Below are 42,881 nucleotides of genomic sequence, written 5' to 3'. Positions count from 1 at the left end.
CTGATCACCCGCGGCGCGCTGACCACCTTCTCGATCGCCAACGACGTGGCCAAGTACTTCGCGATCATCCCCGCGATGTTCGCCGGGGTCTACCCGGGCCTGAGCCACCTCAACATCATGGGCCTGCACAGCCCCCAGTCCGCGATCACCTCGGCCATCGTCTTCAACGCCCTGGTCATCATCGGCCTGATCCCGCTCGCCCTGCGCGGCGTGCGCTACCGCCCGTCCGACGCCAGCTCGCTGCTGCGCCGCAACATCGGGGTCTACGGCTTCGGCGGCCTCGTGGTGCCGTTCGTCGGCATCAAACTGATCGACCTGATCGTCCAGTTCATCCCCGGCCTCAACTGACGCGGGGAAGGAGAGAAAACCATGTCCAAGCCCCTGCCGACGACCCTCCGCACCCACTTCACCGCGCTGCGCGCGCTGCTGGTGCTGACCGTGATCCTCGGGATCGCCTACCCGCTGCTGATCACCGGGATCTCCCAGGTCGCCTTCACCGACAAGGCGAACGGCTCGCCGGTGAAGACCGACGGCAAGGAGATCGGCTCCAGCCTGATCGGCCAGAGCTTCAACCTCCCGAAGAAGAACCCCGACGACCCGAACGAGGAGGCCCAGCCGGACCCGAAGTGGTTCCAGCCCCGCCCCTCCGCGGCCGGGACCGGCTACGACGCCTCCTCCTCCGGCGCCGGCAACCTCGGCCCGAACAGCGAGGACCTGCTGAAGGCCGTCAACGACCGCCGCGCCGCCGTCGCCTCCTTCGACGGCGTCGACCCGGCGAGCGTCCCGGCCGACGCGCTGACCGCCTCCGGCTCCGGCCTCGACCCGCACATCTCCGCCGCGTACGCCGAGGAGCAGGTCGACCGGGTCGCGAAGAACCGCGGCCTGCCGGTGGAGACGGTGGCCAAGCTGGTCGACGAGTACACCGAGAGCCGTTCGCTCGGCTTCCTCGGCAACGAGGGCGTCAACGTCGTGCTGCTCAACAAGGCGCTCAGCGAGCAGAAGTGACACCACCTCACACATACGGGTGACCGGGCCGGCCCGGGCACGGGAGCACGCCTCCCGGGCCCGGGCCGGCCGACCCGCGTCCGCAGACGTGCACCACCTCCCGATGGAAAGAGCAGTGCCCATGGCCCGCGACCTCACCCCCGGCACCGGCATCCGCGGCGGCCGACTGAGGGTGTACCTCGGCTCCGCGCCGGGGGTAGGCAAGACCTACCGCATGCTGGACGAGGCCCGGCGCAGACAGCAGCGCGGGGCCGACGTCGTGGTCGGGTACGTCGAGTGCCACGGCAGACGGCACACCGAGGCCATGCTGGCCGACCTGGAGGTCCTGCCGCGTGCCCGACGCTCCTACCGGGACGCCGAGTTCGAGGAGATGGACCTCGACGGCGTGCTCGCCCGCCGCCCGTCCGTCGTGCTCGTGGACGAGCTGGCGCACACCAACGTCCCCGGCGGCCGGCACGCCAAGCGCTGGCAGGACGTCGAGGAACTGCTCGCCGCCGGGATCGACGTCGTCACCACCGTCAACATCCAGCACCTGGAGTCGCTGAACGACGTCGTCCGGAAGATCACCGGCATCCCGCAGCGCGAGACCGTCCCGGACGAGGTGGTCCGCCGGGCCGACCAGATCGAACTCGTCGACATGGCCCCCCAGGCGCTGCGTCGCCGGATGGCCCACGGCAACGTCTACAGGGCGGAGAAGGTGGACGCCGCGCTCTCCAACTACTTCCGGGTCGGCAACCTCACCGCCCTGCGCGAACTCGCCCTGCTCTGGGTGGCCGGGCGGGTGGACGAGGGCCTGCGCGACTACCGGGCCAGCCACAACATCGACCGGGTCTGGGAGGCCCGCGAGCGGGTCGTGGTCGCCCTCACCGGCGGCCCCGAGGGCGAGACCCTGATCCGCCGCGCCGCCCGGATCGCCGACCGCACGGCCGGCGGCGACCTGCTGGCCGTCCACGTCTCCCGCAGCGACGGCCTGGCCGGCGCCTCCTCCGGCGCGCTCGCCCAGCAGCGGCAGCTGGTGGAGACCCTCGGCGGCAGCTACCACGTGGTGGTCGGCGACGACGTCCCCACCGCGCTGCTCGCCTTCGCCCGCGCCCACGACGCCACCCAGCTGGTGCTCGGCACCAGCCGCCGCGGCCGGATCAACCGCTTCCTCACCGGCCCCGGCACCGGGCAGACCACCGTGGACGACTCCGAGGACATCGACGTCCACATGGTCACCCACGCGTTCACCGGCCGCGGCCGGCTGCCCTCGCTCGGCCGCCGCCACTCCCGTCGCCGCACCGTCGCCGGCTACCTGGCCGGCCTGGCGGTGCCCTGGCTGCTCACCGCCCTGCTCTCGCAGGCGCACCACAGCATCAACCTGACCACCGACGCGCTGATCTTCCAGCTCGGCGTGGTCATCGTCGCCCTGCTCGGCGGCGCGGTGTCGGCCCTGCTGGCCTCGTTCGTCGCCTCGGTGCTGCTCAACTACTACTTCATCCCGCCGATCCACAGCCTGACGATCGGCGAGACCAACAACATCGTCGCCCTGGTGGTCTTCGCCGCCATCGCGCTCACCGTCTCCACCGTGGTCGACCACGCCGGCCGGCTCACCAGCCGGGCCGCCCGCGCCACCGCCGAGGCCGAGACCCTCTCCACCCTGGCCGGCAGCGTGCTGCGCGGCGCCGACGCGCTGCCCGCCCTGCTGGAGAAGTCCCGGACGGCCTTCGGGATGCGGACCGTCGTGCTGCTCTCCCGGGCCGACGGCGAGGTGCTCGCGCACAGCGAGGGGGACCACCCGGGCGACGGCGACGGGCCGCACGAGACCACCGAGGTCCCGGTCGGCCGGGACGCCCTCCTGGTGCTCACCGGCCGCCGGCTGCCGGCCGCCGACCAGCGGGTGCTGACCGCCTTCGCCGCCCACGTCGGCGCCGCGCTGGAACGCGACCGGCTGGCGGTGGCCGCCGCCGAGGTCGAGCCGATCAAGGCCGCCGACCGGATGCGCACCGCCCTGCTCGCCGCCGTCAGCCACGACCTGCGCACCCCGCTGGCCGCCGCCCGGGCCTCGGTCGGCTCGCTGCGCAGCCCCGACGTCGAGTTCTCGCCCGAGGACCAGGCCGAACTCCTCGCCACCGCCGACGAGTCGCTGGTCAAGCTCACCCGGCTGGTCGACAACCTGCTCGACATGAGCCGCCTGCAGGCCGGCGCGCTCACCCTGCACCTCACCGAGACCCACCTGGACGAGATCCTGCCCCGGGCGCTCGACAGCCTCCCCGACCCGTACGCGCCGATCCAGCCGCTGGACCTGGACACGACCCCGCCGGTGCTCGCCGACCCGCCGCTGCTGGAGCGGGTGCTCGCCAACGTGATCACCAACGCGCTGCGGTACAACGCCCCCGGCGCGCCCGTCCTGGTCACCGGCAGCCACCACGCCGCCCAGGTCGAGATCCGGGTGATCGACCGCGGCCCCGGCATCGCCCCCGAGGACCGTGACCGGGTCTTCCTGCCCTTCCAGCGCCTCGGCGACACCGACAACACCACCGGCGTCGGCCTCGGACTCGCCCTCTCCCGCGGCCTCGCCGAGGCGATGGGCGGCAGCCTGGAGGTCGAGGACACCCCGGGCGGCGGCACCACCATGCTGCTCACCCTGCCCGCCGCCGACCCCACCATCGAGCGAAGCGAGGCGGACACGTGAGCGAGATCCTGGTCGTCGACGACGAGCCGGCCCTCCTGCGTACCCTGCGGATCAACCTCAGCGCCCGGCAGTACGCCGTCCGCACCGCGGCCACCGGCGGCGAGGCGCTCGACCGTGCCGCGCACAGCGCCCCGGACGCCGTCCTGCTCGACCTCGGCCTGCCCGACCTCGACGGGATGGACGTGCTGCGCGGCCTGCGCACCCACAGCGCGGTGCCGATCATCGTGCTCTCCGGCCGCACCGACGCGGCCGACAAGGTGGGCGCCCTGGACGCGGGCGCCGACGACTACCTCACCAAGCCGTTCCTGATGGACGAGCTGCTGGCCCGGCTGCGCGCCGTGCTGCGCCGGCCGCTGGGCGGCGTGCCGCTGAGCCGACCGGTGATCGGCGACCACACCGTGGACCTCGCGGCCACCGCGGTGAACGGCCCGAACGGCCCGGTCCGGCTCACCCCGACCGAGTGGCGCATCCTGGCCCTGCTGCTCGCCAACCCCGGCCGGCTGGTGCCCGGCCGGCAGATCCTGCGCGAGGTGTGGGGCCCGGCCCAGGAGGGGCGCGGCAACTACCTGCGGGTCTACTTCGCCGGGCTGCGCCGCAAGTTGGAGCGCGACCCGGCCCGGCCGCGGCACCTGGTCACCGAGCCGGGGATCGGGTACCGCTACGTGCCGTGACGGGCCGACGCCGCGGCCTGCGTCAACGGCCCGTCAAGAGCGCCCCGGTGGACGACAGGACGGCGTCAAGGCCGCTCGGGGATGGTGCTCCGTGGGCGTAGTGTCGGTGTCGAACGAGCGGCCCTGCTCCGTGTGGGGGAGGCCTGGGGCCGCTTCGACAGCCGTCCCATGGACGGCCGGCAGGTGGGGGAGGGGCGCGCGACACCCGTCGCGCGCCCCCATCTGCCGTCGGGGCCGGTCCGCCCCGCTCAGCCCTCCCCGCCCCCGCACTGGCGGGGCAGCGCCAGCGCCACCGTGTCCGCGAACTCCCGGACCGCGCTGGTCCGGCTGACCACCCGGCCGCTGTGCACCACCAGCCGGCTGTGTCCGCCCGCGAGCGCCCCGGCCAGGCTGTCCCCGCGCACCGCCAGCAGCTCCGCCGGGAACCCGGCGTCCACCCGGACCGGCGCCAGTCCGAGCGCCGCCCGGGCCTGGTTCGCCACCGCGTCGTACGCCGCCTCCGGGTCCAACTCCCCACCGGCCGCCAGTAGATAGGCCGACTCCAGCGGATCCGCCCGGCCGACCGGGTTGGACGGGTCGCGCAGCGCCCCGCTGCCCGCCGCCAACGGCACCCGAGCCGCCGCCAACTCCCTTACCAGGCCCGGTCGCAGTCCCGCCGGCCGACCCTCCAGCCCGGTGCAGCAGCCGTTCTGCGGCAGGCAGACCACCCGCACCCCGCTGGTCGCCAGCACCGTCGACGCGCCGCGAGCCAGCGCCCCGCACGGGCCGAGCGTCACCCGTGGCCGCAGCGGGGCCAACGCCCCTGCCATCCGGGCGAGTTGGGCGGCGTCGGCGGCGCTGGCGTGCAGGTCCACCGAGCAGTCGGCCTCGCGGGCCGCCTCCAGTAGCAGCTGCACGTAGCCGGAGGGGTCCGGGTCCAGCTCCGGGCAGCCGCCGGCCGCCGTGGCGCCCAGCTTGAGCGCCTCGCGCAGCTGCGCCCGGCCGTCCGCGCCGGCCCGTCCGGTGAGCAGCCGGGGCATCGCCACCGCCTGGAGCTCGGCCAGCCCGCTCAGCGCCTGCCGGGCGGTGAGCACGGCCTCCAGCCGGCGCAGTCCGTGCACGTCGCCGATCCGGACGTGGGTGCGCTGGGCGGTGGCGCCGTAGCCGAGGGAGGTCAGCGCGGCCTCGGTGATCCGCCGGGTGAGGTCGGTCGGGGTGTCCGGCGGCGGGGTGGGCAGGGCGGCGGAGAAGGCGGCGTCGTAGTGGGCGTGCGCCTCGGCGGGGGCCGGGAGCAGCAGGTAGCCGCGCAGGTCGATCCGGGCGCCGGTGGTGACGGTGGGGGCGCCGGGCAGGGCGGGCAGCGGGCCGAGGCTGCCGACGGTGCCGACCGCCTGGATGCGGTCGCCGCTGATCCGGACGTCCACCACCCGCCCGTCGGCGAGTCGGGCGCCGGTGAGCAGCAGGACCGGGCCGTGCCCGAGCGGGTTGGCCGCCGGGCCGGGCCAGGGCTGCGGCCCGTCGGCGGCTGCGCTGTCCATCGCCGGCTCCTTCTCGGGCCGGCCCGTGCGGTCGGCCCCGTACGGCTGGCCCGTACCGCCGGCCAGTCCTCCCGATCAATGAGCGACGAGCCTATGGGCCCGGGAGGCGGGTCGCCGGGAGGCGGGCAATAGTCGTATCGGGTCGGGCCGTGGGGCTCGCGGGCCGATCGAACGCCCGCCCTTGGATCGTCCGTCCGTACCCGTCGCCCACCTGCGGTCTTCGCCGCGGGATACGGATTTCACCTCCGGCCGCGAAACGTGTAATCTCTTCCTCGTTCGCCCCTATAGCTCAGTCGGTAGAGCGTCTCCATGGTAAGGAGAAGGTCTGCGGTTCGATTCCGCATGGGGGCTCGGGTGAGAAGCAGTCAGCTCCGGCTGTGCTGTGGATCACTGTGGCGGTGTAGCTCAGTTGGTAGAGCAAGCGGCTCATAATCGCTGTGTCACCGGTTCAAGTCCGGTCACCGCTACCCCGCGTAGTCGGTCGGGAGATCGCACTCCCGGTCGGCTACTCTTGTTGTGTTCTTATTCGTTGTCCAAGGAAGGCACTCCCGTGGCTGCCACCGACGTCCGCCCGAAGATCACGCTGGCCTGCGTGGAGTGCAAGGAGCGGAACTACATCACCAAGAAGAACCGGCGTAACGACCCGGACCGTCTTGAGATGAAGAAGCACTGCCCCCGCTGCAACTCGCACACCGCGCACCGCGAGACCCGCTGACCCTCCCGTAGGGCGCCGGGCCTGTGTGAATTCAGGTCTTCTACTCCGGGCCGCATCCCTCACTGGGGGTGCGGCCCGGAGTTTTTTCGTATCCATCCGCGTTCCGAGGAGCTGCCATGGCGCTCGACCCCTCCTTCATCGGGCGTAGTTACCCGCCCACCGAGCCGTACGAGGTCGGCCGGGAGAAGATCCGTGAGTTCGCGACCGCGATCGGGGACGCCAACCCGGCGTACGCCGACCCGGAGGCGGCGAAGGCGCTGGGTCACTCCGACGTCATCGCCCCGCCGACCTTTCCCTTCGTGGTCACCTACCGGGCGGCCGCCCAGGTGATCGAGGACCCGGAGCTGGGTCTGGACTTCAGCCGGGTGGTGCACGGCGACCAGAAGTTCGTCTACACCCGCCCGGTGCGGGCCGGTGACCGGCTGTCGGTCGCGGTGACCATCGACAACATCAAGTCGCTGGCGGGCAACGACGTGCTCACCGTGCGCGGCGAGGTGACGGACGCGACCGGCGAGCACGTTGTGACGTCGGTCATGACCCTGGTGGCCCGGGCCGCCGACGAGGCGGGGGAGTGAGCGCGATGGCGATCAGCTACGACGAGGTCGAGGTCGGCACCGAGCTGCCGGCGCAGTCCTTCCCGGTGACCCGCGACACACTGGTGCGCTACGCGGGCGCCTCGGGCGACTTCAACCCGATCCACTGGAACGAGAAGTTCGCCCTGGAGGTCGGCCTGCCGGACGTCATCGCGCACGGCATGTTCACCATGGCCGAGGCGATCCGGGTGGTCACCGACTGGGTCGGCGACCCGGCCGCGGTGGTCGAGTACGGCGTGCGCTTCACCCGGCCGGTGCCGGTGCCGAACGACGGGGTCGGCGCGGTGGTCGAGGTCTCGGCCAAGGTCGCCAAGAAGCTGGACGACCGCAGGGTGCAGGTCGACCTGCTGGCCACCGCGGGCGGCCAGAAGGTGCTCGGTATGTCCCGGGCCGTCGTCCGGCTCGGCTGAGCCGCTTCCGCGCGCCGGCGGCCCGCGGCCGGAGTGCCCGCACCGGGAGCTCCGGCCGCGGCCGCGGGTCTTGCCTGGCTAGTGATCGGCCACTAACTTGTGTTCCATGGCGAAGTCGAGCGTCCGGATGAGTGCGGAGGAGCGGCGCGAGAGCGTCGTCCGCGCCGCCCTGATCGAGTTCGCCCGGGGCGGTTACCACGGCACCTCCACCGAGGCGATCGCCCGCCGGGTGGGCGTCTCGCAGCCGTACCTGTTCCGGCTGTTCCCGGGCAAGCAGGCGATCTTCGCCGCGGCCGCCGAACGCTGCGTCGAGGAGACCTGGCGGGTGTTCGACGAGGCCTCGGCCGGGCTGACCGGCGCGGAGGCCGCCGACGCGATGTCCGGCGCGTTCATGGGCCTGGTCGAGGACAGCGACCAGCTCATGATGCAGATGCAGATCTACGTCTCGGTCTTCGCGGCCCGCTCGGCCGGCGAGGAGGAGATCGGGGAGACCGCCCGGCGGCTCTGGGAGAGCCTGTTCGAGCGGGTCAGGATGCGGATCGGCGGGGACATGAAGGACGCCACGCGGTTCTTCGCGCACGGGATGCTGATCAACACCCTGGTGGCGCTGGGCTATCCGCAGGACCACCGGATCTGGACCGGCTTCGACGAGTGCAAGGACCCGGAGTAGCGTCCGGGCGGCCGCGCGGTGCGTCCGGGCGGCCTTTTTTCGGCCCATGAAAGTTATTGAGCAATAACTACCTAGAGGAACCCGGGGGATGTCATGACGGAGAAACCGGCCATGGGCAGAGCCGCGATCTGGACCCTGGTGATCGTCAGTGCGGCCGGCTTCATGGCCGCCCTGGACAACCTGGTGGTCACCACCGCCCTGCCGTCGATCCGCGAGGAGCTCGGCGGCGGGCTGTCCGAGCTCGAATGGACGGTCAGCGCCTACACCCTGAGCTTCGCCGTGCTGCTGATGTTCGGCGCCGCCCTCGGCGACCGCTTCGGCCGCCGCCGGATCTTCCTGGTCGGCCTGGCGGTCTTCACCGCCGGCTCCGCCGCGGCCGCGCTGTCCCCCGGCATCGGCGAGCTGATCGCCGCCCGCGCCGTCCAGGGGGCCGGGGCCGCGGTGATGATGCCGCTCACCCTCACCCTGCTCACCACCGCGGTGCCCCCGGCCAGGCGGGGGCTGGCCTTCGGCGTCTGGTCGGGCGTCAGCGGCCTCGCCGTCGCGGCCGGGCCGCTGATCGGCGGCGCGCTGACCGAGCACTTCTCCTGGCAGTGGATCTTCTGGGTGAACGTCCCGGTGGGCCTCGTCCTGCTGCCGCTGGCCTTCCTGCGGCTCGGCGAGAGCCGGGGCGCGGGCCGGGCCCTGGACGTGCCAGGAACCCTGCTGGTCAGCCTGGGGATGTTCGGGGTCGTCCTCGGCCTGATCCGCGGCAACCCGGACGGCTGGACCAGCCCGCCGGTCCTCGGCGCCCTGATCGGCGGCGCCCTGCTGCTGACCGCCTTCGTCTGGTACGAGCTGCGGGTGGCCGCCCACCCGATGCTGCCGATGCGGCTGTTCCGCAGCCGGACCTTCTCCGCCGTCAACGCGGCGAGCCTGCTGATGTACCTGGGGATGTTCGGCTCGATCTTCCTGATCAGCCAGTACCTCCAGGGGGTCGGCGGCTTCAGCCCCCAGGAGGCGGGCATCCGGATGCTGCCGTGGACGGCGATGCCGCTGCTGGTCTCGCCGGTCGCGGGCATCGTCTCCGACCGGATCGGCGGCCGCCCGATCGTGGTCGCCGGGCTGGCGCTGCAGGCGGTGGGCCTGGTGCTGTTCGGGCTGGTCGCGGACGGGAGCACCGGCCTCGACTACCTCGCCCTGATCCCGGCCATCGTGATCTGCGGGGTCGGCATGTCGCTGTACTTCGGCCCGACCGCCCAGCTGGTGATGGTCGGCGTCCGGCCGCAGGAGCAGGGGATCGCCTCCGGCGCCAACAACGCGCTGCGCGAGGTCGGCGGGGCGCTCGGGGTCGCCGTGCTCGCCGCGGTGTTCTCGGCACAGGGCGGCTACCAGTCGGCCCGGGCCTTCACGGACGGGCTGGTGCCCGCGCTGTACGTCGGCGGGGCCGCCGTCGGGCTCGGCGCGCTCGCCGCGGTGCTCATCCCCCGGCGGGGCATGGCGCCGGCCGCGGCCGCGGTGGAACAGCCGGCGCCCGAGATGGTCAAGGCCTGACAGCGGCGCCGGGAGGCCGCTTCCCGGGAAGGGCCTTCCCCGGGAAGCGGCCTCCCGGCGCCCCCGTACGCTGGTGGGCGTGCTGGTAGAAAACGACGCCCCCCTCGCCCCGCTGACCACGCTCCGGCTCGGCGGCCCGGCCCGCCGCCTGGTGACCGCCCACACCGACGACGAGGTGATCGCGGCCGTCCGCGAGGCCGACGCGGCCGGCGAGCCGCTGCTGGTCCTCGGCGGCGGCTCCAACCTGGTGATCGGCGACGCCGGCTTCTCCGGCACCGCGCTGCGGATCGCCACCGAGGGCTTCGCCCTGGACGGCACCGCGCTGGAGGTCGCGGCCGGCGAGACCTGGTCCGAGGTGGTCCGCCGGACCGTGCTGGACCACCACCTGGCGGGCATCGAGTTCCTGGCCGGCATCCCCGGCTCGGCCGGCGCCACCCCGGTGCAGAACGTGGGCGCGTACGGCCAGGAGGTCGCGCAGGCGATCACCGAGGTGGTCGCGTACGACCGCACCGCCGACGAGGTGGTCGTGCTCCCGAACGCCGAGTGCGCGTTCTCCTACCGGCACAGCCGCTTCAAGGCCGAGCCGGACCGCTACGTGGTGCTGCGGGTGCGGTTCCGCCTGGAGGACGCCGACGGGCTCTCCACCCCCGTCCGCTACGCCGAGACCGCCAGGCACCTGGGCGTCGAGCAGGGCGACCGGGTGGCGGTCGACACGGCCTGGAAGGCGGTGCTGCTGCTGCGCGCCGGCAAGGGCATGGTGCTGGACCCGGCGGACCACGACACCTGGTCGGCCGGCTCCTTCTTCACCAACCCGGTGCTCACGGCCGCCCAGTACGAGTCCTTCCGCACCCGCCCGGGCGCCGAGGACGCCCCCGCCTACCCGGCCCCGGAGGGCTGCACCAAGACCTCGGCGGCCTGGCTGATCGACCGGGCGGGCTTCGGCAAGGGCTACGGCAGCGGCCCGGCGACGCTCTCCACCAAGCACACCCTGGCGCTCACCAACCGCGGCTCGGCCACCGCCGAGGACCTGCTGGCACTGGCCCGGGAGATCCGGGACGGCGTCCGCGAAGCCTTCGGGGTGGAGCTGGTGAACGAGCCGGTGATGGTGGGCGTCACGCTCTGAGCGGGCGCCGGGGGTGCGCCGAACGGGCGCTAGGCGGGCACGGCGGCCGGCTCGGCGGGGGCACGGTCGCCCACCAGCCAGGCGTCGATGTCCGCCAGCAGCTCCCTGCGGACGGCCTCCGGCGCGACCGAGCCGCGCACCGACTGCCGCGCCAGCTCGGCGAGCTCGGCGTCGGAGAAGCCCAGCACGTCCCGGACCAGCTCGTACTGGGCGGCCAGCCGGCTGCCGAACAGCAGCGGGTCGTCGGCGCCCAGGGCGAGCGGGACCCCGGCGTCGAAGAGCCGGCGCAGCGGGACCTCCTCGGGGCGCTCGTAGACGCCGAGCGAGACGTTGGAGGACGGGCAGACCTCGCAGGTGACCTGCCGGTCCGCCAGCCGCTCCATCAGCCGGGGGTCCTCGGCGGCCCGCACGCCGTGGCCGATCCGGCCGGCGCCCAGGTCGTCCAGGCAGTCCCGGACGGACTCCGGGCCGGACAGCTCGCCGCCGTGCGGGGCCGCCAGCAGTCCGCCGTTGCGGGCGATCGCGAAGGCCCGGTCGAAGTCCCTGGCCATGCCCCGGCGCTCGTCGTTGGAGAGGCCGAAGCCGACCACCCCGTGGTCGGCGTAGCGGACGGCCAGCCGGGCCAGCGTCCGGGCGTCCATCGGGGACTTCATCCGGTTGGCCGCGACCAGGACCCGGATGCCCACGCCGGTCGCCGCGGCGGCGTGCTCCACCGCGTCCAGGATCAGTTCCAGGGCGGGGATCAGTCCGCCCAGCCGGGGCGCGTACGAGGTCGGGTCGACCTGGATCTCCAGCCAGCGGGAGCCGTCCCGCCGCTCGTCCTCGGCGGTTTCCAGGACCAGCCGGCGGATGTCCTGCTCGTCCCGCAGCACCGAGCGGGCGGTGTCGTACAGCCGCTGGAAGCGGAACCAGCCCCGTTCGTCGGTGGCCCGCAGTCGGGGCGGTTCGCCGGAGCTGAGCGCCTCCGGCAGCCGGACGCCGTGCTTCTCGGCCAGCTCCAGGAGGGTGGCGGGCCGCATCGATCCGGTGAAGTGCAGGTGCAGGTGGGCCTTCGGCAGGCCCCTGACGTCTCGCGGGTTCAACAGGCGTTCCATTCGCCGATACTGCCGTATGCGACCCCCGGACGGGAACCGCCTCCTTCCAATCCCCCGGAGGGGTGAAAGGAGGCGGTGTGCCGGGTGAATCCCGTATGTCGGATTGACGTCAGTACCGGAGCGACGTCAGTCGCGGGCCTCGCCGAGCAGCTTCTGGATCCGGCTGATGCCCTCGACCAGGTCCTCGTCGCCGAGCGCGTACGAGAACCGCAGGTAGCCGGGGGTGCCGAAGGCCTCGCCCGGGACGGCGGCGACCTCGACCTCGTCCAGGATCAGGCTCGCCAGCTCGGCGGAGCTCTGCGGACGCCGGCCGCGGATCTCCTTGCCCAGCAGACCCTTGACCGACGGGTAGGCGTAGAAGGCGCCCTCGGGCTCGGGGCACAGGACGCCCTCGATCTCGTTGAGCATCCGCACGATCGTCCTGCGGCGGCGGTCGAAGGCGGTGCGCATCTCGTGCACCGCGGACAGGTCGCCGGCGACGGCGGCGATCGCGGCGCGCTGGGCGACGTTGGAGACGTTCGAGGTGGCGTGCGACTGCAGGTTGGTCGCGGCCTTGATGACGTCCTTGGGGCCGATCACCCAGCCCACCCGCCAGCCGGTCATCGCGTAGGTCTTGGCCACGCCGTTGACCACGATGCACTTGTCGGCCAGCTCGGGCAGCAGGGCGGGCAGCGAGGTGAACTTCGCGTCGCCGTAGACCAGGTGCTCGTAGATCTCGTCGGTGAGCACCCACAGGCCGTGCTCCAGCGCCCAGCGGCCGATCGCCTCGGCCTCGGCCTCGGTGTACACCGCGCCGGTCGGGTTGGACGGCGAGACGAACAGCACCACCTTGGTGTTCTCGGTGCGGGCGGCCTCCAGCTGCTCGACCGAGACCTTGTAGCCGGTGGTCTCGTCGGCCACCACCTCCACCGGGACGCCGCCGGCCAGCTGGATCGACTCCGGGTAGGTGGTCCAGTACGGGGCCGGGACGATGACCTCGTCGCCCGGGTCGAGGATCGCGGCGAAGGCCTCGTAGATGGCCTGCTTGCCGCCGTTGGTGACCAGCACCTGCGAGGCGTCCACCTGGTAGCCGGAGTCGCGCAGCGTCTTGGCGGCGATCGCGGCCTTCAGCTCGGGCAGGCCACCCGCCGGGGTGTAGCGGTGGTTCTTCGGGTCGCGGCAGGCCTCGACGGCCGCCTCGACGATGTAGTCCGGGGTGGGGAAGTCGGGCTCGCCGGCGCCGAAGCCGATGACCGGACGGCCGGCGGCCTTGAGGGCCTTGGCCTTCGCGTCCACGGCGAGGGTCGCGGACTCGGCGATCGCACCGATCCGGGCGGAGACCCGGCGGTCGGCGGGGCGGATGGACTGGTCGGGCTGCGGGGTGGAAGCGCTCATGCCTGCATCGTCGCAGAACCGGGACCTACCGGGCATCGGGGTATCGCGATCCGTACGCTCCCGTCCGGATGGCGGCCCCGGAGGTCCGTCGAAAGGGGTCCCCCGGACCGGACGTCCGACGCCGGACGGGCGGCTCCGGAAGAAGACGTTCGACCAAACGCCCCTCGACCACGTACACTCGCTGCTCGACGGCCCGCCGAAAAGAACCGGAGCTTTCACCGCCTGTGCAGACAGCGGGGGGAGATGCGGTAGGTTGGTCGCCACCGGAGCCGCGAGGCACCGTAGGGCAATAGCTCAATTGGTAGAGCACCGGTCTCCAAAACCGGCGGTTGGGGGTTCGAGTCCCTCTTGCCCTGCTGCTAGATCCGTTTTCAGCCCGTTCGCTCCACAGGAGTGAGCGGGCTTGATGCGGAGATGGCACCGATCAGCACCGCTAGCCGACTGGTCGTGCCCAAACCGGGTGCGCGGCGAAGTTCGGCAGGACCCGGATTCAGGTGAGGACGAGTGACGGAGACCACGGGCTCCACCGCAACGCCTGAGAGCGGCAACCCCGAGGGTGCCGACGGCGCCGCCGAGACGGCATCGGCCGAGGGCGACAAGAAGTCGGGCAAGCAGAAGAAGTCCGGCAAGCGGGCCAAGAAGGGCCTGTTCGCCAGGATGGGCCTGTTCTACCGCCAGATCATCGCCGAACTGCGCAAGGTCGTCTGGCCGACCCGCAACGAGCTCACCAACTACACCGCCGTCGTGGTCACCTTCGTGGTGGTCGTGATGGCCTTCGTGGCCGGCCTGGACTACGGCTTCTCCAAGCTCAGCCTCCTGGTCTTCGGCTGACCGGCCGCACCACCTCTCGAACAGCTTCCCGACCCGGGCCGAATCCTCGGCCCGGGTCGAGCTGTCGGCGCCGGACGTACGCGCGGTTACCGTGGACTCGGTACTGTTGAAGTCTCCGAGACCTCACCTGGCGCCCGCGCGAGCGGTCGTACGCCGGTCCGGTCGAGGAGCGCGCCACCTTCACCATCTCCAGGAAAGAAGCCGCCACCGTGTCTGAGTCCCCCCTGTACGACGCCGACGAGACCGTCCGCGAGGCGGATGTCGCCGCCGAGCTGGACGCGGCCGAGCTGGCTGACGACGCCGAGCCCGCCGAGCAGATCGTGGACGCCGCGGACAGCGACGAGGACGAGGTCGAGGCGTACGACGAGGCCGAGGCGGGCGAGCCCGCCGAGGAGGCCGCGTCGCACGTGGAGGGCGACAGCGAGTCCGCCGCCGCCGAGGAGTCCGTCGAGGAGGAGCCGGCCGACGAGGTCGAGGTCGACCCCGTCGCCAAGTTCCGCGAGGACCTGCGCTTCATGCCGGGCGAGTGGTACGTGATCCACACCTACGCCGGCTACGAGAACCGGGTGAAGCAGAACCTGGAGCAGCGCGCCGTCTCGCTGAACGTCGAGGAGTACATCTTCCAGGCCGAGGTGCCGCAGGAGGAGGTCGTCCAGATCAAGAACGGCGACCGCAAGACCATCCGCCAGAACAAGCTCCCCGGCTACGTCCTGGTGCGCATGGACCTCACCCCCGAGTCCTGGGGCGTCGTGCGCAACACCCCGGGTGTCACCGGCTTCGTCGGCAACGCCTACGACCCGTACCCGCTGACGCTGGACGAGGTCGTCAAGATGCTCGCCCCCGACGTCGAGCGCCAGGCCGCCAAGGAGGCCGGCAAGCCGTCGCCGGTCAAGCCGAGCGAGATCCAGGTCCTGGACTTCGAGGTCGGCGACTCGGTCACCGTCACCGACGGCCCGTTCGCGACCCTCCAGGCGACCATCAACGAGATCAACCCGGACTCGAAGAAGGTCAAGGGCCTGGTCGAGATCTTCGGCCGGGAGACCCCGGTCGAGCTCTCCTTCGACCAGATCCAGAAGAACTAGTCATACGGACTTCGGATTCGGGGCGGGGCCGCGGGCCCTGCCCCGAATCCGTTTTGGTCCAGCGGCGCGGACGCGTTAGCCTGGTCCGATGTGTGTGCTGGCGGCCGGGTGTCGCCCCGGTTCCGCACGCACCAGCAATCACCTCTCGGAAGGACCCGGAGAGACATGCCTCCCAAGAAGAAGAAGATCACGGGGCTTATCAAGCTCCAGATCAACGCCGGCGCGGCCAACCCGGCGCCGCCGGTCGGCCCCGCGCTGGGCCAGCACGGCGTGAACATCATGGAGTTCTGCAAGGCCTACAACGCTGCGACCGAGTCGCAGCGCGGCATGATCGTGCCGGTGGAGATCACGGTCTACGAGGACCGTTCCTTCACCTTCATCACGAAGACGCCGCCGGCCGCGCGCCTCATCCTGAAGGCCGCCGGTGTCGACAAGGGCTCCAGCGAGCCGCACAAGACCAAGGTCGCCAAGCTCACCAGCGCCCAGGTCCGTGAGATCGCCACCACGAAGATGCCCGACCTGAACGCGAACGACCTGGACGCCGCGGAGAAGATCATCGCCGGCACCGCCCGGTCGATGGGCATCACCGTCGAGGGCTGAGCGCCCCCGTCCCGCCAGGGACAAAACGGCTCAGCCGTCCCCCGTGGTAGGGCCTGCGCAGGCCCGTCGAACACCACAACTCCAATCACCATTCAGGAGCAGCCATGAAGCGCAGCAAGGCCCTGAAGGCCGCGGACGCCAAGGTCGACCGCGAGCGCCTTTACGCCCCCCTCGAGGCCGTCCGCCTCGCCAAGGCGACCAGCACCACCAAGTTCGACGGCACCGTTGAGGTCGCCATGCGTCTGGGCGTCGACCCGCGCAAGGCCGACCAGATGGTCCGCAGCACCGTGATCCTCCCGCACGGCACCGGTAAGACCGCTCGGGTCCTGGTCTTCGCGACCGGCGAGCGTGCCGAGGCCGCGCGTGCTGCGGGCGCCGACATCGTCGGTGCCGACGAGCTGATCGACGAGGTCGCGAAGGGCAAGCTGGACTTCGACGCCGTCGTCGCCACGCCGGACCTCATGGGCAAGGTCGGCCGCCTCGGCCGCGTGCTCGGCCCCCGTGGTCTGATGCCGAACCCGAAGACCGGCACCGTGACCCCGGACGTCGCCAAGGCTGTCAACGACATCAAGGGCGGCAAGATCGAGTTCCGCGTCGACAAGCACTCGAACCTGCACTTCATCATCGGTAAGGCCTCCTTCACCGACGAGCAGCTGGTCGAGAACTACGCCGCCGCGCTGGACGAGGTGCTCCGCGCCAAGCCGTCCGCCGCCAAGGGCCGGTACATCAAGAAGACCGCCTTCTCCACCACCATGGGCCCCGGCATCCAGGTGGACCCGAACCGCACCCGCAACCTCCTCGTCGAGGAGGACCCGGCCGCGGTCTGAGCCCCAGTGCTCTAGAGCAGTCCGTACGGCGGGCCCGCATCCCTCTCACCGGGGGTGCGGGCCCGCCGTCGTTCCCGGGCGCGGCCGGGACGGGGCCGGGGCGGGGCCGAACGGAGCCGGGGCGGGGCCGGTGGGCCGCAACGGTTGCCTGATCGGGACACCGGCGGATGGGAACGGCGGGCCGAACCGTCGTACGCTCTGCCGGTCAGCACGTGGAGAACCTGTGACCGCCGGAGTGTGCCGTGCCACCCGCCCCCCGCCCCGCCGTTCTCGTGGCAGCCCTGCTGCTCGCCACCACCACCGGGTGCAGTCTGCTGGCCGCCCCGACCACCGGCACCCCCGGGAGGCCGGCGCCCGTGCCGCCCAAGCAGGTGGTGCTCACGGCCGCACAGGCGCTGGACGACTCGGGCAGCGCTCGGATCGACGTGGTCCAGGAGGGCCCGGGGGGCCGGCGCACCGCGAGCGGCTCCCTGGTCTGGGGCGCGGCGGACGAGGCCCGGCTGGCCGTCACCGACGAGCTGGGCAGCGGACTGCTGACCGTCAAGGACGGCACGCTCGACCTCGTCTACCAGGGCGGCGCGGCCAAGCATGCGGAGCGGCGGAGCGCCGAGGCGGTCGACCCCGCGGCGGGCCCCGATCCGGAGGGCTTCGCGGGCGGCTGGACGACGGCGCTGATCACCAACCCGGGCAGCCGGGCGTACGAGGTCGCCCAGGGCGTCACACTCCGCTCGCTCGGCGGCGAGCAGCTGGCCGGGGTGACCGTGGCGCACTACCAGGGTTCCGCGCCGTTGGCCGAACTCTTCGGCAAGGACGACGAGTTGAGTCCGAAGCAGCGCGCCGCCACACTGGACTGGTACCGGCAGCACGGGGTGGCGACGATCGGCTACGACGTCTGGATCGGGCCCGGCATGCAGCTGCTGCGGCTGCGTGAGACGGTCCGGGGGAGCGCGGGAACCACGGTGACCACCACCGATGTCTCGGCTCCGGGGGCGGCGGACACGGCACCGACGACCCCGGCCGGGTGACGGGGAGGCCGACGGGGGGCGAGGGAGGGATATCCGGTGTGTGGGTAATCCGGTGATCCGTTAGAGTCCGCGTGAAAAGTACACGAGAAGAGCTGACAATCAGTTCTTCCATGGCTTATCAGGAAACTCTCGGGGGTAGCTCCATGCGCGCTCTGCGCCTCGCCTCGGCCGTCGCGACGGCGGCCGTCCTGCTCGGTGCGGCCACCGCCTGCGGCAGTGACGCCAAGGGCGGCGACACCAAGGCCGGCGACGCCAAGACCGGCGAGGCCAAGCCCGCTGACACGAAGTCCGCCGACACCAAGCCCGCCGACCCGCTCGCCGCGGCCCTCAACGCGGACCCGAAGGCCGCGCTGGCCGCCGCGGCCGTGGTGATGCAGAAGGCCGGCAACGGCAAGATCACCATGACCCCGACCGACCCCACCGACCCGGGCGGCACCGGCGACGCGGACTGGAAGGACCCGGCCAAGGCGGCCGTGGACATGGCCAGCGACATCGAGGGCAAGAAGGTCCGGATCCGGGTGCTCGGCACGGACGCCTACCTCGGCGGCGGCGACGACATCGCCCCGGCCCTGGGTGGCAAGCACTGGGTCAAGATGCCCGCTGACCAGACGGGCGACAGCTTCCGGATGGTCGGCCAGATGACCAACCCGGTCATCCTGCTCACCGTCGGGGCCCAGAGCGGCAAGCTCTCCAAGGTCGGCCAGGAGGCCGTGGACGGAGTCCAGACCACCCACCTGCGGGCGGAGCAGGACACCGCCGCGCTGGTGGCCGGGATGACGTCGCTCTCGGCGGACCAGCGCAAGTCCGCCCAGAAGACGCTGGAGGAGGACGGCAAGACCCTCACCATCGACTTCTGGCTGAACGCCAAGCAGGAGCTCGTCCAGTACAAGGAGTACGGCGACGCCAACGGCGAGAAGAAGGCCGTCACCATCAAGTACTCCGACCTCGGCAAGGCCGCCGCGATCGCGGCACCCGCCGCGAGCGACCTCGGCAAGGAATCCGACCTGCTCAAGCTGCTCGGCTGATCCGGCCGGACCGGACGCCGAGCCCACCCGCACCGACCGGCTGCACCCCCGGGCGCATCACGCGCCCGGGATCCTCAAGGGGGGAATCATGGCTGGAACCCGCAACACCGCCGCCGTCGCCGTCGTCATCGCCGCCCTGGCGCTGACCGCGACCGCGTGCGACAACAACGACGACAAGAAGGCCGCCCCGGCCGCGCCGACCACGGCCGCCGCCGCCCCGGCCACCCCGTCGGCCGCCGCCCCGACGACCGACGCGAAGCCGGCGAAGGTCAGCCCGGCGGTCTTCCTGGAGCAGGTCACCCAGAAGACCAGCGCGGCCAAGTCGGCCAGGATCGACGAGCTGATCGAGTTCGGCGAGGTCACCATGAAGGGCCAGGGCGCCGCGTCCTGGGCCGACGGCCTGGAGGCCGACCTCACGATGGACCTGTCGGGCTCCCCGATGGCCAAGGTCCTGGAGCCGCTCACCGGCGGGCCGAAGGTGCGCTACCTGTACACCAAGGACGCGATGTTCATGCACCTGGGCGGCAAGGTGGTGGAGAGCGGAGGCCCGAGCTGGGTGCGCTACAGCAAGGCCGACATGGCCAAGGCGTCCGGCGGCGCGACCGACCAGCTCCAGAGCGCGGACCCGGTGCAGGCCGTCCGGACGCTGATCGCCGGCGGCAAGGTCACCGAGGTCGGACCGGAGACGGTGAACGGCAAGGCCACCACCCACTACACCGGCGTGCTCAGCGCGGCCGACGTGGCCAACGCCACCAGCCAGGGCATGACCCAGGCGCAGGTCGACAAGATCAAGCAGAGCCTGGACACGGCCGGCGTCACCACCGACAAGATCGACATCTGGGTCGACGCCGACAAGCTCGTCGTCAAGCGGACCGAGCAGGCCGAGACCAAGGTCGGCACGATGAACGTCTCCGTCAGCTACTCGGACTACGGCACCCCGGTGAACACCACCGCCCCGGCGGACTCCATGGACCTCGCCGAGCTCCAGAAGGCCGCCGCCGGCAGCTGATCCCCGCGGCCGGTGTCCCGGTACCGGGACACCGGCTCCGCCGACCCGGCGGAATCCAACGGGCCCCGGGGGGCCGCCGCCGGGCGGGCCGGGGACGGGTGACAAGGTGGCCCGAACGAGGCCGCCGTCGGACGGGGCCGGGCGAGAGGGGAACGGGCGATGGCGGGACGGCAGCGGTTGGCGGCAGTGGCCGTCGTCGTCCTGCTGGCGAGCGGCCTGAGCGGGTGCGGCGGGGGCGGCGGCGCGACCGCCACGCCGTCCGGCAGCCCGAGCCCGACCAGCGCCTCGCCCTCCACCGCCTCCCCGAGCGCCCAGGCCAAGCCGACCGACCGCTCGCCGCACGGGGTGCTGCTCTCCGCCCAGCTGGCCATGCAGACCGCCCGCCGGGCCAAGGTCAGCTACCGGCTCGGCGCGGACGCCGGGTCCGGCCCGCTGTTCTGGCAGCCCAAGACCGCGCTCCAGATCAAGCGCTCCACCCCGGCCGAGGCCGAGCAGCTGATCGTCGTGGACACCGTCGCCTACCAGGGCGGGGACGCCGCCACCGCCGCCCGGCAGGGCGGGAAGCACTGGGAGCGCTTCACCGTCCCGCCGGACGCGGAGGGCCACAAGGAGATCCCGTACGCCGGGCTGATCGACCTGCTGAACCCGGTCGAGGCGCTGACCGCGGCCACCGCCGAGGGGACGGACCCGGTCTTCGTCGGCGAGGAGAAGTTCGAGGACTCGACCGTCGAGCACTACCGGGTCGCCACCACGGCCGAGAGGTACGCGGCCGCCCAGACCCAGCTGACCCGGTCCCGCCGGGACGGCCTGCGGACCGCGCTCGCGCCCGGCGGCTCGCTCTCGCTCACCCTGGACCTCTGGCTCAACGACAAGGACCAGCTGGTCCGGCTCCAGCGCACGGGCAGCGGGGACAGCGGCCGGGCGGACGACTCGGTGCTCTACACCGACCACGCCGGGGCGCTGCTCTCGGCACAGGCGCCGGCCGAGTCGGACACCGTGGACACCGGCGTCCGGACGGTCTCCCCGCTGGCCCGCTGAGTCGCGTCGGGGGTGCTCCGTCCGAGGGCGATTTGCACCTTGCGAACGCCTCCGGCTAGTCTGGCCGAAGCCAAAGACCGCTGGTTGTCACCACGCGCCCGTCAGGGAGCAGGTGACCGAAGGATCTGCGCTTCGTCGCAGGCAGCCCGCGCAGGTGTGTCTGGAGCTTCGACCTCCGGGTTCCGCGTTCACGCGGTCGCCCGTCGAGGTCGTTCCGAGCCCCGTGCCCCTGCGCACCGGGGCTCGTTGCGTTTACGCAGGAGCTTTCCTTCCGTCCGGTCGGTCCGCGGCGACCTAGGTCGACTTTCGCGGTCGGCCCGACTTCGACATCACGGAAGGAGGCGTAAGCCTATGGCCAGGCCCGACAAGGCTGCCGCCGTCGCCGAGATCACGGACAAGTTCCGTGGCTCCTCCGCGGCGCTGCTCACCGAGTACCGCGGTCTCTCGGTGAAGCAGGTCAAGACCCTGCGTCGCTCGCTCGGCGACAACGCCGAGTACGCCGTGGTGAAGAACACGCTGACCAAGATTGCGGCCAATGAGGTCGGGATCACGGAGCTCGACGACCTGTTCACTGGTCCGACGGCTGTCGCCTTCGTCACCGGTGACCCGGTGGAGTCGGCGAAGGCTCTGCGTGACTTCGCCAAGGAGAACCCCGCTCTCATCATCAAGGGCGGTGTCCTTGACGGCAAGGCGCTGTCCGCCGATGAGATCAAGAAGCTCGCGGACCTCGAGTCCCGCGAGGTGCTGCTCGCCAAGCTGGCGGGTGCCCTGAAGGCCAAGCAGTCCCAGGCTGCCGCGCTCTTCCAGGCCCTGCCGTCGAAGCTCGTCCGCACCGTGGACGCGCTGCGCGACAAGGTCGAGCAGGGCGGTGCCGGTACGCCGGCTCCCGCCGCCGAGGACGCTGCCGCCGAGTAATTCGGCAGGCTCACGCCTCGCTGCGGGCCCGTACGCCCGCCCCACCCGTACATCCGGCACCAACCTGCCGATTTAGTGGAAGGACGCCATCATGGCGAAGCTGTCCCAGGACGAGCTGCTCGCGCAGTTCGAGGAGCTCACCCTCATCGAGCTGGCCGCCTTCGTGAAGGCCTTCGAGGAGAAGTTCGACGTCACCGCCGCCGCCCCGGTCGCCGTTGCCGCCGCCGGCGTTGCCGGCCCGGCCGCCGAGGCCGCTGACGAGCAGGACGAGTTCGACGTCATCCTCGAGGCCGCCGGCGACAAGAAGATCCAGGTCATCAAGGAGGTGCGCACCCTGACCTCCCTCGGCCTGAAGGAGGCCAAGGACCTCGTTGACACCGCTGGTGCCAAGGTCCTGGAGAAGGTTGCCAAGGACGTTGCCGAGAAGGCCAAGGCCGCCCTCGAGGGTGCCGGCGCCAAGGTCACCGTCAAGTGACTTCTCGCCCCCTCTGAAGGGGCCTGAAGCCGGGCCGATCACCCTTGTGGGTGGTCGGCCCGGCTTTTTCGCGTTTCCGGGCCGGGGCCGGGCCCCGTCGGGCCGTCCACGGCCCGGTTCCCCCGACCGGCGGGTCCGGGCCGCCGGTGTGGCCGACAGCCCACTCGGCAGCGTCGGTGCCGGGGGGTATGGTGATCACCGTCGTCGAGGGCGGCCCCACCACGGTTTCTGTAACGCGGAGGGGGTCCGGGCCGATAGACCGATCGAGGCCCGCACCGCCGGTGGGCCCTTGACGAACCCGGCGCGGCGCGCGATTCTCAAGGCGCGAGTCCGCCCGGTTGGTCCGCTGCTGGATGCATAACCAGTGGCTCCGGCGGGAAATGACTCCACGTGAGTTAGAGCAGTACCCGGTGGGCGCCCGCGCTCGCCGGCTACCGGGAGGAGTCTCCGATTCGGTCTCCGAATCAGAGCTGGACAGCAGTGTCGCCTTTGGCTACACTGTCCCTTTGCGCTGCCTGTTAGCTTCTCCGTGACTCGTCGCCCGGAGTTTGCGTTGCCCTGAAGGGGTCTGGCACCGCCTCCGCAAAGCGGCTCTGACCTGGGTTTCGACTCCGGCAGAGGCCAGTGGCGAGGGAGGCGGCACCAAGCCCAAGCAGGCCCGGCTGGTACGCGCGTAGTGAGCTCCGAGCCCTCGGAAGGACCCCCCTCTTGGCCGCGCCGCGCAACGCCTCGAACAATTCCGCCGCATCCACCGCCCCGCTCCGCGTCTCCTTCGCGAAGATCAAGGAGCCCCTCGAGGTCCCGAACCTCCTGGCCCTGCAGACCGAGAGCTTTGACTGGCTGCTCGGCAACGCGGCCTGGAAGGCCCGGGTCGAGGCGGCGCTGGAGAGTGGTCAGGACGTCCCCACCAAGTCCGGTCTGGAGGAGATCTTCGAGGAGATCTCCCCGATCGAGGACTTCAGTGGGTCGATGTCGCTGACCTTCCGCGACCACCGTTTCGAGCCGCCGAAGAACTCCATTGACGAGTGCAAGGACCGCGACTTCACGTTCGCGGCCCCGCTCTTCGTCACGGCCGAGTTCACCAACAACGAGACCGGTGAGATCAAGTCTCAGACGGTCTTCATGGGCGATTTCCCGCTCATGACCCACAAGGGCACGTTCGTGATCAACGGCACCGAGCGTGTCGTCGTGTCGCAGCTGGTCCGCTCCCCGGGTGTGTACTTCGACTCCACCCTGGACAAGGTGTCCGACAAGGACATCTACTCCTGCAAGGTCATCCCCTCGCGTGGTGCCTGGCTGGAGATGGAGATCGACAAGCGCGACATGGTCGGCGTCCGCATCGACCGCAAGCGCAAGCAGTCCGTCACCGTGCTGCTCAAGGCGCTCGGCTGGACCAACGAGATGATTCTCGAGGAGTTCGGCGAGTACGAGTCGATGCGCGCCACCCTGGAGAAGGACCACACCCAGGGCCAGGACGACGCGCTGCTGGACATCTACCGCAAGCTGCGCCCGGGCGAGCCGCCCACGCGCGAGGCCGCGCAGACGCTTCTGGAGAACCTCTACTTCAACCCGAAGCGCTACGACCTCGCCAAGGTCGGCCGTTACAAGGTCAACCGCAAGCTGGGCAACGCCGAGTCGCTGGACTCCGGCGTGCTCACCGAGCCCGACATCATCGGTGCGATCAAGTACCTGGTGAAGCTGCACGCGGGCGAGACCGAGTGGCGTGACGACGAGGGCCGCGACATCGTGGTCGAGGTCGACGACATCGACCACTTCGGCAACCGCCGCCTGCGCAACGTCGGCGAGCTCATCCAGAACCAGGTCCGTACGGGTCTCGCCCGTATGGAGCGCGTCGTGCGCGAGCGCATGACCACCCAGGACGTCGAGGCGATCACGCCGCAGACCCTGATCAACATCCGGCCGGTCGTCGCCTCCATCAAGGAGTTCTTCGGCACCAGCCAGCTGTCGCAGTTCATGGACCAGACGAACCCGCTGTCGGGCCTGACCCACAAGCGCCGTCTGTCCGCGCTGGGCCCCGGTGGTCTGTCCCGTGAGCGGGCCGGCTTCGAGGTCCGTGACGTGCACCCCTCGCACTACGGCCGCATGTGTCCGATCGAGACCCCCGAAGGCCCGAACATCGGTCTGATCGGCTCGCTGGCCTCGTACGGCCGGGTCAACGCGTTCGGCTTCATCGAGACGCCGTACCGCAAGGTCGTCGACGGTGTGGTCACCGAGAAGGTCGACTACCTGACCGCCGACGAGGAGGACCGCTACGTCATCGCCCAGGCGAACGCGCCGCTGACCGCGGACCTGCACTTCGCCGAGCCGCGCGTCCTGGTCCGCCGCCGTGGCGGCGAGATCGACTACATCCCGGGCACCGAGATCGACTACATGGACGTCTCGCCGCGCCAGATGGTGTCGGTCGCGACCGCCATGATCCCCTTCCTCGAGCACGACGACGCCAACCGCGCGCTCATGGGCTCGAACATGATGCGCCAGGCGGTGCCGCTGCTGAAGAGCGAGGCTCCGCTGGTCGGTACCGGCATGGAGTACCGCTGCGCCGTCGACGCCGCGGACGTCATCACCGCCGAGAAGGCCGGTGTCGTCCAGGAGGTCTCGGCCGACTACGTCACCGTGGCCAACGACGACGGCACGTACACCACGTACCGCGCCGCCAAGTTCACCCGCTCCAACCAGGGCACCTCCTTCAACCAGAAGGTGCTCGTGGACGAGGGCGCCCGGGTCGAGTCCGGCCAGGTGCTGGCCGACGGCCCGTGCACCGACGAGGGCGAGATGGCCCTCGGCAAGAACCTGCTCGTGGCGTTCATGTCGTGGGAGGGCCACAACTACGAGGACGCGATCATCCTGTCGCAGCGCCTCGTGCAGGACGACGTCCTCTCCTCGATCCACATCGAGGAGCACGAGGTCGACGCCCGTGACACCAAGCTCGGCCCCGAGGAGATCACCCGGGACATCCCGAACGTCTCCGAGGAGGTCCTGGCGGACCTCGACGAGCGCGGCATCATCCGCATCGGCGCCGACGTCGTCACCGGCGACATCCTGGTCGGCAAGGTCACCCCGAAGGGTGAGACCGAGCTGACCCCGGAGGAGCGCCTGCTCCGCGCGATCTTCGGTGAGAAGGCCCGTGAGGTCCGCGACACCTCGCTGAAGGTCCCGCACGGTGAGTCCGGCAAGGTCATCGGCGTGCGCGTGTTCGACCGCGAGGAGGGCGACGAGCTTCCCCCGGGTGTCAACCAGCTGGTCCGCGTCTACGTGGCCCAGAAGCGCAAGATCACCAACGGTGACAAGCTCGCCGGCCGTCACGGCAACAAGGGTGTCATCTCCAAGATCCTCCCGGTCGAGGACATGCCGTTCCTCGAGGACGGCACCCCGGTCGACATCATCCTCAACCCGCTGGGTGTCCCGTCCCGAATGAACCCGGGACAGGTCCTGGAGATCCACCTCGGCTGGCTCGCCCAGCAGGGTTGGGACGTCTCCGGCCTCGCCGACGAGTGGGCCCAGCGCCTGCAGGCGATCGGCGCGGACAAGGTCGAGGGCGGCACCAACCTCGCCACCCCGGTCTTCGACGGCGCCCGCGAGGACGAGATCACCGGTCTGCTGGACAACACCACCCTCACCCGTGACGGTGAGCGCCTGGTGAACTCCACCGGCAAGGCCCGCCTGTTCGACGGCCGCTCCGGCGAGCCGTTCCCGATGCCGATCTCGGTCGGCTACATGTACATCCTCAAGCTGCACCACCTGGTCGACGACAAGCTGCACGCCCGTTCGACCGGTCCGTACTCGATGATCACCCAGCAGCCGCTCGGTGGTAAGGCGCAGTTCGGTGGTCAGCGCTTCGGTGAGATGGAGGTGTGGGCCCTCGAGGCGTACGGCGCGGCCTACGCGCTCCAGGAGCTGCTCACCATCAAGTCCGACGACGTCCTCGGCCGAGTCAAGGTCTACGAGGCCATCGTCAAGGGCGAGAACATCCCCGAGCCCGGCATTCCCGAGTCCTTCAAGGTCCTCATCAAGGAAATGCAGTCGCTCTGCCTCAACGTGGAGGTGCTGTCCTCGGACGGCCAGTCCATCGAGATGCGGGACTCCGACGAGGACGTGTTCCGCGCCGCCGAGGAGCTCGGCATCGACCTGTCCCGGCGCGAGCCGAGCAGCGTCGAAGAGGTCTGACGGAGGCTGGGCCGGCCGCAGCAGCGGCCGGCCCGCCCCCAGGCCCCCCTCAGACCACATGAACGACTCTCGACTTACGAAAGAGGGCTTGACGACCAGTGCTTGACGTCAACTTCTTCGACGAGCTCCGCATCGGCCTGGCCACCGCCGACGACATCCGCCAGTGGTCGCACGGCGAGGTCAAGAAGCCGGAGACCATCAACTACCGCACCCTGAAGCCCGAAAAGGACGGCCTCTTCTGCGAGAAGATCTTCGGCCCCACCCGGGACTGGGAGTGCTACTGCGGTAAGTACAAGCGCGTCCGCTTCAAGGGCATCATCTGTGAGCGCTGTGGCGTCGAGGTGACCCGCGCCAAGGTGCGCCGCGAGCGGATGGGCCACATCGAGCTGGCCGCCCCGGTCACCCACATCTGGTACTTCAAGGGCGTGCCGTCCCGTCTGGGCTACCTGCTCGACCTGGCGCCGAAGGACCTCGAGAAGGTCATCTACTTCGCCGCCTACATGATCACCTGGGTCGACGACGAGCGCCGCCAGCGCGACCTGCCGTCCCTGGAGGCGCACGTCTCGGTCGAGCGCCAGCAGATCGAGAACCGTCGCGACTCCGACCTCGAGGCCCGCGCCAAGAAGGCCGAGACCGACCTGGCCGAGCTGGAGGCCGAGGGCGCCAAGGCCGATGTGCGCCGCAAGGTGCGCGAGGGCGCCGAGCGCGAGATGAAGCAGCTGCGCGACCGCGCGCAGCGCGAGCTCGACCGCCTCGACGAGGTGTGGGCCCGCTTCAAGAACCTCAAGGTCCAGGACCTCGAGGGCGACGAGCTGCTCTACCGCGAGCTGCGCGACCGCTTCGGCACCTACTTCTCCGGCTCGATGGGCGCGGCGGCCCTCAAGGACCGCCTCGAGACCTTCGACCTGGCGGAGGAGTCCGAGCGCCTGCGCGAGATCATCCGCACCGGCAAGGGCCAGAAGAAGACCCGTGCGCTCAAGCGCCTCAAGGTCGTCTCCGCGTTCCTGCAGACCACCAACAAGCCCAACGGCATGGTGCTGGACTGCGTCCCGGTCATCCCGCCGGACCTGCGTCCGATGGTGCAGCTGGACGGTGGCCGCTTCGCGACCTCCGACCTGAACGACCTGTACCGCCGCGTCATCAACCGCAACAACCGCCTGAAGCGCCTGCTCGACCTCGGTGCCCCCGAGATCATCGTGAACAACGAGAAGCGCATGCTCCAGGAGGCCGTCGACGCGCTGTTCGACAACGGCCGCCGCGGCCGTCCGGTCACCGGCCCGGGCAACCGCCCGCTGAAGTCCCTCAGCGACATGCTGAAGGGCAAGCAGGGTCGTTTCCGTCAGAACCTGCTCGGCAAGCGAGTCGACTACTCGGCCCGTTCGGTCATCGTCGTCGGCCCGCAGCTCAAGCTGCACCAGTGCGGTCTGCCGAAGGCCATGGCGCTGGAGCTCTTCAAGCCGTTCGTGATGAAGCGCCTGGTCGACCTGAACCACGCGCAGAACATCAAGTCGGCCAAGCGCATGGTCGAGCGTGCCCGTCCGGTCGTGTGGGACGTGCTCGAAGAGGTCATCGCCGAGCACCCGGTCCTGCTGAACCGTGCGCCCACCCTGCACCGCCTCGGCATCCAGGCCTTCGAGCCGCAGCTGGTCGAGGGCAAGGCCATCCAGATCCACCCGCTCGTCTGCACCGCGTTCAACGCGGACTTCGACGGTGACCAGATGGCCGTCCACCTGCCGCTCTCCGCGGAGGCGCAGGCCGAGGCCCGCATCCTGATGCTGTCCTCGAACAACATCCTGAAGCCGGCCGACGGTCGCCCCGTCACCATGCCGACCCAGGACATGGTGCTCGGTCTGTTCTTCCTGACCTCGGACCGCGAGAACGTGAAGGGCGCCGGTCGCACCTTCTCGTCGACCGCCGAGGCGATCATGGCCTTCGACGCCCGGGACCTGGACGTCCAGGCCCCGATCGAGCTGCGCCTGCCGGCCGGCACCGTCCCGCCGCGCGGCTGGACCGCCCCGGTGGACGAGGACGGCCAGTCGACCTGGTTCGACGGCGAGCCCTTCCGCCTGACCACCACCCTGGGCCGCGCGCTCTTCAACGAGCTGCTGCCCGAGGACTACCCGTTCGTCGACTACGAGGTGGGCAAGAAGCAGCTCTCCGCGATCGTCAACGACCTGGCGGAGCGCTACCCCAAGGTCGTCGTCGCGGCGACCCTGGACAACCTGAAGGCGGCCGGCTTCCACTGGTCGACCCGTTCGGGTGTCACCGTCTCGATCTCGGACGTCATCGTCCCGCCGAGCAAGCCCCAGATCCTGGAGGGCTTCGAGGCGAAGGCGGAGAAGGTCCAGAAGCAGTACGAGCGCGGTCTGATCACCAACGACGAGCGCAAGCAGGAGCTCGTCGGCATCTGGACCCAGGCGACCAACGAGGTCGCGGACGCCATGGCCGCGAACTTCCCGAAGACGAACCCCATCTTCATGATGGTCGACTCGGGTGCTCGTGGAAACATGATGCAGATGCGCCAGATCGCCGGTATGCGTGGTCTGGTGTCGAACGCCAAGAACGAGACCATCCCGCGACCCATCAAGGCGTCGTTCCGTGAGGGTCTGTCCGTGCTGGAGTACTTCATCTCCACCCACGGTGCCCGTAAGGGTCTGGCCGACACCGCCCTCCGTACCGCCGACTCCGGTTACCTCACCCGTCGTCTGGTCGACGTCTCCCAGGACGTCATCATTCGCGAGGAGGACTGCGGCACCGAGCGCGGCCTGAAGCTGGCGATCGGCTCCGTGGGTGCGGACGGCGTGCTGCGCAAGGCCGACGACGTCGAGACCAGCGTCTACGCCCGCATGCTCGCCGAGGACATCACGGTGGACGGCAAGCTCCTCGCCACCGCCAACACCGACCTCGGTGACGTCCTGATCGACGAGCTGATCCGCCACGGCATCGGCGAGGTCAAGACCCGCTCGATCCTGACCTGTGAGTCGGCCGTCGGCACCTGCGCCATGTGCTACGGGCGCTCGCTGGCCACCGGCAAGCTGGTCGACATCGGTGAGGCGGTCGGCATCATCGCCGCCCAGTCCATCGGTGAGCCCGGTACCCAGCTGACCATGCGTACCTTCCACACCGGTGGTGTGGCCGGTGACGACATCACCCAGGGTCTGCCCCGTGTCGTCGAGCTCTTCGAGGCCCGTACCCCGAAGGGCGTGGCTCCGATCTCGGAGGCCGCCGGCCGGGTCCGGATCGAGGACACCGAGAAGACCCGCAAGCTGGTCATCACGCCGGACGACGGCAGCGACGAGATCGCCTACCCGGTCTCGAAGCGCGTGAAGCTGCTCGTCAGCGAGGGCGAGGCGGTCGAGGTCGGCCAGAAGCTGACCATGGGTGCCACCAACCCGCACGACGTCCTGCGCATCATGGGCCAGCGTGCCGTCCAGGTCCACCTGGTCGCCGAGGTCCAGAAGGTCTACAACTCGCAGGGTGTGTCGATCCACGACAAGCACATCGAGATCATCATCCGGCAGATGCTCCGCCGCGTGACGATCATCGAGTCGGGCGACGCCGAGCTGCTGCCCGGCGAGCTGGTCGAGCGCGGTCGCTTCGAGCAGGAGAACCGCCGCGTCGTCGCCGAGGGCGGTCACCCCGCCTCCGGCCGTCCGCAGCTGATGGGTATCACCAAGGCCTCGCTGGCCACCGAGTCCTGGCTGTCGGCCGCCTCCTTCCAGGAGACGACCCGGGTCCTCACCGACGCGGCGATCCACGCCAAGTCGGACCCGCTGCTGGGCCTCAAGGAGAACGTCATCCTCGGTAAGCTCATCCCGGCCGGTACGGGTCTGCCCCGCTACCGCAACATCCGGGTCGAGCCGACCGAGGAGGCCAAGGCCGCGATGTACTCGGCCGTCGGCTACGACGACTACGACCTGTCGCCCTTCGGCGCCGGCTCCGGCCAGGCGGTCCCGCTGGACGACTACGACTACGGCCCGTACACCGGCTGAGTCGCGTAGCACCGACCGCAGGGCGGTCACCCCGATCGGGGTGACCGCCCTGCGGCGTTCCCGGGCCCTTTCGGGGCCGCGTGGGCGGCGGACGGAATCCGATTAGGTCATTCGGCCGAAGTCACGTAAGCTCGTGTTCACCGACGCGGGGTGGAGCAGCTCGGTAGCTCGCTGGGCTCATAACCCAGAGGTCGCAGGTTCAAATCCTGTCCCCGCTACTCAGTACGAAGGGCCCGGAGGCATTCAGCCTCCGGGCCCTTCGGCGTTCCCGGGGCGGGCGACTCCGTCGTGCGGGGGAGGGGCGGGAACCGCTCCGGCGGGGGAGGTGGCGGGGGAGGCGGCCGCGGGAGGGTTCTCGGCGTCGGGACGAGGGCTCACGAAGGGGTCGGGGATGAAGCGGGTGCTGGGCGCGGTGGCGATCACGGCGGGGGTCGTGCTGGGGATGCAGGGGTGCCTGCCGTTCGGGGGCGAGGACGAGCACCGGACGCTGAGCTACGGGGTGGCGGAGCCGGTCCGGGAACTCGTCGTCGAGGGGATCAACGGCGGTGTGGTGGTGAACGGCGGCGGCGACGGCGTGCACGTGGTCGAGCGGCAGAACTACTCGGGGGACGTACCGAAGAGCAGCCACGAGGTGGCGGACGGCGTGCTGAAGCTGACGTACGACTGCGATCACTGCGGGATCGGCTACACGGTGCAGGTGCCGGCCGGGACCAAGGTGCGGGTCAAGCAGGGCAACGGCGGCGTCAGGCTGTCCGGGCTGGCCGGCGAGGCGGAGGCCGAGGTGACCAACGGCGGCGTCGAGGCCGACGGGCTGCGGTCCCCGAAGGTGCGGCTGACCGCGGTGAACGGCGGGGTGCGGGCCGACTTCGCGGTGGCGCCGTCGACGGTCGAGGCGAGCACCACGAACGGCGGGGTGCGGCTGCGGGTGCCGGCCGGGGAGGCCTACGCGGTGGACGCCCGGGCCTCGGTCGGCGGGGTGGAGGTGGGCATCCCGTCGAAGCCGGGGGCGGAGCGCCGGATCACCGCGCGGGCGGACACCGGCGGTGTGACGGTCACCGGTGCCTGACCGGGCCGTTCCGGAGGTCCTGCCGCTGGGGCATGATCTTCTCCGCGGGGGCGGCGTCCCCGGCTACGGGGGAGGTGCGGTGGTGGAGCGCGCGGCGCGGTGGCGGACGGGGCGGATCCGGTGGGAGTGGGCGACCGGCCCGAGCCCGTACGTCCTGGACACCTTCCTGGCGGTCTGCTCGGCGGTGGTGTCGGTCTGGTCGGTCTACCACGACGACACGGACTGGCCCTGGTGGGTCTACCTGCTGGCGGTGTCCACCGCGCTGTTCCTGCCCTGGCGGCGGCGGATCACGCTGCCCCTCATGGTCGTGGGCAGCGTGCCCGCGGTGCTGGTGACGGTGCTCGCGCACTCGGCGAACCCGCAGCTGCCGCTGTACGCGGTGATCGGGATGTACACCGTGGCGGAGCGCTTCCCGGACTGGCAGCGCTGGCCGGTGCTGGCGTTCGTGGTGGTCGCCAACGTGATCGGCACCCATTCGCCGAACGGCGCGCTGTTCAGCGTGCTCACCTCGGCCGGCTCCTTCGTGTTCGGCTCGCTGGTGCGCGCCCAGCGGCAGTTGGCCCGGGTGCAGGCGGAGCGGGCCCGGGAGGCCGGTGAGCGGGCGGCGAGCGACGCGGCCCGGGCGGTGGCGGAGGAGCGGGCCCGGATCGCCCGGGAGATGCACGACATCCTGGCGCACGCCGTCTCGCTGATGGTGATCCAGGCCGAGGCCGGGCCGGTGGTGGTGCGCAGCGATCCGGACCGGGCGATCCGCGCGTTCGACACCATCGCCGACGCGGGCCGGGACGCGATGGTCCAGCTGCGGCGGGTGCTCGGGGTGCTGAAGGACCCGGAGGCGGGCCGGCAGCTGGCGCCCCAGCCCCGGCTGGCCGAGCTCGCCGGGGTGGCCGATCGGGTGCGCGCGGCGGGGCTGCGGGTGGACCTCGAACTCCCGGCGGAGCAGGACCGGCTGCCGGCCGACGTGGAGGCGGCGGCGTTCCGGATCGTGCAGGAGGCGCTGACCAACACGGTCAAGCACGCCGGGGCGGACCGGGCGGCGATCCGGGTCCGGCGGGCCGGGGAGGTGCTGGAGGTCGTGGTCTCGGACAACGGCCGTGGGGTGCCGGCGCCCGCCGGCCGTACCGTGGTCGGCTGGTCCGGCGGCCGCGGGCTGGTCGGCATCCGCGAGCGGGCGGCGGCCTGCGGCGGGCGGGCCGAGGCCGGGCCGGGCCCGGAGGGCAGGGGTTTCCTGGTGAGCGCCCGGCTGCCGCTGGGCACGGGCGAAGTGGTGGAGGGAGTGGGCGGATGACGCCGATCCGGGTGGTCGTCGCGGACGACCAGGAGCTGGTGCGGGCCGGGTTCGGGATGATCCTGGACGCGCAGCCGGACATCGAGGTGGTGGCCGAGGCCCGCGACGGCGCCGAGGCGGTCGAGGCGGTGCGCGCGCACGGCCCGGACGTGCTGCTGCTGGACGTCCGGATGCCGGTGATGGACGGGCTGGAGGCGGCCCGCCGGGTGTGCGCCGAGTTCCCGGCCACCAAGGTGATCATGCTGACCACCTTCGACATCGACGACTACGTCTTCGACGCGCTGTACGCGGGCGCCAGCGGCTTCCTGCTCAAGGACGTCCGGCGGGACGACCTGGCGCACGGGGTGCGGATGGTCGCCTCGGGGGAGGCGCTGCTCGCGCCCTCGGTGACCAGGCGGCTGATCGGCGAGTTCGCGGCCCGCCGGCCGGGGGCGCCGGAGCGGGCGGTGCGGCCGCCGTCGCGGCTGCTGGAGCAGCTGACCCTGCGCGAGCAGGAGACGCTGCGGCTGATCGCGCGCGGGCTGTCCAACGCGGAGATCGCGGCCGAGCTGGTGGTCAGCGAGCACACGGTGAAGACGCACGTCAGCAATGTGCTGAGCAAGCTCGGGCTGCGGGACCGGGTGCACGCGGTGGTGTTCGCGTACGAGGCCGGGGCGGTGGTGGCGGGGGAGTCCTGACGGGCTCCCCCGTGCGAGGGAGGCGGCCCTTTCGCCGGTGCGGGCGATCCGGGACGAGGGCGCGGGCGGCCAGGCTCTGCGGTGTCGGAACGGACCACACCACCGGAGGTCAGGATGAACGCCACGTCGGACGCCCGCACCACCCGCCTCGCCCGCCTCACCCCGTACGCCGTCGTCGGCGCCCCCGCGCTGATGGCGCTCTACGGCGGCATCCGGCTGGTGCCGGGCTCCCGGGCGCCGGGCCCCGGATGGACGGCCGGCCACGCGGCGATGTTCGCCGGGCTGCTGCTGTTCGTCCCGGTCCTGCTCGCCCTGCACCGGCGGCTCGCCCCGCGTGGCACGGCCGGGCGGGTCGGGGCCGGGGCGGCCCTGGGGACGGCCTTCGCGGGGCTGCTCTGCTCGCTGGCGCAGATCGGCATCGACCTGGTCGTCGGGCTGGTGGCGGCGGACAAGGCCGAGCAGTCCCGGCTGTTCGACCGGGTGCAGGGCGTCCCCGGCGTGCTGCCGGCCGTCTACCAGGTCGGGCCGCTGCTCTTCTACGTCGGCCTGCTGGCGCTGCTGACCGCGGCGGCGGCGGGCCGCTCCCGGACGCTGCGCTGGTGGAGCCCGGCGCTGGTGCTGCTCGGCACCCTGGCCAGCGGCGTCGACCTGGCCCTCGTCCCGCTCGCCGCCGCCTGCTACCTGCTCGCCCTGGCCCCGCTGGCCCGCCCGGCCGCCGCGCCGCGGGCCGCGCTGGCCTGATCCGCGCGCTTCGGCCCGAAACGGCCCCCGCCGGATTTTCGGTGGCCGCCGGCGGGCCGTCGGCCGTACCGTCCGGGGTATGAACGCGAAGCGCCCCCTGGTCGCCGTGCTCACCGGCGCGGGCATCTCGACGGACTCCGGCATCCCCGACTACCGCGGCCCGAAGGGGCTGTGGCAGAAGGACCCGTCGGCGCAGGAGCTGGTCACCATCGAGCCGTACCTGGACGATCCGCGGGTGCGCCGGCGGGCCTGGCGGATGCGGCTGGAGACGGCCGCCCCGGCCGCCGAGCCGAACGCCGGGCACCGCGCGCTGGTCGACCTGGAGCGCTCCGGGCTGCCGACGCGGGTGCTCACCCAGAACATCGACGGGCTGCACCAGAAGTCCGGGCTGACCGCCCGCAAGGTGCTGGAGCTGCATGGCAACCTCCGGGAGACGCAGTGCCTGCGCTGTCGGATGGTCGGCCCGATGGCGGAGGCGCTGGCGCGGGTCGAGGCGGGGGAGCCGGACCCGGAGTGCCGGGAGTGCGGGGGGATCCTCAAGCCGAACATCGTGATGTTCGGCGAGAACCTGGACCCGGAGGTGCTCGGTCAGGCCGACGCGATCGTCCGGGCCTGCGACGTCTTCATCGCGGTCGGCACCAGCCTCCAGGTGTTCCCGGTGGCGGCGCTGCCGTACAACGCGGTGAAGACCGGGGCGAAGCTGATCATCGTGAACGGCGAGCCCACCCCGTACGACGAGGCCGCGGCCGAGGTGATCCGGGAGCCGATCTCGGAGGCGCTGCCGAAGCTGGTGCGCCGACTTGTACGGGAATGGGCCTGATCAGGGGCCGGAAGGTCGTATTCCCGGATGTACCGCGTGCGTACGATGATCGTTCCGGCTTCCCCCTTCTGGCCTGGAGTGATCGACCGATGACGACGACGGCGAAGTTCGACCCCTGGTCGGCGGAGTTCGTGGCCCACCCGTACGACGCGTACGCCGAACTGCGCGAGCACGCGCCGGTGACGTACTTCGAGCCGACGAACCAGTGGCTCGTCTCGCGCTTCGAGGACGTCAGCGCCCTGCTGCGCGACCGGCGACTGGGCCGCACCTACACCCACCGCTTCAGCCACGAGGAGTTCGGCCGCACCGCGCCCGACCCGGCGCACGAGCCCTTCCACACCCTGAACGACCACGGGCTGCTGGACCTCGAGGGGCCGGACCACACCCGGCTGCGCCGGCTGGTCTCCAAGGCCTTCACCCCGCGCATGGTCGAGGGCCTGCGCCCCACCGTGCGCCGGCTGGCCGGGGAACTGGTCGACGAGCTGCTCGCGGCCGGCGGCGGCGACCTGATCGCCGCCGTCGCCGAGCCGCTGCCCGTCGCCGTGATCGCCGAGATGCTCGGCGTGCCGGAGGGCGACCGGCACCTGCTGCGGCCGTGGTCCGCCGACATCACCGGGATGTTCGAGCTCAACCCGAGCGAGGAGGTCGCCCGCCGGGCCGTCACCGCCAGCATCGAGTTCTCCGACTACCTGCGCACCCTGATCCGCGAGCGCCGGGCGAACCCGGGGACGGACCTGATCAGCGCGCTCATCCAGGCCCAGGAGGGCTCCGACGCGCTCAGCGAGCAGGAGATGATCTCCACCTGCGTGCTGCTGCTCAACGCCGGCCACGAGGCGACCGTCAACACCACCGGCAACGGCTGGTGGGCGCTGTTCCGAAACCCCGGGGAGCTCGCCCGGCTGCGCGGCTCGGTCGACGAGCTGCTGCCCACCGCCGTCGAGGAGCTGATGCGCTGGGACACCCCGCTGCAGATGTTCGAGCGCTGGGTGCTGGAGGACATCGAGGTCCGGGGCGTCACCATCCCGCGCGGCGCCGAGATCGCCCTGCTCTTCGGCTCCGCCAACCGCGACCCCGAGCGCTTCGCCGACCCGGACCGCCTCGACCTCGGCCGCACCGACAACCCGCACATCACCTTCGGCGCGGGAATCCACTTCTGCCTCGGCGCCCCGCTTGCCAGACTGGAGCTCACCGAGTCCTACGGCACGCTGCTGCGCCGGGCCCCGGGCCTGCGGCTGGTCCGTGAGCCCGAGTGGAACCCGGGCTACGTGATCCGCGGGCTCAGGGAGCTGCTGGTCGAGGTGTGACGGAGGAGGGGGAGCTGCCGTGGGCAAGGCGACGGGGGCGCTGTTGGGTCTGGCGATCGGGGACGCGCTGGGCAAGGAGACCGAGTTCCACGAGGTCGAGGAGATCGCCTGGAACCATCCCGACTGGCGGCGACTCCCGCTGCCCGAGCGGGCGCTGGTCACCGACGACACCCAGATGACGCTCGCCCTCGCCCGTGGCCTGCGCACCGCCCTGGAGCGCGGGCCGCTCACCCCGCTGCGGCTGGAGCGACCGGTCCGCGAGGAGTTCGTCGACTGGTGGCGCTCCCCGCAGAACAACCGCGCCCCCGGCATGACCTGCCTGCGCGCCTGTCAGCGGCTCAGCCACCCCGAGCACCGCTGGCAGCAGGCCAGCGACGTCGGCTCCAAGGGCTGCGGCGCCAACATGCGGGTCGCCCCGGTCGGACTGGTCCGCGGCCTGGACGCCCGGCAGCTCTCCGGCGCCGCCCAGCTGCAGTCCGCGCTCACCCACGGCCACCCGACCGCCCTCGCCGCCGGCGACCTCACCGCGTACGCCGTGCGGCGGCTGGCCGAGGGCGTCCGGCCGGCCGACCTGCCCGCGGCGCTGCGGGCGTACGCGCTGGCGAGCCGGGAGCGGTACGACGAGTTCTGGCTCGGCGACCTCGCCGACCGCTGGCACGACCCCTCCCCGCAGGCCGGCACGGCCCGGGGCTGGGAGGAGTGCCTCACGGTGCTCGACCGACTGGACGCCGCGCTCGCCGCGCCCGACGTCGAGGCCGACCCCTGCCTGGCCACCGGGGAGGGCTGGATCGCCGAGGAGGCCCTCGGCACCGGCCTGCTCTGCTTCCTGCTGCTGCCCGACGACCCGGTGGCGGCCGTCCGCCGGGCCGCGTACTCCAGCGGCGACTCCGACTCGCTGGCCTGCCTGACCGGCGCCTTCGCGGGCGCCCACCACGGCGAGGCGGCCTGGCCGGCCGACTGGGTGGAGCGGATCGAGCACCGGGACGAACTGCTGGAGTTCGGGGCGCTCTGGGACTGATCCGGGGCCCCGCCGGGCGGGGCGGGCCGGGCGGAACCGGTCGGCGGGGCGGCGCGTCGAAGGGCCATGACGAACCGCAGCACCGCACCCCGTCGCACCCCCCGCCGCCCGGCGGCGCTGCTCCTCGCGGCCGCGCTCGCCGCGCCGCTGCTCGCCGGCTGCGGCAGCACCGGAGCCGCCGCGCCCGTGGAGCTCCGGGCGTCCGCGCCCGCGAGCCGGCCGGCCGTGGACCCGGCCCAGGTGGCCGCCACCGCGGCGGCCACCGACGCCTTCGGCCTGGACCTCCTGCACGCCCTGACCGCCCAGCCGGACGCCGCCGGGAGCAACCTGGTGGTCTCCCCGTCCGGCCTGGCCACCCTGCTCGCCATGCTGCTGCCCGGTGCCCGCGGCACCACCGCCGGGGAACTGGCCAAGGCCCTGCACACCGGGCTCGACCCGCGGCAGTACGCCTACGCCACCGGCGCGCTGAACCGGCCGGTCCCGGCCACCGGCAAGCTCACACTGCGCCGCAGCGACGACCTCTGGACGCAGCAGGGCCTGGCCGTGGAACCGGACTACCTGGCCACCCTCGCCGCCGCCTTCGACACCGGCGTGCACCAGGCCGACTTCGCCAAGAACCCGGACGGGGCCCGCAGAACCGTCAACGCGGCCGTGGAGAAGGCCACCGACGGCCGGATCAAGGACCTGTTCGGCCGGGACGCGATCACCTCGAACACCCGGCTGGTGCTCACCGACGCGCTGTACCTCAAGGCCGAGTGGGCCTCCGCCTTCAAGCCCTCGCACACCGCCGACCGCCCGTTCCACAAGCTCGACGGGTCCACCCCGGCCGTCCCCACGATGGGCCAGACCGGGGAGTTCAAGTACGCCGACGGCTCCGGCGGGATCGTCGGCGAGCCCTGGCAGGCCGTCGAACTGCCATACGCGGACGGCGGGCTGGCGATGGACCTGATCCTCCCCGGGCAGGGCGGCTTCACCGCCTTCGCCAAGGGCCTGGACCAGCCCCAGCTGGACCGCATCCTCGGCGCGCTCACCGAGCGGCCGGTCGACCTCCGGCTGCCGCGCTTCCACTTCGGCACCTCGAAGGAACTCACCCCCGCGCTGCGCTCGCTCGGGGTGGAGGCGGCCTTCGACCGGGCCGACTTCGGCGGCATCGCCAAGGACCCGCTGGCCGTCGGCACCGTGGTGCAGAAGGCCACCATCGAGGTCGGCGAGCAGGGCACGGTCGCGGCGGCCGGCAGCGGTGCCGGGATCGACGTGGCGGTGGCGCCGAACGTCGAACGGCCGGTCGAGATGCACCTCGACCGGCCGTTCCTGTTCCTGATCCGGGACACCCGGAGCGGGGCGCCGCTGTTCCTCGGCCAGGTCACCGACCCGCAGGCGCCGTAGGGCCCGTCCTCACACTCGCGCCCGCGCTACCAGGCTGGGTAGCGCCCGCCGAGCCCGGGGTGCAGCGGGTCGCGGCTGCCGAACAGCACCAGCAGGTCGTCGGCGACCTGCCGCAGCTCCGCCCGGCCCTCGACCGCCCCGGCCCACTCGGCGGGCAGCGCCGCCGCGCCGTACGCGGCCCCGACCAGGTTGCCGCAGACCGCGCCGGTCGAGTCGCTGTCCCCGGAGTGGTTCACCGACAGCAGCAGCGCGGTGCGCACCGGGTCGGGGTCCAGGGTGGCCGCCAGCAGCGAGTACACCGCGATGGCCAGGCACTCCTCGGCGACCCAGCCGAGCCCGACCCGCTCCACCGTCTCCGCGGCCGGCTCGGCCTCCTGGGCGAGCCGCACCGCCCGGGCCAGCGCCTGGACGGTCTCCTTGGAGCTCGGCAGCTCGCGGATCTGCTCCACCGTCTCGCCGACCGCCGCCCACGGCTCGGTGCCGTCCGCGAGCCGCTCGATGAGCGCCGCGAAGGCGCCCGCCGCGAGGTAGCCGGTCGGGTGGCCGTGGGTGAGCTGGGCGCACTGCACCGCCAGTCCGAAGGACTGCTCGACGCCCAGCCGGGCCAGCCCGAACGGCGCCGAGCGCATCACGGTGCCGCAGCCCTTGGAGCCCGGGTTGATCGGCCCGGTCAGCCCGATCGCCGACGGCGCCTCGAACACCGGGTGCTCGGACACCCCGCTCAGGCAGGCGTTGCCCGGCGCCCGCCGCGCGTACAGGAAGGGCCGGCTCAGCAGCCAGCCGTCGTACGGGTGGGGCTGCGGCTCGGTGTCCGGCGCGCCCTGGTACTGGGTCCGCAGCCAGCGGCGGTAGGCGCCGTGCACGGCCTCCGGCACCGAGCCGCCGCCGCCCGTCCAGCCGCGGACGAAGCCGCGGATCAGACCCTCGGCGGTGAACAGCGTCATCTGGGTGTCGTCGGTCACCTCGACCGGTCCGGGCCCGGCCGGCAGCGCGGTCACGCCCTGCGGCCCGTACCGGTCCTGGATCTGGTGGAGCTGCTGGAACTCCACCGGCCAGCCCAGCGCGTCGCCGATCGCTCCACCGAGCAGTGCTCCGCGCACCCGGTCCCGGTACCCCGATTCCGCCGCCGGTTCCGTCACGTCGAGTCCCCCTTCGTTCCTGGCGGACTACGTTCTATCAGGTCCCCGGGAAGCGGGGCGGCTCTTGTGGATCTTGCGCGGGTCGGGCCGGGACCGGTGGGGCCGGCCGGGCCCACCGGCGCCCTCAGTGGCGGATCGCCCCGGCGCGCCCGTGCAGCGTGGCCCGGTCGGCGGCGGCGCGTCCGGCCGCCCAGCCCACCCCGTCGCTGACCCGCACCCGCTGCGAGACCAGCTTCGGGAACAGCCGGCCGACCTCCTCGTCCACCGCCTCGGAGCGGGCGGCGAGCGCGGGCAGCAGCCGCTCGTCGGGCAGCAGCTGCTCCTCGGTGCCGTCCTCGCGCAGGTGCCGCCCGGCCGCGGCGGCGCTGGTGGCGCGCTCGGTCGCGGCGGTCAGCCGCTCCCGGATCCGCGCCGCGTACGCGACCAGGAAGGACTGCCGGAACGCCTTGCTGCGCGAGTCCCTGCGGGAGCCCGCCTTGTTCATCGCGTGGGTGGCCTGCACCAGCAGCGAGGTGTAGAGCAACTCGACGCCGTCCAGGTCGCCGTCGAAGCCGACCACGGTGCAGAAGCCGAACTCCTTCGCCCACACCACCCGGCACCGGTTGGCCGCCGCGACCGCGTCCAGCAGCATCGTCTTGGGGCCCTCGTACGGGTTGTCCACCCCGATCCGCAGCGCCGCCGGGGTGTCGCGGTCGGTGCCGTCCACGGCCAGCAGTGCCTCGTCGATGCTGTGCTGGGCCATCAGCTGCTGGGCCTTGGCGGTCAGCGCCTCGGCCTCCTCCGGGTACTCGGTGGACTCGGCCTTGGCCAGCAGCGCCCGGATCCGCGCCAGCATCCGCGGCTCGCCGGCCGCAGGCGCCGAGCGCCGCGGCCGCACGGCCTGCCCGGGGGCGGGCCCCACCGGGGCGATCGGCGGCAGCCGGCCCCAGGTGCGCAGCAGCTCCAGGACGGCGGTGGCGAGCGCGAAGCGGTCCAGCCGGTGCCGGTCGGCGAAGGCACCGAGGTACTCCTCGTCGCCGGACCACCACACCTCGGCCTCCAGCTCGCGCAGCTGCTCCAGCCAGCGCCGGTCCAGGGCGGCCGCCGGGTGGCGGCGGCCCTCGGCGGCGATCAGGTCCACCGCGAGGGCCAGGTGGACGGGCTTCAGCTCGCGCCGCACCACCCGGACCAGGTCGGCCGGCCGCCACCCGGCGGACCAGCAGCGGCCGACGGCGGTGTCCGCGTGGCCGAGCAGCGCCCGGCCGACCTCGGGCCACTGCCCGGCCGAGGCGGCCAGCAGCGACGCCCCGGTGTCCAGGGCGAGGTCCAGTGCGTCCTCGGGGGCCGTCAGCACCGACCGCACCGCCTGCTCCAGCAGCGGTCCGGCGGTCCCGGCCTGCTGCGCGCGCTCGCCCACAGTCTGTCCCTGCTCTCCTCGACGGTCCGGCCTCCTGCCCATGATGCCGGAGCCGTGGCGGGAACCCGCCGGGGAGCGGGCCGGGCCGGTGCGGCGGCCCGGCTCAGCGCTCGATGGCCTTGGCCAGGATCTCCGGCGTGCGCTCCAGCAGCCGGCTCGCCGCCATCCGCACGCCCAGCGCCGCGACCAGGGCGCCGTAGAGCGGGCCGATCAGCAGCACCGGCCAGCTCGGCCCGTCCGAGGCCAGCGCCCAGGCGAGGTAGCCGCCGACCGGCAGCGCCAGCACCGTGACGCCGAACATCGAGCCGAACTGGTTGAGCAGGATCAGCCCGCCCTGCCCCGGGGCGGCGTTGCGCATCGGGTTGCTGTCGGCCGGCATGGTGTACGGCGCCAGCACGCTGAACATCGAGCCCAGCGCGATCCCGCAGCCGAGCAGCGCCAGCGCCAGGCCGAGCGCCGACGGCAGCTCGCCCCACCGGCCGGTGACGGCCGCCAGCACCAGCCCGAGCACCACCGTCACCGGGACGGCGTACGACAGCACCGCGTACGCCCGGCCGCGCAGCTCGGACCGGGCGTCGGCCGGGGTGCGCAGGGTGGCGGCGACCATCCAGAACGCCGAGCCGTCCATGCCGAACAGGTTGAGCATCTGCAGCCCGAGGAACACCCCGGTCATCGCCAGCAGGTACACGCTCGCCCAGCCCTGGACCATCGACAGCACGCAGATCACCAGCGTCATCCCGATGCTGGTGAACAGCGCCGCCTTGGCCCGCGGCTCGCGCCAGGCGTACCGCAGGTGGCGCTGCATCACCGCGCCGGTCCGCCCCTGGGGCAGGAAGCCCCACCCGCGCGCGTTGCGCACCCCGCGGGCCACCTCCAGGGTGGAGGAGTCGGCCGTCACCATCAGCTCCTGGAGGCTCCGCCGCCACCAGCGCAGCAGCAGCGCCAGCAGCGCGGCGGTCGCGGCGAGCTGGAGCAGCGCGAGCCCGTACCGGCCCTCGCCCGCGGTGCGCGGCGCGTCCGCCGCGCTGATCGGCGGGATCCAGCGCAGCACGGAGGCGATCGGCTTCAGCGGGGTGAGGTCGATCGGCCCGCCCCGGCGGCCGAGGATGCTCTGCGAGCCGACGTTGGCGACCTGCACCAGCAGCGCGAAGGCCAGCCCGCCGAAGATCGCGAAGTCCTTGCCGCGGCGGCTGGAGAGCATCCGGGCGTTGCCCGCCGCGACCGCCCGGGAGAGCGTGACCAGGCAGAGCACCGCGAGCGGCACGCCCGCCACCGCGACCGCGGCCGAGGCGCCTCCCGCCGCGCCGGCCAGCACCGCGCCGGTGACCAGCACCAGGGTGATCAGCGGCCCCGGCCCGATCAGGGCGGCCAGCAGCGAGCCGCGCAGCAGCGGGCCGGGCCGCAGCGGCAGCATGGTCAGCCGGGTCGGGTCGGCGCTCTCGTCGCTGGAGAAGAGGAACAGCGGCAGCGCGGCCCAGCCCAGGGTCAGCACGCCGAGCAGCATCACCCCGGCGTCCCCGGAGCCGGTGTACCGCCCGTTCAGCGCGGCCATCGCGACGGCGATGCCGGCCGCGAAGGCCAGGCCCACGACGCCGCCGATCACGTAGACGGTGGTCCGGCCGGGGCTGCGCCGCAGCCCGTTGCGCAGCAGCCGCAGCTTGAG

At 72.1% G+C, this 42,881-nt stretch carries 35 protein-coding genes, 4 tRNA genes and 1 pseudogene (1 of these 40 running past the window's edge); 34 read left to right on the top strand and 6 right to left on the bottom strand.

The window, feature by feature from the left end:
* The 4 genes and pseudogenes from ACWDBE_RS32430 to ACWDBE_RS32415 form a co-directional block, all read left to right on the top strand.
* Positions 1 to 348 (top strand): annotated as a pseudogene (locus tag ACWDBE_RS32430) (potassium-transporting ATPase subunit B); the annotation flags it as partial.
* A 21-nt stretch (positions 349 to 369) separates the two neighbouring features.
* Positions 370 to 1,005: a potassium-transporting ATPase subunit KdpC gene (gene kdpC / locus ACWDBE_RS32425; protein WP_449788140.1), complete on the top strand. Its 636-nt coding sequence runs from the start codon at positions 370 to 372 to the stop codon at positions 1,003 to 1,005.
* Between the two features lie 121 nt (positions 1,006 to 1,126).
* On the top strand, positions 1,127 to 3,679 hold the full coding sequence (locus ACWDBE_RS32420; protein ID WP_449809710.1) for an ATP-binding protein: 2,553 nt from the start codon (positions 1,127 to 1,129) through the stop codon (positions 3,677 to 3,679).
* Positions 3,676 to 4,350, top strand: coding sequence for a response regulator (locus tag ACWDBE_RS32415; protein ID WP_392914359.1), 675 nt, complete (start codon positions 3,676 to 3,678; stop codon positions 4,348 to 4,350). The genes ACWDBE_RS32420 and ACWDBE_RS32415 overlap by 4 nt, the downstream gene beginning before the upstream one ends.
* A 248-nt stretch (positions 4,351 to 4,598) precedes the next feature.
* Here ACWDBE_RS32415 and ACWDBE_RS32410 read toward each other — a convergent pair whose 3' ends face one another.
* Positions 4,599 to 5,867 (bottom strand): hydrolase, encoded by a 1,269-nt coding sequence (locus tag ACWDBE_RS32410; RefSeq protein ID WP_449809709.1) that lies wholly within the window; start codon positions 5,865 to 5,867, stop codon positions 4,599 to 4,601.
* Between the two features lie 278 nt (positions 5,868 to 6,145).
* On the opposite strand from ACWDBE_RS32410, the gene ACWDBE_RS32405 reads away from it, so the two are divergent.
* The 8 genes from ACWDBE_RS32405 to ACWDBE_RS32370 all read left to right on the top strand — a co-directional run bounded on the left by ACWDBE_RS32405 (position 6,146) and on the right by ACWDBE_RS32370 (position 10,911).
* Positions 6,146 to 6,218, top strand: a tRNA-Thr gene (locus ACWDBE_RS32405).
* A gap of 43 nt (positions 6,219 to 6,261) precedes the next feature.
* Positions 6,262 to 6,334, top strand: a tRNA-Met gene (locus ACWDBE_RS32400).
* A gap of 83 nt (positions 6,335 to 6,417) precedes the next feature.
* Positions 6,418 to 6,582: a 50S ribosomal protein L33 gene (gene rpmG / locus ACWDBE_RS32395; protein WP_006604855.1), complete on the top strand. Its 165-nt coding sequence runs from the start codon at positions 6,418 to 6,420 to the stop codon at positions 6,580 to 6,582.
* Between the two features lie 116 nt (positions 6,583 to 6,698).
* Positions 6,699 to 7,157: an FAS1-like dehydratase domain-containing protein gene (locus ACWDBE_RS32390; RefSeq protein ID WP_392867466.1), complete on the top strand. Its 459-nt coding sequence runs from the start codon at positions 6,699 to 6,701 to the stop codon at positions 7,155 to 7,157.
* Between the two features lie 5 nt (positions 7,158 to 7,162).
* Entirely contained in the window at positions 7,163 to 7,585 is a 423-nt protein-coding gene (locus ACWDBE_RS32385; protein WP_449809708.1) for a MaoC family dehydratase, read from the top strand.
* A gap of 106 nt (positions 7,586 to 7,691) precedes the next feature.
* Entirely contained in the window at positions 7,692 to 8,255 is a 564-nt protein-coding gene (locus tag ACWDBE_RS32380) for a TetR/AcrR family transcriptional regulator (protein WP_449809707.1), read from the top strand.
* Between the two features lie 93 nt (positions 8,256 to 8,348).
* The gene (locus ACWDBE_RS32375) at positions 8,349 to 9,788 is read left to right on the top strand and encodes an MFS transporter (protein WP_449809706.1); all 1,440 of its coding nucleotides are present in this window, start codon (positions 8,349 to 8,351) and stop codon (positions 9,786 to 9,788) included.
* Between the two features lie 70 nt (positions 9,789 to 9,858).
* Positions 9,859 to 10,911, top strand: a complete 1,053-nt coding sequence (locus tag ACWDBE_RS32370) for a UDP-N-acetylmuramate dehydrogenase (RefSeq protein WP_449809712.1) — start codon at positions 9,859 to 9,861, stop codon at positions 10,909 to 10,911.
* 29 nt (positions 10,912 to 10,940) lie between these two features.
* Here the strand turns inward: ACWDBE_RS32370 and ACWDBE_RS32365 are convergent, their stop codons facing one another.
* A complete protein-coding gene (locus ACWDBE_RS32365; protein WP_392867456.1) occupies positions 10,941 to 12,005 on the bottom strand; it encodes an adenosine deaminase in 1,065 nt (354 codons plus the stop codon).
* Positions 12,006 to 12,131: 126 nt separating this feature from the next.
* Positions 12,132 to 13,379, bottom strand: a complete 1,248-nt coding sequence (locus ACWDBE_RS32360) for a pyridoxal phosphate-dependent aminotransferase (protein WP_449809705.1) — start codon at positions 13,377 to 13,379, stop codon at positions 12,132 to 12,134.
* Positions 13,380 to 13,662: 283 nt separating this feature from the next.
* On the opposite strand from ACWDBE_RS32360, the gene ACWDBE_RS32355 reads away from it, so the two are divergent.
* The 22 genes from ACWDBE_RS32355 (at position 13,663) to ACWDBE_RS32250 (ending at position 38,683) form a co-directional block, all read left to right on the top strand.
* Positions 13,663 to 13,735 (top strand) — tRNA-Trp (locus ACWDBE_RS32355).
* A gap of 148 nt (positions 13,736 to 13,883) precedes the next feature.
* Positions 13,884 to 14,210, top strand: coding sequence for a preprotein translocase subunit SecE (gene secE, locus ACWDBE_RS32350; protein WP_449788146.1), 327 nt, complete (start codon positions 13,884 to 13,886; stop codon positions 14,208 to 14,210).
* A 209-nt stretch (positions 14,211 to 14,419) separates the two neighbouring features.
* The gene (gene nusG, locus ACWDBE_RS32345) at positions 14,420 to 15,292 is read left to right on the top strand and encodes a transcription termination/antitermination protein NusG (protein WP_449788147.1); all 873 of its coding nucleotides are present in this window, start codon (positions 14,420 to 14,422) and stop codon (positions 15,290 to 15,292) included.
* 165 nt (positions 15,293 to 15,457) lie between these two features.
* The gene (gene rplK, locus ACWDBE_RS32340) at positions 15,458 to 15,892 is read left to right on the top strand and encodes a 50S ribosomal protein L11 (protein ID WP_359897545.1); all 435 of its coding nucleotides are present in this window, start codon (positions 15,458 to 15,460) and stop codon (positions 15,890 to 15,892) included.
* Positions 15,893 to 15,996: 104 nt separating this feature from the next.
* Positions 15,997 to 16,719, top strand: coding sequence for a 50S ribosomal protein L1 (gene rplA / locus ACWDBE_RS32335; RefSeq protein ID WP_030290441.1), 723 nt, complete (start codon positions 15,997 to 15,999; stop codon positions 16,717 to 16,719).
* Positions 16,720 to 16,961: 242 nt separating this feature from the next.
* Positions 16,962 to 17,744: a hypothetical protein gene (locus ACWDBE_RS32330; RefSeq protein WP_449809704.1), complete on the top strand. Its 783-nt coding sequence runs from the start codon at positions 16,962 to 16,964 to the stop codon at positions 17,742 to 17,744.
* A gap of 143 nt (positions 17,745 to 17,887) precedes the next feature.
* On the top strand, positions 17,888 to 18,769 hold the full coding sequence (locus ACWDBE_RS32325; protein WP_449809703.1) for a hypothetical protein: 882 nt from the start codon (positions 17,888 to 17,890) through the stop codon (positions 18,767 to 18,769).
* 88 nt (positions 18,770 to 18,857) lie between these two features.
* Positions 18,858 to 19,778 (top strand): hypothetical protein, encoded by a 921-nt coding sequence (locus ACWDBE_RS32320; RefSeq protein ID WP_449788150.1) that lies wholly within the window; start codon positions 18,858 to 18,860, stop codon positions 19,776 to 19,778.
* A gap of 159 nt (positions 19,779 to 19,937) precedes the next feature.
* A complete protein-coding gene (locus ACWDBE_RS32315) occupies positions 19,938 to 20,816 on the top strand; it encodes a hypothetical protein (protein WP_449788151.1) in 879 nt (292 codons plus the stop codon).
* Between the two features lie 351 nt (positions 20,817 to 21,167).
* On the top strand, positions 21,168 to 21,731 hold the full coding sequence (rplJ, locus tag ACWDBE_RS32310; protein WP_207809823.1) for a 50S ribosomal protein L10: 564 nt from the start codon (positions 21,168 to 21,170) through the stop codon (positions 21,729 to 21,731).
* Between the two features lie 91 nt (positions 21,732 to 21,822).
* On the top strand, positions 21,823 to 22,206 hold the full coding sequence (gene rplL / locus ACWDBE_RS32305; RefSeq protein ID WP_449788152.1) for a 50S ribosomal protein L7/L12: 384 nt from the start codon (positions 21,823 to 21,825) through the stop codon (positions 22,204 to 22,206).
* 708 nt (positions 22,207 to 22,914) lie between these two features.
* Complete coding sequence (gene rpoB / locus ACWDBE_RS32300) at positions 22,915 to 26,391, top strand: DNA-directed RNA polymerase subunit beta (RefSeq protein WP_449788153.1); 3,477 nt, start codon at positions 22,915 to 22,917, stop codon at positions 26,389 to 26,391.
* A 98-nt stretch (positions 26,392 to 26,489) separates the two neighbouring features.
* The gene (locus tag ACWDBE_RS32295) at positions 26,490 to 30,383 is read left to right on the top strand and encodes a DNA-directed RNA polymerase subunit beta' (RefSeq protein WP_449788154.1); all 3,894 of its coding nucleotides are present in this window, start codon (positions 26,490 to 26,492) and stop codon (positions 30,381 to 30,383) included.
* 144 nt (positions 30,384 to 30,527) lie between these two features.
* Positions 30,528 to 30,601 (top strand) — tRNA-Met (locus tag ACWDBE_RS32290).
* 173 nt (positions 30,602 to 30,774) lie between these two features.
* Positions 30,775 to 31,449, top strand: a complete 675-nt coding sequence (locus ACWDBE_RS32285) for a DUF4097 family beta strand repeat-containing protein (protein WP_449788155.1) — start codon at positions 30,775 to 30,777, stop codon at positions 31,447 to 31,449.
* Between the two features lie 79 nt (positions 31,450 to 31,528).
* Positions 31,529 to 32,737: a sensor histidine kinase gene (locus ACWDBE_RS32280; protein WP_449788156.1), complete on the top strand. Its 1,209-nt coding sequence runs from the start codon at positions 31,529 to 31,531 to the stop codon at positions 32,735 to 32,737.
* A complete protein-coding gene (locus ACWDBE_RS32275) occupies positions 32,734 to 33,414 on the top strand; it encodes a response regulator (RefSeq protein WP_392867426.1) in 681 nt (226 codons plus the stop codon). Before ACWDBE_RS32280 ends, ACWDBE_RS32275 begins: the two co-directional genes overlap by 4 nt.
* 114 nt (positions 33,415 to 33,528) lie before the next feature.
* Entirely contained in the window at positions 33,529 to 34,155 is a 627-nt protein-coding gene (locus ACWDBE_RS32270) for a hypothetical protein (RefSeq protein WP_449788157.1), read from the top strand.
* A gap of 79 nt (positions 34,156 to 34,234) precedes the next feature.
* Complete coding sequence (locus ACWDBE_RS32265; protein ID WP_449809702.1) at positions 34,235 to 34,975, top strand: SIR2 family NAD-dependent protein deacylase; 741 nt, start codon at positions 34,235 to 34,237, stop codon at positions 34,973 to 34,975.
* An 89-nt stretch (positions 34,976 to 35,064) separates the two neighbouring features.
* Positions 35,065 to 36,279, top strand: coding sequence for a cytochrome P450 (locus tag ACWDBE_RS32260; RefSeq protein ID WP_449788159.1), 1,215 nt, complete (start codon positions 35,065 to 35,067; stop codon positions 36,277 to 36,279).
* A gap of 19 nt (positions 36,280 to 36,298) precedes the next feature.
* Complete coding sequence (locus tag ACWDBE_RS32255; protein WP_449788160.1) at positions 36,299 to 37,297, top strand: ADP-ribosylglycohydrolase family protein; 999 nt, start codon at positions 36,299 to 36,301, stop codon at positions 37,295 to 37,297.
* 66 nt (positions 37,298 to 37,363) lie between these two features.
* The gene (locus tag ACWDBE_RS32250; protein WP_449809701.1) at positions 37,364 to 38,683 is read left to right on the top strand and encodes a serpin family protein; all 1,320 of its coding nucleotides are present in this window, start codon (positions 37,364 to 37,366) and stop codon (positions 38,681 to 38,683) included.
* A gap of 26 nt (positions 38,684 to 38,709) precedes the next feature.
* Here ACWDBE_RS32250 and ACWDBE_RS32245 read toward each other — a convergent pair whose 3' ends face one another.
* The 3 genes from ACWDBE_RS32245 to ACWDBE_RS32235 all read right to left on the bottom strand — a co-directional run.
* Entirely contained in the window at positions 38,710 to 39,822 is a 1,113-nt protein-coding gene (locus tag ACWDBE_RS32245; protein WP_449788162.1) for an ADP-ribosylglycohydrolase family protein, read from the bottom strand.
* A gap of 124 nt (positions 39,823 to 39,946) precedes the next feature.
* Complete coding sequence (locus tag ACWDBE_RS32240) at positions 39,947 to 41,218, bottom strand: DUF2786 domain-containing protein (protein WP_449788163.1); 1,272 nt, start codon at positions 41,216 to 41,218, stop codon at positions 39,947 to 39,949.
* 103 nt (positions 41,219 to 41,321) lie between these two features.
* On the bottom strand, positions 41,322 to 42,881 hold the 3' portion of the coding sequence (locus tag ACWDBE_RS32235) for a transporter (RefSeq protein ID WP_449809700.1). The gene runs 63 nt beyond the window's last position; the window shows 1,560 of its 1,623 coding nt (coding positions 64-1,623); its start codon lies beyond the right edge, outside the window; it ends in the stop codon at positions 41,322 to 41,324.

Source organism: Kitasatospora sp. NPDC001132 (assembly GCF_053598415.1).
Note: the sequence above shows the minus strand (reverse complement) of the source record. Positions and strands in the feature narration are given on the sequence as shown.

Bases quoted from the DNA above. Each gene is read 5' to 3' on its own strand.
- ACWDBE_RS32365 (WP_392867456.1), bottom strand. From the start codon at position 12,005: ATGGAACGCCTGTTGAACCCGCGAGACGTCAGGGGCCTGCCGAAGGCC.
- rplA (WP_030290441.1), top strand. From the start codon at position 15,997: ATGAAGCGCAGCAAGGCCCTGAAGGCCGCGGACGCCAAGGTCGACCGC.
- ACWDBE_RS32420 (WP_449809710.1), top strand. From the start codon at position 1,127: ATGGCCCGCGACCTCACCCCCGGCACCGGCATCCGCGGCGGCCGACTG.
- rplL (WP_449788152.1), top strand. From the start codon at position 21,823: ATGGCGAAGCTGTCCCAGGACGAGCTGCTCGCGCAGTTCGAGGAGCTC.
- ACWDBE_RS32285 (WP_449788155.1), top strand. From the start codon at position 30,775: ATGAAGCGGGTGCTGGGCGCGGTGGCGATCACGGCGGGGGTCGTGCTG.
- ACWDBE_RS32320 (WP_449788150.1), top strand. From the start codon at position 18,858: ATGGCTGGAACCCGCAACACCGCCGCCGTCGCCGTCGTCATCGCCGCC.
- ACWDBE_RS32325 (WP_449809703.1), top strand. From the start codon at position 17,888: ATGCGCGCTCTGCGCCTCGCCTCGGCCGTCGCGACGGCGGCCGTCCTG.
- ACWDBE_RS32260 (WP_449788159.1), top strand. From the start codon at position 35,065: ATGACGACGACGGCGAAGTTCGACCCCTGGTCGGCGGAGTTCGTGGCC.
- ACWDBE_RS32360 (WP_449809705.1), bottom strand. From the start codon at position 13,379: ATGAGCGCTTCCACCCCGCAGCCCGACCAGTCCATCCGCCCCGCCGAC.
- ACWDBE_RS32375 (WP_449809706.1), top strand. From the start codon at position 8,349: ATGACGGAGAAACCGGCCATGGGCAGAGCCGCGATCTGGACCCTGGTG.
- ACWDBE_RS32250 (WP_449809701.1), top strand. From the start codon at position 37,364: ATGACGAACCGCAGCACCGCACCCCGTCGCACCCCCCGCCGCCCGGCG.
- kdpC (WP_449788140.1), top strand. From the start codon at position 370: ATGTCCAAGCCCCTGCCGACGACCCTCCGCACCCACTTCACCGCGCTG.
- ACWDBE_RS32265 (WP_449809702.1), top strand. From the start codon at position 34,235: ATGAACGCGAAGCGCCCCCTGGTCGCCGTGCTCACCGGCGCGGGCATC.
- ACWDBE_RS32410 (WP_449809709.1), bottom strand. From the start codon at position 5,867: ATGGACAGCGCAGCCGCCGACGGGCCGCAGCCCTGGCCCGGCCCGGCG.
- ACWDBE_RS32275 (WP_392867426.1), top strand. From the start codon at position 32,734: ATGACGCCGATCCGGGTGGTCGTCGCGGACGACCAGGAGCTGGTGCGG.
- rplJ (WP_207809823.1), top strand. From the start codon at position 21,168: ATGGCCAGGCCCGACAAGGCTGCCGCCGTCGCCGAGATCACGGACAAG.
- ACWDBE_RS32385 (WP_449809708.1), top strand. From the start codon at position 7,163: ATGGCGATCAGCTACGACGAGGTCGAGGTCGGCACCGAGCTGCCGGCG.
- ACWDBE_RS32390 (WP_392867466.1), top strand. From the start codon at position 6,699: ATGGCGCTCGACCCCTCCTTCATCGGGCGTAGTTACCCGCCCACCGAG.
- ACWDBE_RS32270 (WP_449788157.1), top strand. From the start codon at position 33,529: ATGAACGCCACGTCGGACGCCCGCACCACCCGCCTCGCCCGCCTCACC.
- ACWDBE_RS32380 (WP_449809707.1), top strand. From the start codon at position 7,692: ATGGCGAAGTCGAGCGTCCGGATGAGTGCGGAGGAGCGGCGCGAGAGC.
- ACWDBE_RS32315 (WP_449788151.1), top strand. From the start codon at position 19,938: ATGGCGGGACGGCAGCGGTTGGCGGCAGTGGCCGTCGTCGTCCTGCTG.
- rplK (WP_359897545.1), top strand. From the start codon at position 15,458: ATGCCTCCCAAGAAGAAGAAGATCACGGGGCTTATCAAGCTCCAGATC.